50 protein-coding genes, 2 tRNA genes and 1 CRISPR repeat array (1 of these 53 running past the window's edge) are annotated in these 57,353 nt (G+C 70.4%); of the genes, 18 read left to right on the top strand and 34 right to left on the bottom strand.

Annotated elements, in window-relative coordinates:
• The 5 genes from ACWDXC_RS28180 to ACWDXC_RS28160 all read right to left on the bottom strand — a co-directional run.
• Positions 1-802, bottom strand: the 5' portion of a protein-coding gene (locus ACWDXC_RS28180) for an RNA polymerase sigma factor (protein ID WP_449986678.1). The gene continues 623 nt to the left of window position 1, outside the view; the window shows 802 of its 1,425 coding nt (coding positions 1-802); it begins with the start codon at positions 800-802; its stop codon lies off the left edge, out of view.
• A 101-nt stretch (positions 803-903) separates the two neighbouring features.
• Complete coding sequence (locus ACWDXC_RS28175; RefSeq protein ID WP_219501350.1) at positions 904-1,704, bottom strand: hypothetical protein; 801 nt, start codon at positions 1,702-1,704, stop codon at positions 904-906.
• A 64-nt stretch (positions 1,705-1,768) separates the two neighbouring features.
• A complete protein-coding gene (locus ACWDXC_RS28170) occupies positions 1,769-3,379 on the bottom strand; it encodes an ABC-F family ATP-binding cassette domain-containing protein (RefSeq protein WP_449986676.1) in 1,611 nt (536 codons plus the stop codon).
• A gap of 61 nt (positions 3,380-3,440) precedes the next feature.
• Positions 3,441-4,766: a serine hydrolase domain-containing protein gene (locus tag ACWDXC_RS28165; protein ID WP_449986674.1), complete on the bottom strand. Its 1,326-nt coding sequence runs from the start codon at positions 4,764-4,766 to the stop codon at positions 3,441-3,443.
• A gap of 112 nt (positions 4,767-4,878) precedes the next feature.
• The gene (locus tag ACWDXC_RS28160; RefSeq protein WP_449986672.1) at positions 4,879-5,442 is read right to left on the bottom strand and encodes a hypothetical protein; all 564 of its coding nucleotides are present in this window, start codon (positions 5,440-5,442) and stop codon (positions 4,879-4,881) included.
• Positions 5,443-5,552: 110 nt separating this feature from the next.
• Here ACWDXC_RS28160 and ACWDXC_RS28155 point away from each other — a divergent pair, with 110 nt between their 5' ends.
• The 5 genes from ACWDXC_RS28155 (at position 5,553) to ACWDXC_RS28135 (ending at position 9,892) form a co-directional block, all read left to right on the top strand.
• On the top strand, positions 5,553-6,728 hold the full coding sequence (locus tag ACWDXC_RS28155; RefSeq protein WP_375074450.1) for a DUF4185 domain-containing protein: 1,176 nt from the start codon (positions 5,553-5,555) through the stop codon (positions 6,726-6,728).
• Positions 6,728-7,738: a DUF4432 family protein gene (locus ACWDXC_RS28150; protein ID WP_449986671.1), complete on the top strand. Its 1,011-nt coding sequence runs from the start codon at positions 6,728-6,730 to the stop codon at positions 7,736-7,738. The genes ACWDXC_RS28155 and ACWDXC_RS28150 overlap by 1 nt, the downstream gene beginning before the upstream one ends.
• Complete coding sequence (locus tag ACWDXC_RS28145; RefSeq protein WP_449986669.1) at positions 7,735-8,505, top strand: SDR family NAD(P)-dependent oxidoreductase; 771 nt, start codon at positions 7,735-7,737, stop codon at positions 8,503-8,505. Before ACWDXC_RS28150 ends, ACWDXC_RS28145 begins: the two co-directional genes overlap by 4 nt.
• A 110-nt stretch (positions 8,506-8,615) precedes the next feature.
• Complete coding sequence (locus ACWDXC_RS28140; RefSeq protein ID WP_219501326.1) at positions 8,616-9,035, top strand: peptidase inhibitor family I36 protein; 420 nt, start codon at positions 8,616-8,618, stop codon at positions 9,033-9,035.
• Between the two features lie 65 nt (positions 9,036-9,100).
• Entirely contained in the window at positions 9,101-9,892 is a 792-nt protein-coding gene (locus tag ACWDXC_RS28135) for a hypothetical protein (protein WP_449986666.1), read from the top strand.
• Positions 9,893-9,908: 16 nt separating this feature from the next.
• Here ACWDXC_RS28135 and ACWDXC_RS28130 read toward each other — a convergent pair whose 3' ends face one another.
• The 7 genes from ACWDXC_RS28130 to ACWDXC_RS28100 form a co-directional block, all read right to left on the bottom strand.
• Entirely contained in the window at positions 9,909-11,141 is a 1,233-nt protein-coding gene (locus ACWDXC_RS28130; RefSeq protein WP_219501322.1) for an enolase C-terminal domain-like protein, read from the bottom strand.
• Positions 11,138-14,143: a glycoside hydrolase family 38 N-terminal domain-containing protein gene (locus tag ACWDXC_RS28125; RefSeq protein ID WP_449986664.1), complete on the bottom strand. Its 3,006-nt coding sequence runs from the start codon at positions 14,141-14,143 to the stop codon at positions 11,138-11,140. The genes ACWDXC_RS28130 and ACWDXC_RS28125 overlap by 4 nt, the downstream gene beginning before the upstream one ends.
• On the bottom strand, positions 14,143-14,952 hold the full coding sequence (locus ACWDXC_RS28120; RefSeq protein ID WP_364171158.1) for a carbohydrate ABC transporter permease: 810 nt from the start codon (positions 14,950-14,952) through the stop codon (positions 14,143-14,145). The genes ACWDXC_RS28125 and ACWDXC_RS28120 overlap by 1 nt, the downstream gene beginning before the upstream one ends.
• On the bottom strand, positions 14,949-15,791 hold the full coding sequence (locus ACWDXC_RS28115) for a carbohydrate ABC transporter permease (RefSeq protein WP_308125629.1): 843 nt from the start codon (positions 15,789-15,791) through the stop codon (positions 14,949-14,951). The genes ACWDXC_RS28120 and ACWDXC_RS28115 overlap by 4 nt, the downstream gene beginning before the upstream one ends.
• On the bottom strand, positions 15,788-17,038 hold the full coding sequence (locus ACWDXC_RS28110; protein WP_449986661.1) for an ABC transporter substrate-binding protein: 1,251 nt from the start codon (positions 17,036-17,038) through the stop codon (positions 15,788-15,790). The genes ACWDXC_RS28115 and ACWDXC_RS28110 overlap by 4 nt, the downstream gene beginning before the upstream one ends.
• 17 nt (positions 17,039-17,055) lie before the next feature.
• The gene (locus ACWDXC_RS28105; protein ID WP_219501308.1) at positions 17,056-17,757 is read right to left on the bottom strand and encodes a FadR/GntR family transcriptional regulator; all 702 of its coding nucleotides are present in this window, start codon (positions 17,755-17,757) and stop codon (positions 17,056-17,058) included.
• A 63-nt stretch (positions 17,758-17,820) separates the two neighbouring features.
• Positions 17,821-18,345 carry a DUF305 domain-containing protein gene (locus tag ACWDXC_RS28100; protein WP_449986659.1) on the bottom strand — a complete coding sequence of 175 codons (525 nt, stop codon included), beginning with the start codon at positions 18,343-18,345 and terminating at the stop codon, positions 17,821-17,823.
• Positions 18,346-18,462: 117 nt separating this feature from the next.
• On the opposite strand from ACWDXC_RS28100, the gene ACWDXC_RS28095 reads away from it, so the two are divergent.
• Entirely contained in the window at positions 18,463-18,855 is a 393-nt protein-coding gene (locus tag ACWDXC_RS28095; RefSeq protein WP_449986658.1) for a peptidase inhibitor family I36 protein, read from the top strand.
• A gap of 15 nt (positions 18,856-18,870) precedes the next feature.
• Here the strand turns inward: ACWDXC_RS28095 and ACWDXC_RS28090 are convergent, their stop codons facing one another.
• The 6 genes from ACWDXC_RS28090 to ACWDXC_RS28065 form a co-directional block, all read right to left on the bottom strand.
• Positions 18,871-19,485, bottom strand: a complete 615-nt coding sequence (locus tag ACWDXC_RS28090; RefSeq protein WP_449986657.1) for a class I SAM-dependent methyltransferase — start codon at positions 19,483-19,485, stop codon at positions 18,871-18,873.
• The gene (locus tag ACWDXC_RS28085; RefSeq protein ID WP_449986655.1) at positions 19,482-19,811 is read right to left on the bottom strand and encodes a hypothetical protein; all 330 of its coding nucleotides are present in this window, start codon (positions 19,809-19,811) and stop codon (positions 19,482-19,484) included. Before ACWDXC_RS28085 ends, ACWDXC_RS28090 begins: the two co-directional genes overlap by 4 nt.
• A 124-nt stretch (positions 19,812-19,935) precedes the next feature.
• Positions 19,936-20,169, bottom strand: a complete 234-nt coding sequence (locus ACWDXC_RS28080; protein WP_219501299.1) for a hypothetical protein — start codon at positions 20,167-20,169, stop codon at positions 19,936-19,938.
• A gap of 136 nt (positions 20,170-20,305) precedes the next feature.
• Positions 20,306-21,262: a hypothetical protein gene (locus tag ACWDXC_RS28075; RefSeq protein WP_449986653.1), complete on the bottom strand. Its 957-nt coding sequence runs from the start codon at positions 21,260-21,262 to the stop codon at positions 20,306-20,308.
• Positions 21,259-22,275, bottom strand: coding sequence for a hypothetical protein (locus ACWDXC_RS28070; RefSeq protein ID WP_449986651.1), 1,017 nt, complete (start codon positions 22,273-22,275; stop codon positions 21,259-21,261). Before ACWDXC_RS28070 ends, ACWDXC_RS28075 begins: the two co-directional genes overlap by 4 nt.
• A gap of 54 nt (positions 22,276-22,329) precedes the next feature.
• Positions 22,330-22,845, bottom strand: coding sequence for a hypothetical protein (locus tag ACWDXC_RS28065; protein ID WP_449986650.1), 516 nt, complete (start codon positions 22,843-22,845; stop codon positions 22,330-22,332).
• Between the two features lie 65 nt (positions 22,846-22,910).
• On the opposite strand from ACWDXC_RS28065, the gene ACWDXC_RS28060 reads away from it, so the two are divergent.
• From ACWDXC_RS28060 to ACWDXC_RS28050, 3 genes are all read left to right on the top strand, one after another.
• Complete coding sequence (locus tag ACWDXC_RS28060; protein ID WP_449986649.1) at positions 22,911-23,261, top strand: hypothetical protein; 351 nt, start codon at positions 22,911-22,913, stop codon at positions 23,259-23,261.
• Between the two features lie 234 nt (positions 23,262-23,495).
• A complete protein-coding gene (locus tag ACWDXC_RS28055) occupies positions 23,496-23,864 on the top strand; it encodes a tyrosine-type recombinase/integrase (RefSeq protein WP_449986648.1) in 369 nt (122 codons plus the stop codon).
• 36 nt (positions 23,865-23,900) lie between these two features.
• Positions 23,901-24,206, top strand: coding sequence for a DUF7677 family protein (locus ACWDXC_RS28050; protein ID WP_449986647.1), 306 nt, complete (start codon positions 23,901-23,903; stop codon positions 24,204-24,206).
• A gap of 116 nt (positions 24,207-24,322) precedes the next feature.
• On the opposite strand, the gene ACWDXC_RS28045 is transcribed toward ACWDXC_RS28050, so the two are convergent.
• Positions 24,323-24,399: transfer RNA gene (locus ACWDXC_RS28045), tRNA-Thr, on the bottom strand.
• A 70-nt stretch (positions 24,400-24,469) separates the two neighbouring features.
• Positions 24,470-25,156: a maleylpyruvate isomerase family mycothiol-dependent enzyme gene (locus ACWDXC_RS28040; protein WP_449986646.1), complete on the bottom strand. Its 687-nt coding sequence runs from the start codon at positions 25,154-25,156 to the stop codon at positions 24,470-24,472.
• 127 nt (positions 25,157-25,283) lie between these two features.
• On the opposite strand from ACWDXC_RS28040, the gene ACWDXC_RS28035 reads away from it, so the two are divergent.
• Positions 25,284-27,140 (top strand): glycoside hydrolase family 15 protein, encoded by a 1,857-nt coding sequence (locus ACWDXC_RS28035; protein WP_449986644.1) that lies wholly within the window; start codon positions 25,284-25,286, stop codon positions 27,138-27,140.
• 11 nt (positions 27,141-27,151) lie between these two features.
• Here the strand turns inward: ACWDXC_RS28035 and ACWDXC_RS28030 are convergent, their stop codons facing one another.
• Genes ACWDXC_RS28030 through ACWDXC_RS28015 form a run of 4 tightly spaced genes read right to left on the bottom strand, consistent with a single transcriptional unit; the run spans position 27,152 to position 30,371 of the window.
• The gene (locus tag ACWDXC_RS28030; protein WP_449986643.1) at positions 27,152-28,501 is read right to left on the bottom strand and encodes an MFS transporter; all 1,350 of its coding nucleotides are present in this window, start codon (positions 28,499-28,501) and stop codon (positions 27,152-27,154) included.
• Complete coding sequence (locus tag ACWDXC_RS28025; RefSeq protein WP_449986641.1) at positions 28,501-29,322, bottom strand: class II glutamine amidotransferase; 822 nt, start codon at positions 29,320-29,322, stop codon at positions 28,501-28,503. Before ACWDXC_RS28025 ends, ACWDXC_RS28030 begins: the two co-directional genes overlap by 1 nt.
• Before the next feature lie 26 nt (positions 29,323-29,348).
• A complete protein-coding gene (locus tag ACWDXC_RS28020) occupies positions 29,349-29,846 on the bottom strand; it encodes a hypothetical protein (protein WP_449986639.1) in 498 nt (165 codons plus the stop codon).
• Positions 29,847-29,876: 30 nt separating this feature from the next.
• On the bottom strand, positions 29,877-30,371 hold the full coding sequence (locus tag ACWDXC_RS28015) for a DUF1269 domain-containing protein (protein WP_219517540.1): 495 nt from the start codon (positions 30,369-30,371) through the stop codon (positions 29,877-29,879).
• A 211-nt stretch (positions 30,372-30,582) separates the two neighbouring features.
• On the opposite strand from ACWDXC_RS28015, the gene ACWDXC_RS28010 reads away from it, so the two are divergent.
• Both ACWDXC_RS28010 and ACWDXC_RS28005 read left to right on the top strand, forming a co-directional pair.
• Positions 30,583-31,104, top strand: coding sequence for a DUF7144 family membrane protein (locus ACWDXC_RS28010; protein WP_219517542.1), 522 nt, complete (start codon positions 30,583-30,585; stop codon positions 31,102-31,104).
• 81 nt (positions 31,105-31,185) lie between these two features.
• Positions 31,186-31,371 (top strand): hypothetical protein, encoded by a 186-nt coding sequence (locus ACWDXC_RS28005; RefSeq protein ID WP_449986638.1) that lies wholly within the window; start codon positions 31,186-31,188, stop codon positions 31,369-31,371.
• 4 nt (positions 31,372-31,375) lie between these two features.
• Here ACWDXC_RS28005 and ACWDXC_RS28000 read toward each other — a convergent pair whose 3' ends face one another.
• From ACWDXC_RS28000 to topA, 6 genes are all read right to left on the bottom strand, one after another.
• Positions 31,376-32,209 (bottom strand): PSP1 domain-containing protein, encoded by an 834-nt coding sequence (locus ACWDXC_RS28000; RefSeq protein ID WP_372455435.1) that lies wholly within the window; start codon positions 32,207-32,209, stop codon positions 31,376-31,378.
• An 85-nt stretch (positions 32,210-32,294) separates the two neighbouring features.
• Positions 32,295-33,467 carry a DNA polymerase III subunit delta' gene (locus tag ACWDXC_RS27995; RefSeq protein WP_449986636.1) on the bottom strand — a complete coding sequence of 391 codons (1,173 nt, stop codon included), beginning with the start codon at positions 33,465-33,467 and terminating at the stop codon, positions 32,295-32,297.
• Positions 33,468-33,476: 9 nt separating this feature from the next.
• Entirely contained in the window at positions 33,477-35,519 is a 2,043-nt protein-coding gene (gene tmk, locus ACWDXC_RS27990; protein WP_449986635.1) for a dTMP kinase, read from the bottom strand.
• A gap of 126 nt (positions 35,520-35,645) precedes the next feature.
• Entirely contained in the window at positions 35,646-36,137 is a 492-nt protein-coding gene (locus tag ACWDXC_RS27985; protein WP_375074425.1) for a helix-turn-helix domain-containing protein, read from the bottom strand.
• Between the two features lie 72 nt (positions 36,138-36,209).
• Entirely contained in the window at positions 36,210-37,421 is a 1,212-nt protein-coding gene (locus ACWDXC_RS27980) for a metallophosphoesterase (protein ID WP_449986633.1), read from the bottom strand.
• A gap of 54 nt (positions 37,422-37,475) precedes the next feature.
• Positions 37,476-40,178, bottom strand: a complete 2,703-nt coding sequence (gene topA / locus ACWDXC_RS27975; protein ID WP_364171124.1) for a type I DNA topoisomerase — start codon at positions 40,176-40,178, stop codon at positions 37,476-37,478.
• 192 nt (positions 40,179-40,370) lie between these two features.
• On the opposite strand from topA, the gene ACWDXC_RS27970 reads away from it, so the two are divergent.
• Positions 40,371-40,556 carry a DUF5703 family protein gene (locus ACWDXC_RS27970; protein WP_219517556.1) on the top strand — a complete coding sequence of 62 codons (186 nt, stop codon included), beginning with the start codon at positions 40,371-40,373 and terminating at the stop codon, positions 40,554-40,556.
• 92 nt (positions 40,557-40,648) lie between these two features.
• Here ACWDXC_RS27970 and ACWDXC_RS27965 read toward each other — a convergent pair whose 3' ends face one another.
• The gene (locus ACWDXC_RS27965) at positions 40,649-42,652 is read right to left on the bottom strand and encodes a chaplin family protein (RefSeq protein ID WP_449986630.1); all 2,004 of its coding nucleotides are present in this window, start codon (positions 42,650-42,652) and stop codon (positions 40,649-40,651) included.
• 234 nt (positions 42,653-42,886) lie between these two features.
• Complete coding sequence (locus ACWDXC_RS27960) at positions 42,887-43,480, bottom strand: hypothetical protein (protein WP_308126180.1); 594 nt, start codon at positions 43,478-43,480, stop codon at positions 42,887-42,889.
• A gap of 322 nt (positions 43,481-43,802) precedes the next feature.
• On the opposite strand from ACWDXC_RS27960, the gene ACWDXC_RS27955 reads away from it, so the two are divergent.
• The 4 genes from ACWDXC_RS27955 (at position 43,803) to ACWDXC_RS27940 (ending at position 48,909) form a co-directional block, all read left to right on the top strand.
• A tRNA-Leu gene (locus tag ACWDXC_RS27955) sits at positions 43,803-43,888 on the top strand.
• Between the two features lie 442 nt (positions 43,889-44,330).
• Entirely contained in the window at positions 44,331-45,068 is a 738-nt protein-coding gene (locus ACWDXC_RS27950) for a DUF433 domain-containing protein (RefSeq protein ID WP_449986629.1), read from the top strand.
• On the top strand, positions 45,043-45,459 hold the full coding sequence (locus ACWDXC_RS27945; RefSeq protein ID WP_449986628.1) for a PIN-like domain-containing protein: 417 nt from the start codon (positions 45,043-45,045) through the stop codon (positions 45,457-45,459). The genes ACWDXC_RS27950 and ACWDXC_RS27945 overlap by 26 nt, the downstream gene beginning before the upstream one ends.
• A 159-nt stretch (positions 45,460-45,618) precedes the next feature.
• On the top strand, positions 45,619-48,909 hold the full coding sequence (locus ACWDXC_RS27940) for an AAA domain-containing protein (RefSeq protein ID WP_449986626.1): 3,291 nt from the start codon (positions 45,619-45,621) through the stop codon (positions 48,907-48,909).
• A 138-nt stretch (positions 48,910-49,047) separates the two neighbouring features.
• Here the strand turns inward: ACWDXC_RS27940 and ACWDXC_RS27935 are convergent, their stop codons facing one another.
• Positions 49,048-49,563 (bottom strand): hypothetical protein, encoded by a 516-nt coding sequence (locus ACWDXC_RS27935; protein WP_449986624.1) that lies wholly within the window; start codon positions 49,561-49,563, stop codon positions 49,048-49,050.
• 324 nt (positions 49,564-49,887) lie between these two features.
• Here ACWDXC_RS27935 and ACWDXC_RS27930 point away from each other — a divergent pair, with 324 nt between their 5' ends.
• Positions 49,888-51,243, top strand: coding sequence for a leucine-rich repeat domain-containing protein (locus tag ACWDXC_RS27930; protein ID WP_449986622.1), 1,356 nt, complete (start codon positions 49,888-49,890; stop codon positions 51,241-51,243).
• A gap of 1,381 nt (positions 51,244-52,624) precedes the next feature.
• Positions 52,625-55,883: a CRISPR direct-repeat array (repeat unit 28 nt; unit sequence GTCGGCCCCGCGCGTGCGGGGATGGTCC).
• A 1,136-nt stretch (positions 55,884-57,019) separates the two neighbouring features.
• Here the strand turns inward: ACWDXC_RS27930 and ACWDXC_RS27925 are convergent.
• Entirely contained in the window at positions 57,020-57,229 is a 210-nt protein-coding gene (locus ACWDXC_RS27925; RefSeq protein WP_449986620.1) for a hypothetical protein, read from the bottom strand.
• Positions 57,230-57,353: the final 124 nt, after the last annotated feature.

Here is a 57,353-nt window from a genome sequence, read left to right as displayed (position 1 = left end):
CGGCGGCGTCCAGCGCCTCCGAGCGCCTGGCCACGTAGCGCCGGTAGAGGTGCAGCTCGGGGTCGACGAAGCAGCTCAGCACCCGGACCCTGAGCACGTCGGGCAGCGTGATCTGCGGCAGCAGCTCGTAGACCTTGGCGGCCGACACCTGGCGGTTGCGGTGCGGGGCGCAGGTCTCGCAGCGGGCCACGTGGGCGACGAGCTGCTCGCGCATGCCGGCGGTCAGCTCGCCGGCGAAGCCGGTGAGGATGCGGGCCCGGCGCGGGCAGTCGTAGGGGCCCTTCCTGGCCAGGAACTCCACGGTGATGGCGTCGCGCAGCCGGTCGCGGGCGGCTTCGTGGGCCGCCTCGGCCTGGCGGGCGGTGACGCCGAGGACGGCGGCGACGTGCGGCATCGGCAGCCCGTGCCGGGCGTTCAGCTCCAGCGTCTCGCGGTCGGCCGTGGGCAGGCTCTGGACGGCGTTCCAGGCCACGACCCGCAGGTCGGCGTCGTCGGGGTCGGTGATCTCGGGCGCCTCGGCCAGCGTCTCGCCGGCGTCGGGCAGGTCGGCCATGCGCCTGCGCAGGCACTCGCCCCGGGCCAGCGCGTAGAGCCAGGGCCGCAGCAGGTCGGGGTCGGACAGCGCGGCGGCGTGCGCCTCGGCGGCGATCAGGGCGTCGCGGAGCGCGACCTGGGCGCTGTCGGTATTGCGCAGAAGGGTCCAGCAGTAGCGGTAGATGCCTTCGGCGTAGGTGTCGTACAGGACGGCCACGGCGCCCGGGTCACCGGAGCGCAGGGCCTCGACCAGGTCACGGTCACTCATGTAACCGAAGGTAATGGATTGGTAACTTGTAGTTCTACCGATTCCGCGGGATAAACATAGGTTGTCGCCAGCCGCTTTTACGATTTATCGCATTAATTGGGTTATTGCACCCGGGCTTTCAACGCCTGGCTGCCCCGGTCGATCTGGAACGGCTCCGTGGTCGGCTTCACCGTGTGCATCGGCACGATCCCGCCGAGCGCCAGATCCTCGTACGGCCTGCCGGTCGAGCCCCACGTGCGGGCCGTCACCTCGGTCCGCCCCACGGCGCTGCCCTGCGGGAGCCCGGTGATCGTCAGGATGAAGCGCGGCGGGCTGCCCGCCTTCACGTCGTCCACGAACGTGCTCCCGCCGCCGAGCAGCTTGCCCGCCTTGTCCCGCAGCAGCGCGTTCACCACCAGGCTGCCCGCCGGCACCTGGTACGGGTTCGACACGTACCCGGTGATCAGGTACGAGCCGTCCTTCTGGCGCAGCGTCTGCACCCGCGACACCGGGAACGGCCGGAACGCCGAGGCGATCCTGGCCGCCATCCGCCACTGGGCCGGCCGGTAGTCGATGCTCACCTTGACCGGCTTCTCCGACGCGCCGGCCTCGCCGGTGAACACCAGCGAGCCGCCCGGCGGCACCGCGTCCAGGGGCTGGTCCATCCGCACCACCTCGCGCCCGGCGGCGTCCTTGCCGACGACCGTGGCCACCACGTGCTCGCCGAAGTGCCACGGGTTGCGGTTGGTCAGCACGCCCGCCCAGTTGACGGTGTAGCCGCCGGCGGACTTGACCACGTTCGACGCCTGCTCCTTGAGCGTGAGCGGCTTGAGCTGCTGTTGCGGACGTTCCTCCGACGAGCACCCGGTGAGGCAGATCGCCCCGAGTGCGAGGAGGCTGACGGTTCGGCTACGCGGGATCACTTTGCCGTGATAACCCGTTCATGGGTACGGCGGGTCCGGGACACGCGCCTGCCGTACCAAAGCTTTAACGCGCCCGTACGACCCGCTTTTCATCCCAGACCGGCTCCGGCGCCTCGTACACCACCCCGTCGGACCCGAACACCAGGTAACGGTCGAAATCCGCGGCGAACCAGCGGTCGTGGGTGACCGCCAGCACCGTGCCGTCGAAGGCGTTCAGGCCGTCCTGCAGCGCCTCGGCGCTGGCCAGGTCGAGGTTGTCGGTCGGCTCGTCCAGCAGCAGCAGCGTGGCGCCGGACAGCTCCAGCAGCAGGATCTGCAGCCGGGCCTGCTGGCCGCCGGACAGCGTGTCGAAGCGCTGCTCGGCGACCAGCCCGGCCAGCTCGTAGCGGGCCAGCGCCTTCATGGCCTCGTTCTTGAGCTTGGCGTGCTCGGTCATCACGATCTCGACCGGGGTGCGGCCGAGCAGGTCGGGCCTGGCGTGCGTCTGGGCGAAGTGGCCGGGCACCACGCGGGCGCCCAGCCTGGCGACGCCCGTGTGGGCGACCGGCTCGCCGGCGATCAGGCGCAGGAAGTGGGACTTGCCCGAGCCGTTGGAGCCGAGCACCGCGACCCGCTCGCCGTACCAGATCTCCAGGTCGAACGGCCGCATCAGGCCGGTCAGCTCCAGCCGCTCGCAGATGACCGCGCGCTTGCCGGTGCGGCCGCCCCGCAGGCGCATGCTGATGTTCTGGTCGCTGGGCGCCTGCTCGGGCGGCCCCGCCTCCTCGAACCTGCGCAGCCGCGTCTGGGCCGCGTGGTAGGGGGCGGCCATGCCGTCGTTGTAGCGCGCCTTGTTCTTCAGCATGTTGACCAGGGCCTTGAGCTTGGCGTGCTCCTCGTCCCAGCGGCGGCGCAGCTCGTCGAGGCGCTCGTTGCGGGCCCTGCGGGCCTCGGCGTAGGTGCCGAAGCCGCCGCCGTGGATCCAGATGTTGCCCGACTCGACGGTGACGATCCGGTCGGCCGCGTTGGCGAGCAGCTGCCGGTCGTGGCTGACCAGCAGCACGGTCTTGGGCGTCTCGCGGAGCTGGGCCTCCAGCCACTCCTTGCCCGGCACGTCGAGGTAGTTGTCGGGCTCGTCGAGCAGCAGCGTCTGGTCGGGGCCGCGCAGCAGCGCCTCCAGGACGAGCCGCTTCTGCTCGCCGCCGGACAGGGTGGACACGTCGCGATATTTCACGTTGTCGTACGGCGCGCCGAGCGCGGCCACCGTGCACGTGTCCCAGAGCACCTCGATCTCGTAACCACCGGCGTCGGTGTAGTCGCTGATCGCCTGGGCGTAACGGAGCTGCGCCTTCTCGTCGTCGCGCTCCATCATGACCAGCTCGGCCTTCTCCAGCCGCGCCGCCGCCTCCCGCACCGCCGGCGGGGCCACGCTCAGCAGCAGGTCGTGCACCGTGCTGCCGTCGCGCACGCTGCCCACGAACTGCCGCATCACCCCGAGCCCGCCGGAGCTGGCGACGCTCCCCTCGACCGGCTGCAGGTCCCCCGCGACCAGGCGCATGAGCGTGGTCTTGCCCGCCCCGTTGGGCCCGACGAGCGCGGCCTTGACCCCCTCGCCGATCCGGAAGGACACGTCGTTGAGCAGCGGCCGCCCGTCGGGCAGCACATACGTCAGGTGGCCGACCTCGACGTGTCCCATGGCATTTCCCCTCCTACGGATCCCCGCGCAGGTTACACGCCGGTTTCAGCACCGGTCATCCCTATTTCCCCGTCCCCCGGAGCCGTACCGCGCTGACCAGCCGGGCGGCCACGACCACCGCGCAGCCGATTGCGGTGATCACCAGGCAGAGCGTGAACGTCGGATAGAGGTAGGCCACCTGGATCCACATGATGTCGGCGCCCCGGGCCAGCACCCGGAAGATCGGGGCCAGCGCCGCGCACAGCGCGATCGGCGCCAGGTAGGGCAGCAGCCGCCACCGCTGCCGTCCCCTGCGCCGCGCCGCCCAGCGGCGGGAGCGCGCCACGCCCCGCGCCGTCAGGGCCACGGCCCCCACGCCGGCCAGCAGGAAGAGCGCGTCCGTGACCAGGGTCGGCGGCATCGGGGGGACCTCGGGCGTGCCTCCCTCGACGAGGGCGACGAGCCCGTCCAGGAGCGCGCGGGCGTCGCCGAAGGCCATGCCGGTGTTGGCCATGACCGCGACGCCGTAGCCGGAGCCGGGCATGAGGAGCTGGTAGGCCGTCGAGGTGAACAGGTCGCCGCCGTGCTCGATGACGGGCGTGCCGCGCCCGGTCCGGCCGAGCGTCCAGCCGAGCGCGTACGAGTCGTTCAGGCGGGAGGGGGTGCGCATCTCCTTGACGCTCCCGGGCGACAGGATGCCGCCCTGCTGCGCGATCAGCCAGCGGGCCATGTCGGCGGCGGTGCTGAGGACGCCGCCCGAGCCGTTGCCGAACCCGGCCGGCTCGGGCGCCGGGACCGCCCGGCCGAGGACCATCAGGTGGCCGCGGGCGCTGCCGGGCAGGTCGCGGTCGGTGTCGATGGTCGTGCTGTCGCGCATGCCGAGCGGCTCGAACACCCGCTCGCGCAGGTAGCCGGCGAACGGCCGCCCGCTGACCACCTCGACGAGCCGGGCGGCGACCTGGTAGTTGGTGTTGTGGTAGCTGTAGCGCGTGCCCGGCTCGGCGGCGAGGCGGGCCGTCCTGAGCCGCGCCACGGCGCCCTGCAGCGTGCCGGGTTGCGGCAGGCTCTTCTCCCGGAAGGCCGAGTCGGCCATGCCCGACGTCTGGTCGAGCAACTGCCTGACGGTGATCTGCGCCGCCCTGGGGTCCGCCATCGCGAACTCGGGCAGATAGCCGCGCACCGGCCTGTCGAGCTCGACCAGGCCCTGTTCGACGAGCTGCATCACGGCCAGCGAGGTGAACGACTTGCTGACCGACGCGACGGCCATCGGGGTGTCGGCCGTGACCGGCTCACCGGCCGCGGTCCGGCCGTACCCGGCGGCGTGCACGACCCGCTCGCCCCTGGTGACGGCGACGGCGACGCCGGGCAGCCCCGTCGCCTCCTGGTAGCGCGTCACGAACGTGTCCACGGCCGCGGGTGTGACCTGGCCGGGCGCCGACACGGGCGAAAGGGCGAGACAGAGCGCGATGACGAAATTTACTGACACGTACAGAAAGCTTGGTACGCCCCCTGCCCCGCGACTATTGCGGAACCCCGCCGTCTTCCTTACGGGGAACCGCCACCGTGGCCAGCCAGGCGACCACGACCAGCGGCGTGGCCTCGGCGGCCAGGAGCGTCTGCAGCCCCAGCGGTGTCGTCCCGGCGGCCACCGGCCGGACCAGCAGGACCAGCAGCGCGCCCGTCCACGCGAGCGCGGGCAGGACGGCCTGGCGGTCAGGCGGCGCGCCCCGGGCGGCCAGGAGCAGCAGCGCCGCGAGCGCGAGCGCACCCGCCGACGCCCAGTGGACGGCGTCGTCCTCGAAGGGCCCGCGCGGAAGGCCCACCCTGGCGGCGAGGGCCGCGACGACCAGGACGACGCCGGCGGGGCGCAGCAGCCGGGGCGCCCAGAGGGCGAGCAGCGCGAGCGCCAGCGGCAGTGCCGGAGCGAGCCAGGGGCGCACCTGCTCGCCGGTGACCGCCGGGGTGAGGGGCGCGTAGGCGAACCAGCCGAACGACTCCGGCAGCGGCTTCAGGCTGCCCAGCAGGGTAGGGACGGCGGCGGCGAGCACGGCGGCACTGCGGAGGACGGCGGTGGTGCGGGACATCGCGGCTCCGGCGCGGTCGGGGATCTGCCAGGAGCCTAGCCGGGCCTAGACAACAAGTGATCTAATCACTAGAACTGTACGGGAGCCCCCACCCCCCAAGGACGTGTGCGATGGCGCGACTGCGTTCAGCCAGATCTGCCCTCCTGTCCCTCGTCGCCGTGACGGCCCTGGCGGTCGCGCCGCAGCAGGCCGTGGCGGCGCCGCCGAAGCCGGTGCCGTCGACGGCCGCCGCCGTCCCCGAGCAGCCGGCCACGCCCTCCCCGTGCGCCCCCGCGTTCCGGGGGACGACGATCGACCAGCGGCTGACCAGCCTGTTCACCAACTACGGCAACGACAACAGCCGCCTGGACGACTGGACCGGCGCCGACGGCACCTACTCGGTGCGACTGCCGAACGGCCGGGAGGTGTGGGTGTTCTCCGACACGTTCCTGGGCCGGGTCAACCCCGACGGCAGCCGCCCGCCGGTCGTGGAGGAGGGCGGCACGACGGTCTTCCTCAACAACTCCTTCGCCGTCGAGCGCGACGGCAGGCTGCGCACCATCCACGACGGCACGGCGGCCGCGCCCACCGCCGTGATGAAGCCCCGCGACGGCGACCACTGGTTCTGGGCCGGTGACGCGACGCTCGCGGGCGGCCTGCTGGAGGTCACCTACCAGGAGTACGAGCGCTTCGGCCCCGGCGCGTGGGACTGGCGCTGGCACCGCAACGTGGTGGCGCGCTTCCCGCAGGGCCGGTTGGAGCGCCCGGTCAGCGTGCACGACCTGCCGTCCGGGCACGGCGTGGCGTGGGCCTCGGCGATCCTGAAGGACGGCGGCCACACCTACGTCTACGGCGTGGAGGACCTGGGCGGCGCCAAGTACATGCACCTGGCCAGGGTGAAGGGGCAGAGCCTGCTCGGCGAGTGGGAGTTCCGCACGGCCGGCGGCTCCTGGTCGAGGGACGAGGCGGACTCGGCCAGGCTGATGGCGGGCGTGGCGAACGAGTACAGCGTCAGCAAGGTCGGCAACGGCTATGTCCTGATAACTCATGACACGACCGAGGCGCTCAGCGCCAAGATCGTCGCGTACGCGTCCTGCTCCCCGACCGGCCCGTTCACCGGCAAGCAGGTCGTCTACACGACCCCCGAGACGAACGGCAACATCTTCACCTACAACGCCCACGCCCACCCCGCCATCGAGGGAGACGGCCTGGTGGTCTCCTACAACGTCAACAGCTTCGTCAACACCGACCACTACCGCGACGTGTCCATCTACCGGCCGCGCTTCCTCAACGTGAAGTTCGGCTGATGCGCAACTGGGCGGCGCGGCTGCGCCAGGGCACGCTCGACGGCATCGACTGCGTCACGCTGGAGAACGAGCTGCTGCGCGTGACCGTGCTGCCCGGCAAGGGCGGCGACGTGGTCGAGTTCCTGCACAAGCCGACCGACACCGACTTCGTCTGGCTGTCGCCGCAGGGCCTGCGCGACCCGCGCGGGCACCTCCAGGGCGCCGCCGACGACGTGGCCCCGTTCGCCGACCACTACGAGGGCGGCTGGCAGGAGGCGTTCCCCAACGGCGGCGCGCCCAGCACGTACCGGGGCGCCCGGCTGGCCCAGCACGGCGAGGTCTCGGGCCTGCCGTGGCGCTGCGAGGTCGTGGCCGACTCCGAGCAGGAGGTCGCGATCCGCCTGACCGTGCGCACCAGGCGGCTGCCGTACCGGATGGAGCGGACGATGCGGCTGCGGCCGGGCAGGGCCGCGCTGGAGGTCGAGGGGCGGGCGGCGAACGAGTCCGGCGTGGCGCTGCACGCGATGTGGGGACAGCACCTCGTGTACGGGGCGCCGTTCCTCAGGGCGGGCGCCCGCATCCGGCTGCCGGAGGGGGTGCGCGTGATCCCGCACGACACGCCGATCAACCCGCTCGGGCGGCGGGTGCGCGCGGGCGGGCCGTGGGAGTGGCCGGTGGTCCCCGCCGACGGCGGCGGCACCACCGACCTGAGCGTCGTGCCCGCCCGGGGCGGGCCGAGCGACATCGTCTACCTGACCGGGTTCGGCGACGACGGATGGTACGAGCTCGGGGCCGGGCCCGGCATCCGGGTCTCATGGGACGCCACGCTGCTGCCGTGTCTGTGGATGTGGCAGGAGCTCGGCGCGAGCGCGGACTACCCCTGGTGGGGCCGGGCCTGCGTGCTGGGCCTGGAGCCGTTCGCCGGCCTGCCGACCGACGGGCTGGCGGCGGCCGTGGCCAACGGCACCGCCCTCGTCCTGGAGCCGTACGAGACCAAGACGCTGAAGTGGCGCGCGGAGGTGCTTGCGTGAGGGAGTTCGACGGGAAGGTGGCGCTGGTCACCGGCGGTTCGACGGGCATCGGGCGGGCGGTCGTGGACCGGCTGGCCGACGGCGGCGCGTCGGTGGTGTTCTGCGGGGCCGACCCGGAGTCGGCGTTCGAGAGCGAGCAGGTCACGGGCGTGGTCGCCGACGTGCGGCGGGCGGGCGACATGCGCGACCTGGTGGACCTGGCCGTGGCCAGGCACGGCGGCCTGGACGTCGTGGTGACGTGCGCGGGCGTGCAGCGTTACGGCACGGTGGTCGACACGCCGGAGGACGTCTGGGACGAGGTGATGGACGTCAACCTCAAGGGCGTCTTCCTGACCTGCAAGGCGGCCGTGCCCCGGCTGAAGGCGCGCGGCGGCGGGTCGATCGTGGTGATGTCGTCGGTGCAGGCGTTCGCCTCGCAGGCGCAGGTGGCCGCCTACACCGCGAGCAAGTCGGCGCTCAACGGGCTGACCAGGGCGATGGCGCTCGACCACGCCGCCGACGGCATCCGCGTCAACGTGGTCTGCCCGGGGTCGGTCGACACGCCGATGCTGCGGTGGGCGGCCGACCTGTGGCGCGGCGGCCTGTCGCAGGAGGAGCAGGTCGCCGAGTGGGGCCGGGCGCACCCGCTCGGCCGGGTGGCCAGGGCCGAGGAGGTCGCCGAGCTGGTGGCGTTCCTGGCCGGGCCGCGTTCGTCGTTCATCACCGGCGCGGAGCACCGGGTGGACGGCGGGCTGCTGGCCAGGAACCCGGCCGCGCTGCCGGAATAGCGGCGCCGCTCACTTTTACCCTCGGACACGCGTTGATAACACAGCGCACGCGAAGCCTCACGCTAGGTTACGGGTGTTCCGAAGGACTCACCCCGATCAAGGAGACCCCTGTGAGGCTGTCCAAGCGTTTCGCCGGCGCCGTCGCCGCCGCGGCTCTGCTCACCGTCGTCGCCCCCGCGGCCACCGCCTCGGCGAGCCCCCGCTCCACCTGCTACGGCGGCAGGCTCTGCCTGTACGCGGGCTTCGACTACAACCGCGGGCAGGTCGACCACTGGCGCGACTTCGTCCACGACGACGCCAACTTCGCCGACAACAACTGGCTGACCTGGGACTACAGCAACTCCTGGCACAGCATGGACAACGAGACCAGCTCGGTCCGCAACCGCGTCGGCTGCCCGGTGACCCTGTGGCAGCACGCGTACTACACGGGTGCGCACAGCACGTTCCTGCACAACTCCAACGACGGCTTCCTGGCCAACAACGCGGTCGGCAACAACCGCGCCAGCTCGGTCGACATCTGGTGCCGCTGAGCTTTCCGGTGTCACTGAGCCGAAGCAGCGCCGGTTTCCGGATTTTTCCGGAAACCGGGCGCCGCGTGCCCCTACTCCTCGCCGCCCTCCTCCTGACCGGCTGCGCCACCCCGGAGCCGCCGCCCGGCGTCACCTCGGTGGCCGACCTGGTGCTGCCGTTCGACGCCTACAAGCCCACCCCGGGCCAGCGGGCGGTCCTGGCCAACGCGCACAACCTGCTGGTCGTCCGGTGCATGCGCCGCCACGGCGTCACCGTGAACCCGCCCGCCGAGGACGAGGAGGCCATCGCGGCGGCCGACCCCGGCAACACCCGCCGCTACGGCGTCGCCGACCCGCGCCAGGCCGCCGAGCACGGCTACCACCTGGCCGGCGGCTCGCCCGCCAAGCCGTGGACGGCCAAGCTGACCAAGGCCGCGCGCAGGCAGCTCAACGGCCGCCAGGGCTGCCTCGACCGGGCCGACGCCCAGCTCAGCCGCGGCACCCCCAAGGCCGACTGGTCATGGCTGGCCCTCCAGGACTCGCTCACGCTGGAGCAGGCCGCCAGGGAGCCCGCCGTGTCGCAGGCCGTCGACCGCTGGAAGGCGTGCATGGAACGGGCCGGCCACCCCTACCCGTCGCCGGAGGCCGCCATCGCCGACCGGCGCTGGAACCTGGAGAAACCCGAGGTCAGCGACGAGGAGAAGCAGACCGCGAGCGCGGACGTGGCCTGCAAGTGGTCCTCCGGCCTGGTCGCCGCCTGGTACGCGGCCGACGCCGACCTGCAGCGGGCCGTCGTGCGCGACAACGACCGCCGCTTCGCCGCCTTCCGCGACAACCTGGGCCGGCGGCTCGACCGGGCGACCGCCCTGCTCAAGTGACCGCCCCGCTCGACCGTCAGACGGCGACCTCGACCGACACGGAGGGGTCGGCGAAGCGCTCGTTCGGCACCCGGGCGAACCAGCCGGGCCGGCCCGGGTCGCGGTCGTACGGGTAGCCGCCGGTCTCCCGGTAGAGCTCGGCGTAGCGGGCCACCCGCTCCCGGTCCAGCCGCACGCCCAGCCCGGGGCCCTGCGGCACCGCGATGGCACCCTCCGCGTACGCCATCCGGCCGCCCTCGATCACGTCGTCCCGGAGCTGGTGGTAGTGGGCGTCGGCCGCGTACGTCAGGTTGGGCAGCACCGCGCCGAGGTGCAGCATGGTCGCGAGCTGGATGCCCAGCTCGCCGGAGGAGTGCACGGCCACGTCCACCTGGAACGTCTCGCACACCCCCGCCGCCTTGACGCACGGCCTGATGCCGCCCCAGAACGTGGTGTCCAGCAGCACCACGTCGGCGCCCCGGCGCAGCACGTTCGCGGCGAGCTGCTCGAAGTTGACCACCACGGTGTTGGTCGCGATCGGCACCCTGACCTGCTCGCGGACCAGCCGCAGCCCTTCCAGCCCGAAGACCGGGTCCTCCAGGTAGTCGTTGTCCAGGTGCTCGATGGCCCGGCCGAACCGGACGGCCTCGGCCATCGACAGCACCGCGTTCGGGTCGTAGCGGAACCGGTCGCCGGGGAACGCCTCGGCCAGCGCCCGGTAGCACTCCAGCTCGTAGTCCGGCGGGAACACGCCGCCCTTGAGCTTGTGGACGGTGAACCCGTGGGCCGCCTTGAGCGCGCGGGTCTGCTCGACAAGCTGGTCCGGCGTGCGCACCTCGGCGTAGCCGTCGGCGGCGTAGCGGTAGAACAGGTAGGAGGCGAACGGGACGGCGTCACGCACCCGGCCGCCCAGCAGGTCGCACACCGGCACGCCGAGGTGCTGCCCGATCAGGTCGAGGCAGGCGAACTCGACGGCGGCCAGGAGCTGCGTCCGGTTGTTGTAGAGCGAGGCCGTCGGGTTCGCGATCTTGAAGCGGAGCGCTTCGAGCTGGAAGGGGTCGTGGTCCTTCAGGTAGGGCACGAGCGCGCGGAACGCCGCCTCGGCGCTCTCGCCGCCGCCGCCCATCTCGCCCAGGCCGACGAGCCCGTTGTCGGCCTCGACCTCGACGATCGTGCGGACGAACCGGCCCCAGTGCGCGCCGTTGCTGTGCCGTAGCGGCGCCTCCAGGGGCACGGCGACCGTCGTGGCCCGGATGTCAACGATCTTCACAGGTCCCCCCAGACGACGGCGACCCCGCAGGCCGGGAGCCGTACCTTGACCGATTCCCCGTCCACGTCGGCAGGCCGCACGTCGTGACCCAGGCCAGCGCTCACGCTCGCGCGGCGCAGGCCCGGCAGGGTGACCGTCACCTCGACGGGCTCGGGGGCCAGCGACTGCAGCCGTACCAGCGTGGACTCCCCGTCCCTGCCCAGCGAGGTCACCAGCACGTCCGGGTGGTCGGCCGACACGTACGTCCTGGCCGCCTCGCCGGCAGGCCCGGTGAGCAGCGCGCCCACGAACGGGTCGGTCAGCCCGGCGGCGGCCAGCGCGCCGAGCCGCCTGCCCGGGGCGCCCGCCTCGGACCTGACGGCGTAGCGGAACGTGGTCTCGCCCTGCTGCTGCGCCGGGAAGTTGGTGTCCCAGATGTTGTTGAGCGCCCACGAGTAGACCGTGCCGTCCTCCTGGTCGAGCGTCGGGGGGAACGGCGCGTACGGCATGTGGATGGTGCCGAGCTGCACCAGCGGCGCTTCCAGGGTGGCCCAGGCGACGGTCAGCTCCGGGTCCTCGAAGGCGATCCAGTGCCGGATCGGCAGCATGTACTCGGCCGAGCCGGGCACGCGCGGCACGTCGGGCCCGCCGACGCCGCCGGTCAGCTCCCAGGCCGTGGGCTGCCCGGCGGCCAGCGGGAAGGCCAGGAACACCGCCTCCTTGGCCGGGGTGCCCTGCTTGGCGAGCTGGTAGGTCAGGTCGAGGCGGGCGACGCCGTGGTGCAGCTCGACGGTGGTGCGCAGCCAGTCGACGCCCTTGCCGCGCAGCTCGACGACGAGCTTCTCGCCGACGGCGGTGCGCTCTGCCTTGACGATCGTGGCGTTGCCCGCGATGGCGCGGTCGCCGAGCAGGGTTCGGTCGTGTGCGCCGACGTGCCCGGACAGGTGGTTGAAGTGCGGGGCGGTGGCGTAGCGGTCGTAGACGTACTGGCCGAATCCGGCGGCGGCGTCCTGGTTGACCAGCTCGCGGCCGGCGACCTTGTCGAACACCGAGCCGATGTAGCCTTCGCGGACGTCGTAGGCGACCCGGTAGAACTCGTTCTCGATGACGCCGCCGGGGTCGAGGGCGACGGGCTCGGGGGCCTGCCGCTCGCCGCGAACGACGTCGAGTCGCACGTACCCGAATCCCGTAATATCCGGCACGACGGCGTGGATGTGCCGCCCGATCGGCCGCGTCGGCCAGTCCGCCGGATCGACGTACTCCTCGTGGTGCGGCACCGTCTCCCCGGTGCGCGCGTCCACCAGCGCGATCGGCACGTCCACCGGCACCACGTCCCTGGGCAGGAACGTCCGCACCACGTCCGTCCGCGTCGCCGTCCCCGGGTTGAACACCGCGAACGCCGCCAGCGCCTCGCCGCCCGAGCCCTCGGCCGACAGCGCCGCCGCGAACCTGCGCACGCCCGCCTGGAGCAGGTCCGCCGCGTCGTCCTGCGCGTCGTAGGCGCCCGACGACTTGCGCGTCCACTGCAGCCCGCCCGAGTCGCCCGCCTCCTCGGCGTCCTCCCACGGGTTGGCCGCGCCCCAGGTGTGCTCGTTGAACAGCGCCACCTTGTCGTAGGCGAGCCCGATCCGCTCCCCCGCGTCGACCCCGGCCAGCGTGTGCAGCGTCTCGGCCGTCCGCAACGCCGACTGCGCCCGCCGCACGTACCCGAGCGGGCGCGCCCCCGACCCGAGCCCGTCGGCCCACCAGTCGGTCCAGTCGCCCTCGTGCACGGCCAGCCGGTCGTGGTAGCGCTCGGCCACGTGATCGAAGAAGTCGCTGTTGACCGCCGAGCGCAGCCGCGGCCAGGCCCATTGCTCGTTCCAGCGCCGCGCGATCGACGCCGGCACGATCGACGGCCCGGCGTTGTCCGCGTGCGCGCCCTGCACCCGCAGGTGCAGCACGTCCAGCTCGTACGGCTCGCGCGGCGCGTCCGGCCCCTGCCACCCGAACGTGCCCGGCCCGTACGGGTAGCCGCGCGAGGCGAGCGCGGCCAGGTAGCGCGGCAGCAGGTCGTCGGCCAGCTCGTAGGAGTCGGTCAGCCCGACCGTGTTGCCCTCCATGTACGCCATGCCGTGGGGCGTGTCGGTGAACCACACGAGCAGTTCGTTCCCGCTCGGCGCCCGCCACCGGAACGGCCTGGTCAGCTTGTCGCCGCCGTGCAGGTACGGCACCGAGCGCCCGGCCCAGTTGTGCGCGGCGGCCAGGTAGCGCACGCCGGCCGCGTTCAGCGCGTCGATCAGCCCGACGACCGCGCCCGGCACGTCGGTGTGCATGGCCGAGCGGGCCGGGATGCCGTACGCCTGCCGCAGCTCGCCGGTGAAGCGGAGCTGCCGGTAGAGCTCCTCGGTCGAGCACGCCTCGGTGTGGAGCTGGAACGGCAGCGCCGTGACCTCGATGATCCCGGCGCGGGCCAGCGCGGCGAACTTCTCGACCTGCTCGGCGGGCCGGGCCTCCAGCCACTTCAGCGCGGGCATGGACGACTCGACCGACCAGCGGAACTTCGCGTCGTCGGGCCAGGAGGCGGTCTCCTCGCCCAGCCGGACGGCCGCGTCCAGGTAGTCCAGGTGGTGGCGCAGCACCGTGCCCTGCGGGTCGGTGTAGCCGATGTCCAGGTGCGAGTGGTGCACGACGAACACGTTCCACTTGCGCTGCGGCCCGACCGTGATCTGCGCGGTGCCGACCACGCCGGCGTCGTCGCGGCACTCCAGCGTCAGCGCGCGCGGCGCGCTCACCTCCGGCACCAGCAGCGTCACGTCGGTCCCCGAGGCGCTGTCGACGCCCACCAGCACGTGCGTGAGCGCCCGCGTGCTCGACACCCGCACCGCCTGCCGGCCGTCGTGGGTGAACAGCGGCAGCACCGCCACCCGCACCTCCAGCCCGCGCACGCTGATCACCGGCGTCGAGGTGTCGTCGCGCAGCGCCTGCCTGATCCCGTCGTAGTCCGGGGATCCGAGGCTGCGCTGCAGCAACCGGCTCGTCATCAAACACTCCCTAGAGACAGGCCCCGTGCGAAGAGGCGCTGGGTGGCGAGGAACAGCACGACCGTGGGCAGCGACACGACCAGGCCCGCCGCCAGGCCGACCGGGACGGGCGTCCCGGCGTACACGTCGGTCATCAGGCCGGCGAGCGCGGTCATGACGGGCCGCACCTCGGCCGTCTGCGTCAGCGTCAGGCCGAAGATCAGGTCGTTCCAGATGAAGGTGAACTCCAGGATGAACACGGCGGCCAGCGCGCTGGTGGCCAGCGGCAGGTAGATCCGCCAGAAGACGCGCCAGGTGGAGGCCCCGTCCATGCGGGCCGCCTCGAAGATCGAGAACGCCACCCCGCTGTAGAAGTTGCGCAGCACGAACGCGGCCAGCGGCACGTTGATCGCCGTGTAGATCAGGATCATGCCGAGGCGGCTGTCGTACAGCCCGGCGTCGCTGTAGCCGACGAACAGCGGCACGAGCAGCATCTGCGACGGGAAGACGGTGCCGCCGAACAGCAGCAGGAACCACCAGAAGCCGTGCCGCAGCCGCAGCACCACGATCGTGTAGCCGGCCAGCGCGCCGATGAGCACGCCGAGCGCGGGCGACACGACGCTGTAGAGAGCGGTGCTGGCCAGGCTGGCGCCCAGGTCGGCGCCCTCCAGCGCGCGGGCGAAGTTGTCCAGCAGCGCGAAGTCGCCCGGCGGCGCCCAGGCCCGCGCCGGGTCGTACGACTCGGCCGGTCTGGAGGCGTTGACGATGAGCAGGTAGGTGGGCCCGAGCCAGATCAGCCCGAGCACGACGAGAACCGCGCGCCGGATCATCGCACCTGCCTCTTCAGGTAGAGGTAGGACGCCAGCCCCGCGACCACGGTGAGCGCCACCGCGACCGTGGAGCCGTAACCGTAGTCGCCGGCCACGAACGTCTCCTTGTACATGGTCACGGCGAGCGTCTCGGAGTTGCGCCCCGGGCCGCCCTGCGTCAGGACCCAGACGATGTCGAACGTCTTCAGGCTCGCCACCAGCGCCAGCCCCACCACGACCGCGGTGAGCGGGCGCATCAGCGGCCAGATGACGTGGCGGAACAGCCGCCAGCCGGACGCCCCGTCGAGCCGGGCCGCCTCGATCGGCCCCTTCGGGATCGACTGCAGCCCGACCACGAACAGCAGCGTGTTGACGCCGAGCTGCTGCCACGTCCACACGAGCAGCATCGCGATCGTGTTGTGCGGCGCCTTCTGCAGGAACGCGGTGTCGACGCCGAGGAGCAGATTGGCGACGCCGCCGTGCGACAGCACCGGACTCCACACCATGGCCAGCCCGGCGCCGCTGAGCGCGTACGGGAGCATGAACGGCACCCGGTACCAGGCGCCGCCCCTGATGTCGTAGGACAGCACCGCCACCAGCAGGCCGAGGCCCACGGGCAGCGCCATCGTGCCGACGACCCAGATCAGCGTGTTGCCGGCCGAGGACAGCAGCACGGGGTCGTCGAAGAGCTTGGCGAAGTTGGCCAGGCCCGCCCACTCGGGCGGCGCCAGCCCGTCGTACCGGGTCAGGCTCAGGTACGCGGTCCACACGAACGGCGCGTAGAGCAGCCCGGCGACGAGCAGCGCGGCGGGGGCGACGTACCCGTGCCTGAACCTGCCGAGGATCGGGGCGCGCGTCACTGATGCGTGCTCCAGTACTCGTCGGCCTCCTTCTGGATCGTCTCCAGCACCTCCATGTACGTCCCGGGCTCGGTGACGAACTTGCTGAAACCGTCCAGGGCGGCTGTCAGGATGGGCGGCGGGGTGGCCTCGAAGTAGCGGTTGACCAGGCGGTACTCGCCGCTGCCCGCGTCCTTGGTGACCTGGCCGAGCGCCTCGTCCTCGATGGTGACCTTGGGGTTGGCGCTCACGTCGCCGCGGATGCCGGCCCACTTCTTCTGGGCTTCGGCGGTGGTCCACCACTTGAGGTACTTCATGCTCGCGTCGGGGTCGGCGGCCTTGGCGAGGGAGCAGAGCGGGCCGCTCTCGAAGATCATCGAAGTCTTGGGCAGGCTCGGGTTCACGTTGGGGATGACGAAGAAGCCGTAGTCGGCGCCGGCTTTCATGTCACGCTGGGTCATGCTGGTGTTGAACCAGGTGCCGAACGAGACCATCGCGGCCTTGCCGGTCTTCAGCACGTCGCCGGGGTCTGTTTTATCGCCCGGATTCATGAAATATCCGGCGTCGATGAGCTCTTTCCACTTCTCCATCACCGCGACCACGCCCGGATCGGTGTACTTCGCCTGACCCGTGGACAGCCGGTCGTACAGGTCGGGGTCCATCCCGGCCATGATCTGCTCGAACCAGACGAACGAGAACAGCACGCTGGTGTGGTAGAACGCCTTCACGTCGTGCTGCTTCAGCGTCTCGGCGATCTTGACCAGGTCCTCCCAGGTGGCCGGGGGCTTCAGGTCGTGCTCGTCGAAGATCTTCTTGTTGTAGAACATGCCCCAGTACGCGACGTTCATCGGCACGCAGTACTGCTTGCCGTCGATCGTGTAATAGGGCGCCAGGTCCTGCGACAGGTCGCCGGCCTTGATGGCCTCCTGCCAGACGGCCGTGGTGTCGGCCACCTGCTTCTGCTTGACGATCTCCTGCAGCATCCCCCCGGTCTGCCAGGTGAAGAGGTCAGGCTTGACGTTCGTGCGGAACGAGGCCTTGATGAACGCCTGATACTGCGCGGAGTCGGTGTAGCCGGTGGGCTTCATGGACAGGCCGATGCTCTGCTTGGAGGCAGCGCCCATCTCCTCGAAGTACTTGCTCCACGCGCCCTTGTCGTTGTAGAGGGTGAGCTCTGTCTTCTTCTGCGCCGTCTCGGCGCCGTTCCCGCCACAGGCGGCGAGAAGGACGGCCGCCACGCCGAGCGTGGCCACTCGTGACCGGACCATGTTCCCGGCCTCCTTGATCATTTGGGGGGGTTGTGCAACCGCTGCTCGATGACCGTCTTCACGTCCACCAGATGGGCCCGCATGCGCTCCCCGGCCAGCGCGGCGTCGCCCGCCTCGATGGCCTCCAGGATCGACAGGTGCTCGTCGTAGTCGCGGCGGCGGTCGTCGAAGATCTGCAGGATCTGGCGCTGCTCCGGCCCGTGGATCGTGAGCAGCGAGTCCACGACCTCGTGCAGCACGCTGTTGCCCGCCATCCGGGCGGCGGCCCGGTGGAAGGTCATGTTGGCGTCGTGCAGCTCGGCGTCCTGGCCGCGCAGGTGGTCGCCGGCGGCGGCGAGCACCCGCTTGAGCGCGGCCAGTTCCTCGGGCGAGCCGCGTTCGGCCGCCATCGCCGCCAGCGGCGGCTCGATGACGATCCGGGCGTCCAGCAGGTCGAGGAGCTGGGCGCCGTGCATCTCGCGCATGTTGGGGTTGGGCAGCACGAGCCGCTCGATCGCCGCCCCGACGTAAATGCCGGAGCCGTGCCGCAGCTCGATGGCCCCGGTGGCCTCCAGCCTGCGCAGCGCCTCGCGCAGTGTCGGGGTGGTGACGGCGAAGCGCTGGGAGAGCTCCCTGGTGGATGGCAGCCGGTCACCCGGCCGGTGCCCGCCCGCGTGGATGAGCTCCAGCATGCGCTCGGTGAGAGCGTCGGAGAGAGTGGGCCGTGCTACCTCGGACATATCAAGTGATCTAATCACTTATCCAGGACGGCGTCTATGACGAAGCGCCGGCTTTTCCGGTTCTCAGCGTTCGAGCAGCTTGCGCAACTGCTCGATCTGCTCCCTGCGTGACGCCTGCACCTGCGCCGCCCACCGCATGACCTCGGGGTTGGCGCCGTCGAGCACCTCGGTCCCGGCCATCCGCGCCGCGTCGCCCTGATGCGCGATCAGCAGCGCCATCAGCTCCGGCTCCGGGTCCTTCGCCTTCCGGAGCGCGTCGATCTTCTTCTGCTCGGTCTCCGGCAGCCCGCCGTGATGGTCGTGCGCCCCGTCGGGCGGCGTCAGCGGCTGCCCCCAGGCGTGCAGCCAGCGCAACATCATCTCCACCTCGCTCTGCTGCGTGGCGGCGATGGCCCCGGTCAGCGTCTTCAGCTCCGGCGTGGTCGCCCTGTCGGCGCCGACCTTGGCGATCTCGATGCCCTGCCGGTGGTGCTGCACCATCATCTGCACGAACATCACGTCGTCGGCGTTGACCGGAGGCGCCGCGGCCTCACCCGGCCCGCAGGCGACCGCCAGCAGGAGTCCCAGGGCCGCTAAGACGTACCTCATGTCACGCCAGCCTTACACGCCGGCAGCCCTCCGTCCACGGGCAGGACTTGACTACGATAAGTAATCACTGCCTTACTGAGGGTGTTAGAGGTCGTCCCCGGACCGAAAGGGTCTCTGATGAAGGCATTCACCAAGCGAGCCGCCGCCGTGGCGCTCTGCGCCGCCGTCGCGCTGCCCGCCAGCGGCGTCGCCGCCCCCGCCAACGCCGCCGTCCAGCAGGGCGCGGCGCTCCAGCGCGCCGCGGCCCAGTGCGCGGCCGGCGAGATCTGCTTCTGGCACGACCGCGACTACCGGGGCACCCCCTGGCGCTGGATGCCCTCCAACGGCTACCGCGACATGCCGCCCAACCTCCACGACCACGTCTACTCCTTCTACGCCAACGTCCGGGGCTGCTTCATCGACTACGACCCCCGCGAGTTCCGCAAGGTCAACATCGGCGACTACGCGCAGGCGTACGACACCAACTTCGGCAAGCGCATCGACGCGGTGGCCCTCCACAGCGCCTGCTGACGCCGGGCCGGGTCTTCACGCACGCAAGGTCAGCGACTGGAACCGGGAGTGGTCCGCACCGACGGCATGGAAGTCCACGACCTCGAAGACCCGGCTCGCCCGCGCCACCAGCTCCTCGTCGCTCCGGAACGAGAAGAACCGGGGCGGCCACTGCTCGTCGTCCGCGAACTCCCCCTCCCCGGTCAGGCTGCCCCCGCCGTAGACGCCGAGGAAGAACAGCCCGCCCGGCCGCATCACCCGGTGGATCGCCTCCAGCACCGCGGGCAGGTCGCGGTCGGGCACGTGCAGCAGGCAGTTGAGCGCGTAGACGGCGTCGAACGAGCCGGGCGCGAAGTCCAAGCTCAGGAAGTCCATGACCCGGGCGTCGAGCCCCTTCTCCCGGCACCGCGCGACCATCTCCGGCGACAGGTCGACGGCCACCACGTCCAGGCCGTGGTCACGGAAGTAGACGCTGTCCTGGCCGGTGCCCGCGCCGATCTCCAGCAGCTTGCCGCCGTCCGGCAGCCGGCCCAGGAACGCCTCCCGCTCGGCCTGCTTCCACGCCGCCTTGCCGCTCGCGTCGCGCTGCCGCGCGCTGCGGTCGTACGCCTCACGCAGCGGCCCGATCACGTCGTCGTAACGCGCGCTCATGGCACGTCGGGACGCACCAGCGCCTGCGCGAACGGCTCCCCGGTGCGGCGCGCGTACACCATCCGCGCCTTCACCTCCCCGAACGTGCGCGGCCGGTAGCCGGGCCCGCCACAGCAGCTCCGGGGGAAGCGCACGCCCGCGTGCAGCAGCACCGACAGCACCCGCCACGCCGCGACGTCACGCCGCCTCGGCGCCGCGAACGCCGTCCCGACGTGGATCAGCACCCCCGCGCAGCGCGGGCAGCGCCGCTCGGAGCCGCCGGCATAGGGCTGCTTGTACGAGGCGCGGCACGGGAGACAGACGAAGGACGTCTTCGCATGAGACATGTGGTCGGCTCACCTCCCGGAGCAGTCGTCATCCTAGGCTCCGCCCACTCAGCGATCAACGAGATTGCCCCCGGACGCGAAGCGACCCCCCGCGGTCAACCGCGAGGGGCCCCGGTCCGGACGATCAGAGCGTCAGGCAGCCCACGAGCGGGACTTCGGGCGGAATGACCACGGCTCCGAGCGGATCGGCGGCGCCCCCGGTCGTGCAGTTGGCCATCAGCACGGGATCGATCCGCTGGACCGAATCCAGGACCGAGATCTTTTTCGGGTCGACGACCGCGTGCGCGGCCGACGCCGGCAGCACCAGCCCACCGGCGACCACGACGACTGCGGCGAGCTTGCGGGGAGATGTACGCACTGAACCTCCATGGGTGTGTACGTGAACGACCATCGTTCATCACTGATGGTAGTTTTCACGTAACACTCAGTACATGACACGGGCATTAGAAAGCTCCCATGTACGCGCCCAGGCCGGCTCGCGGTTGCCCGCGGCTTTATCGGGCGGGCAGGCGGCTCAGCACGTTGGCGACCTCGTCCCGCATCTCCGGCGTGAGCCTGCCGTCCTCCTTCGTGAACGGGACCTCCAGGACGAGGTTGCTCACCCGCACCCACACCGTCAGCCGGGCCCCGTCGCGTTCCGCGAACGCCTCGTCCCCCAGGCCCTTCACCGGCTTGGCCGGCTTCTCCGGCCACTGCGTTCTCCGGTAGTAGGCGAAGATCTCCTCGGCCACGGCGATCCCGCTCCGCCCCTGCCACGCCCGCCCGAGCCGCAGCTTGAGCCCGCCGCACTGGGTCGCCGACTCGGGAACCCCTTCCGGCAGCAGCGAGCAGGCGTACGGCGCCACCGCGAACCGCCCGTCCGCCGGGTCCGCGACGGCGGGGGCGGGCCGGTCCATCGCCTCGGCGATCCACCGCGCCGCCTTCAGCGCCCCCTCCTGATGCCGCGGAGCTGGCTTCGCCCGCCAGCCGTAGTTGATGTTGACCACCGCGTTGCCGAGCCGGAAGGCCAGGACCGTGGCGTGCCTCCCCAGGGCCGGGGCCTGGACGAACGACTCGTCCCCCACCTGCGCGTCGACGTGGGGTTCGGGCAAATCCCTGACCGCCATCGCGGGGAAGGCGGAGTCCGGGGGCCTGACGAAGAAGGCGTGTGCCGCCGCGACGTCCGCGGCCAGGTGGACGCCGACGCTGAGCTCGTGGACCGCCTGCCCTTTCAGCGACAGGCCGGAGGTGGTCCAGGTGCACCCGCCCTCGTCGTACTTCTGCTCGGCGAGCGTGACGAGCTGCTCCACCTGCTCGGCGGTGAGCAGCGAGCAGGGGTCGACGACCCCGGTGAACCTGCCGGGCCCCGACGGCGGCGGGCTCGCCGCCCGGGTCGGGCGCGGCGGCGCCGGCTCGGCAGAGCAGGCGGCGGCGGTGAGCAGCACGAGTACGGCCAGCACGACCCTGATCACGACAGCGCCTCCACGATCCACCGGGCGGCTCTCTCGGCCTTGGCCTCGTCGCCCGCCCGCACGTACCCGAGCAGGTTCGCCTTCCTGAAGACCACCACCGGCGGGCCGGGAGCCTGGGGCGTCCCTTCGCGGAACGCCAGCGCCTCGTCCGCGAGGTCCAGAGCCCTCGTGTCGTCGTCCCGCCATCCGGCGAACATCTCCTTCGCCTGGGCGACGCCGTCACCCGCCGGGCCGCGCCGCGGCGCCCAGAACTCCAGCCTCAGCTGCCGCCGGTCCGAGGACTCGTTCGGCTCCTCCCACGAACAGGTCGCCGAGTTCCCGGCCCGCGCGTACGCCGACGGCTCGACGAGCTTCCGCACCTGCGCGGGGCTGAGCACGGCACACGCGATCGGCGGCTCCGCGTACGTGCCGGGCGCGACCGGAGCCGCAGCCGCATCGGCAGCCGGATCGGCCGGGCTCGCCCGGACCAGCGCGTCCGCCATCCGGCGGGCCACCGCCACCGCCCCCTGACGCAGCCGCTGGGCGCCCGGCGCCGGCCCGAAGTGCTCGACCTCCACCAGCAGGTTGCCGACCCGGAAGACCACCTTGACGAGCTCCACCCGTTCCGTGCCCGCCGCGACGTGGTCGAGCAGATAGCCCTCGTCCCCCACGCCCCGCACCACCCGCGCCCGCCCGCCGAGCAGGTCACGGGAATCGCCGTTGACCCACAGGGAACGGGGTGACGTGTCCGGGCGGAGGTCGCGGGCCAGGTTCCTGCGATACTCCTCATGAGCCTGCGCGGAGGTGTAGTCCCAAGGCTCCCCGTCGTCGTTGGTCCACCTGACCCCCAGCTCGCTGCCCGGCTTCGTCCAGACGCAGTGCCGTCCCTCCAGCCTGCTCCCGCCGCCGGGCACGAGCCGCTTGACCAGGTCCGCGTCGACCATCGCGCACAGGTCGAGCGGCGCGGGGAACCTCGGCTGCGTCCCCGGCGGCAGCGGGCTGAGCCACAGCATCAGGGCGATCATCAGGCGCACCGGAGGACCCTATGAGAGCCCGGTATGTTCCCGGTATGCCGGCCACCGCAAGGCTTATTTCTTCGGGCCTTCGATCTTCTTCGAGCCTTCGATCTTCTTCGGGCCCTCGATCCGGAGGGCGACGAACGGCTTCGAAGCACGGATGAAGGCAGCGATGAGCGTCCGGGAAACGGCCCGCTGCTGATCCAGCTCCTCACCGGTTTTCAGCTCGTTCATGCGGTCGACGGCCTGCAGCGCCTCCCAGCCCTTGGCGATGAGCGACTCGTCGTCCGTCAGGAGCTCCATCCGGTACAGCGCCTCCAGAGCCGCGGACCGCAGCCGCTGCTCCTCCCGGCGCAACTCGATCCAGCTCGACTGCTCCGGGCTCTCCTGCCTCGCGTACCAAAGATCAAGCTGCCCGCGCCGATAGTTGGTGAGTGCGCCCCCGAGAGTGCAGTACGCGTCCATGCGTTCCGCCCTGAGCCTGTCGGCCCTCGCCAGGTGTTCCGCCCGGTTCGCCGTTCGCGCGGCTAACAGGTGGTTCAGCGTGGCTCCGAGAAGAGTGCCCAGTACCGCGACGATGCTTGTCACAACCGCTCCCATAGCGTCATGGAAGCACACGACCCGCGACGCCCGCGGGCAGGGACAATCAGGGCGTGAGATTACTGATCGCCATCGTCGTCCTGGCATCGCTGACGTCCTGCGGGTGGGGCGGGGAGCAGCGCGTCACCCGTTCGTTCCCCGAGATGGAGCAGGCCGCCCAGGCGCTCGGGCAAGGAGGCAGCCTGACCGACCAGGCACTGAAGATCGGGGAGGCCGAGTTCCAGGCCGTCTACCGAGAAGGCGACCGCGTCTACTTCAAGGTGGGCGAGAACGGGCCCAGCGTGGACCCCTACGGCTACGTATGGAGCCCCGAGCACGTTCCGGTCGATGACTCCAACCCGGCGGTCGCTTCGTCCTTCGAACACATCCAGGGCCCTTGGTACCACTGGAGCGACAGCTACTAGCGCGCACCCGCTTCAAGCTGGAGCCGCCTCGAGGATTCGAACCCCCTCATTACGAACAAGGCCCCTAATCTGCCTCGGGCTGACCTGCTTCCGCGCGCTGGCCTGGGACCACATGGACGAAGGCGCTCCTGACGCTGATCCGGCCATACCACCGTACGTGGCCGTGTGGCGCTCCGTCCGTAGCGGCGGGGACACCAAGACCCGGAAGTCCCGGCGCACTCTGGCGCTCCCGCAGTGCTGCATGGAAGCGCTCAAGGTTCAAAGGGCACACCAGGAAGCGGACAAGAGGCCGGCAGGCGATCGGTGGACGGAACAGGGCTCGTGTTCGCTTCGACCGTGAGCACGCCGCTCGACTCCCACAACGTGTGGCGCACCTTCCGCGCGGTCATCGCCAAGACCGATCTCGACCCCGACAAGTGGACGCCCCGAGAGCTACGGCACAGTTTCGTGTCCCTGCTCTCGGATCAGGGCATCCCGCTGGAGGAGATCTCCCGATTGGTCGGCCAGAGCAGCACAGCGGTAGCCGAACTGGTCTACCGCAAGCAGATCCGGCCCGTCATCCAACAGGGCGCGACGGCGATGGATCAGATCTTCAAGACATGAGTGTTGAGTAGGGGACTTCGCCCGACAATAGGCTCTGTGGCCAAGCTCCCTGAAGACCTCCGCGCCAGCCTTCGGTTCTTCGCCTTCTACCTCGCCAATGGCACTCTAGATATGGAGTTGCTTGACGGAATCGACTATCGCCCAGCCTTGATGGGCTTTGGTTCCACTCTGGAGATGGTCTTCACGATCTATGCCAATGTTCTGGAGATCGACGAAAGCGGGCTGGTGGACGACGGATACGCCCAGTACCGAGTAGCTCAATGGATCCGCCACTACTGCGATCCCACCTACGTGGTCGATCCCCCGTTCGAAGAATGGGAGACACGTCTAGCTGGTCCTTGAAGCAGACGCGCACCGGCCACGTGCCGCGTATCTGCTGAGCGCGAGTAGCGCACGACCCGTTAGACACCCAGTTCGACACCCAGAAGCCCCCTGAGTGATCTCAGGGGGCTTCTGACTGGAGCCGCCTTGGGGATTCGAACCCCAGACCCCTTCATTACGAGTGAAGTGCTCTGGCCGACTGAGCTAAGGCGGCGTGCCGTACAGCTTGAAAGAGTCTACAGGAGCCCAAGGGGTCCTCGCTCCCCGGAAACCCCCGAATCGGCTCAGGGGGTCAGCGGTCCGTCGAGCACGGCCTGGGCGGCGGGGGTGTCGCCATCCCAGGACAGTGCGGGGTGGGTGCGGGGCAGCCGGCCCCACAGCATCAGCAGCAGGTCGGCGGCCGGGCCGGCGATCTCGGCGACCGGTTCGCCGGGGCCGTAGACGCAGGTCAGCCCGGTGTCCGTGGCGCGGACGCGGATGGCGTGCACGGGCGGCTTCGCCATACCGCGGTTGATCATGCGGTAGGCCATCGTGTCGAACACCTCCGCCACTCCCTCGCCAGCCAGCGCCGGGTCGAGGGTCGGGGTCAGGCCGAGGGCGTGTTCGGCGTCCCAGCGGTGGATGAGCGTCTCCAGCGGGCGGCGGCGCTGCCAGAAGCCGACCGTGTGGGGCGGGTAGAAGGTCCACGCCTCGGCCGACGGGTCGCGGTCCAGAGCGTCGAGCAGCGTCGCGGTGGTCTGGTCGAACCAGGCGCCGAGGTCGTCGCGCGGGGCGGGCGGGGCCTGGTGGTCGCCGTGGCGTTCGGTCACGGCCGTGGCCGCCCACAGGTTGCCGCCGCCGAGGTGGTCGGCCAGGTCGTACAGCGTCCAGTCCCCGCAGTGCTCGACCGCGGCGGACAGGTCGCCGTCGAGGCAGGCGCGGAAGGCGGCTGCCTCGCGGCGCAGGTGGTGGAGGAGTTCGGCGGGGCGCATGCGAGCACTCTAGTGGCCGGGTCACCCCTGATGACATGGGGGGATATGTCGGGAGCTAGCCTGAAATTGCTGCTCCGGCCCCTCGGGGAGCAGTCGCTCGGTATGTCCGGCGCACAACGGAGGGATCATGAACGGCTACCCGCAGATCGCGGACCACGGCATGATCGGTGACCTGCAGACCGCCGCGCTCGTGTCCGGGGCGGGCACCGTCGACTGGTGGTGCACGCCCAGGTTCGACTCCCCGAGCCTCTTCGCGTCCGTTCTCGACAGCGAACGCGGCGGGCACTGCCGGCTGGCGGCCGACGTGGACCGGATCGAGGGGGCGACCGTCCGGCAGCTCTACCTGCCCGACACCGCCATCCTGGTCACCCGCTACATGGCTCCCGGAGGCGTCGGCGAGGTCGCCGACTTCATGGTGCCGGACACCTCCGCCACCCCGTCGGCCCGGCATCGCCTCGTCCGGGTCGCCCGGGTGGTCCGCGGCAGCCTGCCGTTCACGCTGGTCTGCCGTCCGCGCTTCGACTACGGCCGGGCGCCGCACTCTCTCAGCATCCTGGACGACAGCTCAGCCGTCTTCGAAGGCCCCGGCACGAGCCTCCACCTCCAGGCCGCCGGGCCGCTCGTCCTGCGCCAGGACGGCCAGGACGGCCAAGACCGCCAGGACGTGGTCGCCGATTTCACCCTCCAGGCCGACGAGATCGCCGCGATCGTCCTGACCAGCGACAGCCACGGCGAGACCGGTCCGCCGATGCCGCCGCTGACCCTCGACGGGGTGCGCGACAGCTTCGACGCCTGCCGCGCCTTCTGGCACGGCTGGCTGCGCTCGTCCCGGTATCGCGGCCGCTGGCGTGACATGGTCACCCGATCGGCGATCACCCTCAAGCTCCTCACGTACGCGCCCACGGGCGCGCCGATCGCCGCCGCCACGATGGGCCTGCCGGAGCAGGTCGGCGGCGAGCGCAACTGGGACTACCGCTACACCTGGATCCGTGACGCCTCCCTGTCCGTCCGGGCCCTGATCGACCTCGGCTTCGTCGAGGAGGCCCAGGCGTTCCGTACGTGGCTGCGCGAACGCCTGGACGCCGGCGGCGACGCGGAGGAGCCGTTGCAGATCATGTACCGGGTCGACGGGGACCCGCACCTGACCGAGGAGGTCCTCGACCACCTGGAGGGCTACCAGGGCTCGAAGCCGGTACGGGCCGGGAACGCCGCCGCCGGGCAGCTCCAGCTCGACATCTACGGCGAGGCCGCCGACGCCCTGGCCCAGGCGCAGGAGATCGGCGGCATCCGCGGCTGGCGGTCGTTCGCCGGGCTGCTGGACTGGCTGGCCGACACCTGGGACCGCCCCGACGAGGGGATCTGGGAGACCCGTGGCGGGCGCCAGGACTTCACCTACAGCCGCCTGATGACCTGGGTCGCCTTCGACCGGGGCATCCGGATGGCGACCGCCTACTCGCGTCCCGGCGACGTCGCCCGCTGGACGAGCGTTCGCGACACCGTCTTCGACCAGATCGTCGACCGCGGCTGGAGCCCGCGGCGGCAGGCCTTCGTCCAGCACTACGGCACCGACGTGCTGGACGCGTCGCTGCTGCTCATGCCGCGCGTCGGGTTCATCTCGCCCCGCGACCCGGCCTGGCTGAGCACGCTCGACGCTATGGAGAAGGAGCTGGTCAGCGACAGCCTCGTCTACCGTTACGACCCGGCCGCCTCCCCCGACGGGCTGCTCGGCTCGGAGGGCACGTTCAACCTGTGCAGCTTCCTGTACGTCGAGGCCCTGGCCCGCGCCGGGCGGCTGCAGCAGGCGCGTTACGCCTTCGACAAGATGCTCACGTACGCGAACCATGTCGGCCTGTTCGCCGAGGAGATCGGCCCGTCGGGCGAGCAGCTCGGCAACTTCCCGCAGGCGTTCACCCACCTCGCGCTCATCGCCGCCGCCATGGCCCTGGACGAGCAGCTCGAACGCGCCGAATCGTCCCCGGGCTAGACCGTACGCGCCTACCGCGCGCCGGCGGGGAGCCGGATGGCGGCGGCGAGGCCGACCAGGGCGAACACGCCGAGCGCGATCATGGCGAGCGCGTAGGACCGGTTGCCCTGGGCCGGCCCGGCGATGAGGATCGTGCCCGCGATCGCCGTGCCGAACGACGAGCCGAGGTTGGAGACGCTGCGTGACAGCCCGGAGATCTCGCCCTGCCGTTCCTCGGGGAAGCTGGACTGCACCAGGTTGACCGACGGGGTCAGCATCACGCCCACGCCCAGCCCGATCAGCAGCAGCCCCGGCGCGAACGCGACCACCCTGGACGAGGCCCCGACCAGGAGGAGCAGGACGCCGATCCCGGCCACGGTCATGACGAAGCCCGCCGAGACCAGGGCCTTCTGCGAGTGCTTGCGGGAGAGGCGCTCCGCGGCCAGCGACGTGATCAGCACGCCCACGGTCGCCGAGGTGAAGATCACCCCGGTCTGGATCGCGCTGTAGCCGCGGACCGTCTGCAGGAAGACCGCGACGACGAAGGACGTGCCCATGAGAACCAGCCACTGCATGTTCTGGGTGATCAGTCCAAGATTGGAGGTACGGTTCCGGAACAGGCCGGTGCTGAGCAGCGGCTCCTTCCCGGCCCGTTGCCGCGCGTGGATGTGGAGGAAGAACCAGACCAGGAAGGCCGCTCCGGCGACGAGGAGCACCGCCATCAGGACGGCGTCGCTGCCGGCCTGGAGGATCCCGAACACGACGAAGAACATGCCCACCGCCGACAGCACCGCCCCGGCGGCGTCGAAGGGGCGGTCCGGGTCCGGCGCCACCGGGTCGGCGATCCCGCGGCTGAAGACGATGATCACGGCGACGACCAGCGCCTGGAAGAGGAACGCGGCCCGCCAGTCGATCGCCGTCGCGATGAATCCGCCGATCAGCGGGCCCGCCGCCGCGCCGACGCCACCCAGCCCGCTGATCACGCCGAACGCCCGGGCCCGCGACTGGAGATCGGCATAGGCCATCGTGGCGAGGATGTAGACCGGTGGGATCAGCAGCGCGGTGCCCACCCCTTCCAGCACCGAGTTGCCGAGCATCAGCACGGCCAGGCTCGGCGACAGCGCACTGATCAGCGCGCCGATCCCGTACAGGGTGAGTCCGAGGAGGAAGCAGCGCTTGCGGCCCCAGCGGTCGGTCAGCTTGCTGCACGGGATCATGAGCACCGCCATGATCAGCAGGAACAGCGTGATCGTGCTCTGCACGCCCTGAACCGTCGTGTCCAGGTCCTCGCCGATGTCGTTGATCATCACGTTCATGTTGGAGCCGGCGAAGCTGCAGATGAACTGGGCGAGGGCCAGCGGCGCCAGGACGCGCCCGCTCATCACCCCTCCCAGAAGGGAGAAAATGGCTGGATCACCACTTCTCCCTCGCGGATCACCCCGTGAGAGCCCTCGGGAATCTCGTTCCAGGTGCCCGCGAGATCACGCAGCGGCTCCGAGACCACGAAACGCGTCCCCGCGCCGAGCCGCCGCAGGGCCTCCAGCTCCGGATGCAGCTCCCGCACCTGCGCGATGTCGGTGGAGTAGAACAGCGACCCGGGGCGGCCCGCGCTGGCGTGGCGGAACATCCACACGGACTCGCCGTCCGTCGTGGCCACCGTCATGTCGACCGGAGGCGGGGTTCCGCGGCGCCGGGCGAGCTCCTCCACCAGCCCGACGGCACGGGCCACGGCACTCGGCGGGTCGTCGGCCAGCCCGAACGTGAGCGCCAGGAAGAACAGCAGCTCCGAATCGGTGGACCCCTCGATGACGGGGTAGAGCGACGGCTCCACCGCCATCGCCATGTCACGCCGCAGCTCGCGGAATCCCTCCACGGCTCCGTTGTGCATCCACAGCCAGCGCCCGTGGCGGAACGGATGGCAGTTGCTGCGCTGCACCGGGGTTCCGGTCGACGAACGGACGTGCGCGAACAGGAGGGGAGTGCGGATCTGCCGGGCGATCTCCCGCAGGTTCCGGTCGTTCCACGCGGGCTCGACGCTCTTGAAGACGGCGGGCTCCGCGCCCTCGCCGTACCATCCGATGCCGAAACCGTCCCCGTTCGTGGTGGTCACCCCGAGCCTCGCGTGCAGACTCTGGTCGATGAGCGAGTGCACCGGCCTGAACAGCAGGTCCTCGGCCAGAATGGGTTCTCCGCAGTACGTCATCCATCGACACATGGTCACCTCGGTCGTCAGTGGTGGAACGCGGCCTTCAGCGCCACGATGATCAGCCCGAGCACCAGGTTGACGGCGCTCGTGCCGAGGACCGCGCGCGGGGAGGCGCCGACTCCCACGGCCGCGGCGGCCGCCCAGCCGACCTGACCGGCGATCGCGACCACGAGGGCCAGCCACACGGTGGCCTGCGGTTCGAGGCCCAGCAGCGGGCCGACGGCCACCACCGCGGCCGGCGGGATCGCCGCCGTGACGATCGGCCACTCCTCGACGCCGGCCCGGCGGATGTCGGCCAGGCTCGCGGAACGGAAGACCGTACGGGCGCCGAACAGGCGGGCGTGCACGTGGGCGGCCCAGAACACCACGCTGGTGCCCAGCAGCAGCAGGACCAGCTCCAGGCGCGGGAACTTGCCGAGCGTCCCCGCACCGGCCACCACGGAGGCGGCCAGCAGCGATCCGTAGACCGCACCGGTGTAGTCTCTCGGCCGCCGGGCGCCGTTCCCGTGATGGTTGTCCATGGGGTGACCCGAGCGGGGCGTGCCGCGCGGTCAGCGCGCGCCGGTGCTCTCCATCATCTCGCGCAGTTGCGCCTCCTCCTCGCGGCTGAGAGAGGTCTGGATGACGTGTCCGCCGTACGGCTGGACCTCCGGGATGACCTTGTCCGGGGTGCTCCGCACGACCAGGACGAACAGCGCGGCGGTGCCGGGCTCCAGCTTGTCGCCGAGCTCCCGCATGAACGCGTCGTTGACGCCGAGGTCCGTCATCGCGCCGCCGGCCGCTCCGGTGGCCGCGCCCAGCGCCATGCCGAACAGCGGCATGAAGAACAGCATCCCGATCAGGCCGCCCCACAGCGCGCCGCTCGCCGCGCCCATGCCGGTCGTGCCGACGCCCTGGTGCAGCTTGATGGTGCCGTTGTCCCGGCGTTCGACGATGGCCATGTCCTCCAGCGTGATCAGGTTCTGCCGCTGGAGCTCCGTCAGGCGGTCGCGGACGGCGACGGCGGTGGCGACGTCCGGGTAGGAGATGGCGATGAGGTTGCTCATGAGGTCTTCTTCCTCGACGTGGCGATGTGCTCAAGGTGATCCCCCTTTCGCGATCGGGCGGCCACCACGACCAGGCAAAAACATCCCCTCCGTATTTGGCGATATCCACGCAGAACATGAGGGGCGCCGGGGGCACACTGGTAAGTGGCGGAGATGCTGACGGCAGCGCGATCCGCTCCCGGAAGCCCCGCCTCGCGGAGGGGAGTCGAACATGGAAAACCCGCGATACGGACGAACGCAGGAGACATCCCGCGACCAGACCGCGGCGGTGCCCCAGCAGCGTCAGGATCAGCAACCGGCGCAGGTCCGCCCGGTGGAGACGCAGCCGCAGCCCACCGGCTGGGTCGGATGGGTGATCTTCGCCGGGATCACGATGATCATCCTGGGCTGCTTCCAGGCCCTGATGGGGCTGGTGGGCATCTTCAACACCGATTTCTACCTCGTCACCGCCAATGACCTGGCCATCCCGGTCAACTACACGGCCTGGGGCTGGATGCACCTGATCATGGGTGTGGTCGTCGCCCTCGCTGGTGCCGCGGTCATGATGGGCAAGGCATGGGGCCGCGTGGTCGGCATCCTCCTCGCCGGTGTCCAGGCGCTGGTCAACTTCGCCTGGCTGCCCGCGTACCCGCTCTGGTCGATGATCGTCATCGCCGTGGACGTGCTGGTGATCTACGCCCTGGCGGTGCACGGCGGGGAGATGAAGGCGTTCGACAGGGGCGACCGCCTGTAGCCGCATCCGGAAATAGCACCACAAAGTGGACAAATAGCCTTAAACTGCACGTAACTCCCGGTCGAGGTCAAGGGGTATGCCGTGCACAAGGTCGTCCACATCCGGCCGCTCGACGACGTCGTCGGACACGAGCGGTCGCCCGACTGCCTGTGCGGCCCCGCCGGAGAGGGCATGTACGCCCAGGCCACCGCGCAGGCGCTCGGCATGATCTACCGGCACCACGCGCTGCGGCCCTGCCACGACTGGGAGGCCGCGGCCGAGGCGTGACGGGCTAGCTCTCCTCCTCGCCTGACGGCTTGCCGTACATCGTGTCGTGCTGGATGCGCGGCGAGCACACCGACGCCGACGGGCACGCGCAGCGCCTGCCGCCGTCGTCCAGCCGCACGGTCACCGTGTCGGCGGGCACGTTGTGGCCCACCACCGTGCCGTCGCCCTGCGGGGTGCTCACACGGCTGCCGTTCTTCGGCATCCGGTAGCGGGTCTCGACGTACAGCGGGTGCTCGTACTTGAGGCAGCACATCAGCCGACCGCACGCGCCGGCGATGCGCAGCGGGTTGACCGGCAGGTCCTGGTCCTTGGCCATGCGGACGGAGACCGGCTCGAAGTCCTTGAGGAACGTCGCGCAGCACAGGTCGCGCCCGCAGGGGCCGATGCCGCCCTGGAGACGGGCTTCGTCGCGCGGGCCGATCTGCCGCAGCTCGACGCGGGCGCGCAGGTTGCGGGCGAGGTCACGGACCAGGGCGCGGAAGTCGACGCGGTGGGGGGCCGAGAAGTAGACGGTGTAGACGTTGTCCTGGTCGAGGTAGTCGACGCCGACCACCTTCATGGGCAGCGTGTGCCGCTTGATCAGGCGTTTGGAGACGCTGCGCGCCTCGGCCCTGCGGCGTTTGTTGGTCTCGTCGCGGGTCAGGTGCTCCTCGCCCGCGAGACCGGCGCAGACGGGCAGGCCGTCGATGTCCTCGCTGGTGTACTGCGGCGCCCACACGCACTCCGCCACCTCGGGCCCGGCGTCGGTCGGGACCAGCACCTTGTCGCCCACCGCGGGGCTGTGAGGGCCGGGGTCGAGGTAGTAGAGCCGTCCGTAGCGGGTGAAGCTCACGGCCATGATCATTCCCATGGGCTCGTGCTCGCCTCCTACCGGCGTCGGGGACACGTACCTGCCACAGTACGCGCCGCGCCGGGACGGAGCTTCACGCCCTGAGCGACAGCATCATGGACTCGACCGCGATCTGCGGGTTGACGTTGAGGTCGAGGCGCTCGCGGCAGCGCATGATCGCGTCGATGCGCCCCAGCGTCTCCTCCGGGGTGGTCGCCTTGGCCACCTGGTCGAGGTCGAAGCGGAGGTCGTCGTTGGCCAGCTCGACCCCGGCGCCGAACTGCATGGCCAGCACGTCGCGGTAGAACGACACCAGCTCCAGCAGCGCCGCGTCGAGCGAGTCGCGCTTGATGCGGGTGGCGCGGGACTTCTGCCGGTCTTCCAGGTCCTTCAGCGCCCCCGCGCCACCCCGGACCAGGCCCCGGTTGAGCCCCTTGCCCGTGGAGCCCTCGCCGTAGATCTTGCGCAGCTCGGTGGTCTCGTTCTCGTTGAGCGCGGCGGTGGCGGCGGCGGCCTCCTCCTCGGCGGTCTTGACCAGCCGCTCGGCGGCGCTGACGCATTCGCCGACACCCGACAGCGACCGGGGGATGGACAGCACGGCCTCACGGCGCCGGCGGGCCCCCTCGTCCAGGGCCAGCGCGCGGGCGCGGCTGATGTGGCCCTGGGCGGCGCGGGCGGCGAACTGGGCGGTCTCCCAGGGGACGCTGTCGCGGGTGGCCAGCAGGTGCGCGACGGCCTCGGTGCCGGGCGTGGTGAGCGTGACGAGCCGGCACCGGGACCGGATGGTGATCATCAGGTCGTCGGGGGCGGGCGCGCAGAGCAGCCACACGGTGCGCGGCGGCGGCTCCTCGATGGCCTTGAGCAGGGCGTTGGCGGCGGCCTCCGTGGCCCGGTCGGCGTCCTCGAACAGGATGACCCGCCACCGGCCCTGGGTCGGCGCGCCCGCCGCGCGCAGGATGAGCTCGCGCGTCTGCTTGACGCTGTAGGACAGCCCGGCGGGGCGTACGCACTCCAGGTCGGGGTGGGAGCCGATGAGCACCTGGTGGCACTGGTCGCAGTGGCCGCAGCCGCCGTCGGGGCAGAGCAGCGCGGCGGCGAAGGCGCGGGCGGCGTCCTCACGGCCCGCGCCGGGCGGGCCGGTGAACAGCCAGGCGTGCGTCATGCCGGCGCCGCGCCCGCCGCTCACCGCCTCGGCGGCGGCCGCGGCGGCCCGCGACAGCACGGCCGTCGCCTGGGTCTGGCCTACCAGGTCATCGAAGACACCCACGGGTCAAGGCTAGTCGCGGATGGCGGGCATCGTGCCCGTGATGTCCTCGGACGTGCGCGGCACCGGGTCGGGCAGGATCTCGCGGACCCGGTCCTGGATGGCGCGGGTGATCACGTCGGGCTCCAGGGTGCCGTCGACGACCAGGTAGCGCTCGGGCGCGGCGGCGGCCAGCGCGCGGAACTCCTTGCGCACCCGCTCGTGGAACTCCAGCGGCTCCGACTCGATCCGGTCGGCGGCCCCGCCGAGCCGGGTCAGCCCCACCTCGGGCGGCGTGTCGATGAGCACGGTCAGGTGCGGCACCAGCCCGCCCGTCGCCCAGGCGTTGACCTTGGACACGTCACCGGGGTCGAGCGCGCGCCCGGCCCCCTGGTAGGCGAGCGAGGAGTCGACGTAGCGGTCGCACACCACCAGCGCCCCCCGGTAGAGGGCGGGCCGGATGACCTTCTCGACGTGCTCGGCGCGGTCGGCGGCGTAGAGCAGCGCCTCGGCCCGCGCCGACAGGCCGCGCTCGGCGGCGTCGAGCAGGATGGCGCGCAGCCGCATGCCGACCTTGGTGGCGCCGGGCTCGCGGGTCTGCACCACGTCGTAGCCCTGGTCGCGCAGCCAGATGGCGAGCATCCTGGACTGGGTGGTCTTGCCGGACCCCTCGCCGCCCTCGAAGGCCACGAACAGCCCCGGCACGTGCTCGGCGGGCCCGGCCTTGAACCGCTCGCCGCGCAGCGCCGCGATCAGGTCCTCGGTGATGGGGACGCCCTTGCGGTCGTCCATGTGGCGCAGCCCGAGCACGCCGACGAGCGCGGCCACCACGCCGCCGACGAGCAGCACCAGGTTGGTGCCGCTGAACTCGTAGGTCAGGTCGCCGAAGGTCAGCAGGTGCTCGCCGAACAGCGCGGCCAGCGGCGCGGCCACGGCGACGACCAGCAGCAGCGTCACCCGGGCCGTCGACTGCAGGAACGAGAACGTGCGCCCGCGCAGCCCGTCTTCGACCTCCAGGCCGATGAGCGTGTAGCCGATGATCCAGGCGATGCCCGCGCACGCCCCCAGCGCCACGGTCAGCATGACCACGATCACCAGGTTGTGGATGAGCGCGATGGCCATGAGGACGAGCCCGGCCACGATGAGCGACAGCCCGAACAGCCGCCGCCGCGACAGCTCGCGCAGCAGCCGCAGCCCGAAGAACATGCCCAGCGCCATGCCGACGAAGACGGCGCCGAACACCACGCCGTAGGCGGCGTCGCCGCCGCCCAGCGCCACCACGTAGATCTTGGCGACGCCCACCACCGCGCCCCCGGCCGCGAACGCGCCCAGCATGCCGATGATCAGGCCGCGCACCAGCCGGTTGCCGCCGACGAACCGCCAGCCCTCGACGATCTGCTTGAGCACCGAGGGCGTGGAGATCGCGCCGTCGCGCTTGGGGATGTCGCGCAGCGTGAAGATGAGGAACGCCGACACCAGGTAGGCGCAGGCGTTGACGACGAGCGCCAGCGCGGTGGCGTCGACCCCGGCCAGCGCCGGCACGAGGTTGCGCCCCACGTCGCCGGCCACCGACAGGGCGGCGAACAGCGCGGCGGCGACCGGCGCGCTGCCGTAGGTCACCATCAGGTTGAGCTGGTTGGCCGACTCCAGCTGCTCCTTGGGCACCAGGTTGGGGACGGTGGCGTCCTTGGCCGGGACCCAGAACAGGTTGACGCACTCGACGAGGACCGTGGCGACGATGACCCACTGGTAGCTGCCGACGATCGGGATCGACAGCACGACGGCGAAGCGGGCCAGGTCGGCGGCGAACATCGTCAGCCGCCGGTCGAACCGGTCGGCGAACGCTCCGGCGAGCGGCCCGAGCAGGACGGCGGGCAGCATCTTGGCGACGAACACGCCGCCGATGGCCAAAGACTGGGTGCGGTAGTCGCCCTGGGTGAGGTTTCCGGCCATCGCGGTCAGCGCGAGGATGTTGAGCCAGTCACCCAGGCTGCACACCGACATGGCAGTCCACAGCCGGCGGAACGGCGCGTTTGCCAGCACGTGTGCCTGTCGGCGGCGGCCAAGGACGGTCATGATGTCAGCGTATCCAGGTCAGGGGGAGCGGCGAGTCGGATATGACCGGCTGTGCGCTGGTAAGCGCACCGGTCAGTGTGTCGGGAAGTGCACCGCTCATGGACACCGTCTCCGCTCCCAGCTCCGTCAGTCACCGCGCTTGGCCCGCTCGATCAGCGGCGCCCAGGCCGTGCGGACGGGCGCGGGCAGATCGAGATCTTCCCAGAGCTCGACGAGCAACACCCCATCCACGTGATCGAGCACGTCCTGCGGCCGGCCTTCGCTCAGCAGCGCCGCATAGGCCTCGCGGCGTTGCTCGCGGTCGGCCAGATCGTAGACCCGGTCGCCGTGGGCCACAATGCCCAGGGCCGCGGACACCGGCAGCCGTGGCAGACAACTCGGCACAGAACCGGCGAACTCCACCTTCGGCTCCAGCGCCAGCCGGAACCCGGCGGCGTCGAGGATGCGCCCGGCCGTCTCCAGGGTGGGTGACTTGCGCCCGTGCTCATAGGCCGAGAGCGTCGTGCGCGAGGTGCCGCTGCCCTCGGCGAGCTGCTGCTGGTGCAGCCGCGCCGTGTGGCGGGCGTGCTTGAGCAGCATCGCGCCGTGCTCCGCCCAGAACTTGACGTCGGGCTTCATCCGTCACCTCCAGTAGTATCCGTTCGGATACTACTCTAGATTAGCCCAGAGTGACCACTGGTTTGCGTAAAGTCAGCGCAGCTCCAGCATAGTGATCTCAGGCGGCGCTCCGACACGCACCGGAGGGCCCCAATATCCGGCCCCGCGCGTCACGTACACCGGCATGCCCTTGACCGTGCCCAGCCCCGACACCACGGGCTGCTGGAGCGGGACGATCAGGTTGAACGGCACCATCTGCCCGCCGTGCGTGTGGCCGGAGAGCTGCAGGTCGACGCCGTGTTCGGCGGCCTTCTCCGCCTGCACCGGCTGGTGGGCGAGCAGGACGGCGGCGCGGTTCGGGTCGCGTCCGCCGAGCGCCCTGGCGAAGTCGGGCCCGTCGTTCATGGTGACGCCGTTGACGTCGTTCACCCCGGCCAGGTCCAGCACCGCGCCCTGGTGGCGGATCTCCACCCGTTCGTTGCGCAGCGACCGCACGCCGAGGTCGGCCAGCTCCTCGATCCACTCGCCCGGCCCCTGCTCGGTGAAGTATTCGTGGTTGCCGGTCACGAAATAGGCCCCGTAGCGGGACTCCAGGTTCTTGAACGGCTTCGCCAGCCGCCCGAGCGCCGACACCGAGCCGTCGACCAGGTCGCCGACGATCGCCACCACGTCGGGCTCCAGGCCGTTGATCATGCGCACGATCCGCTCGGTGTGCCCGATCCCGGTCAGCGGCCCCAGGTGGATGTCGCTCACCACGGCGAACCGCAGCCCGCGCAGCCGCTGGTCGAGCCCCGGCAGCGTCACCCTGACCGGCTCGATCACCGGGTCGCCCAGCGCCACCGACGCGCCGTAGCCGACCGTGCCCAGCGCGCCGACGCCCGCGACCGCGGCGGTGGCCCGTCCCAGGAAGAGCCGCCTGCTCATGCCGTCGGCGGCCGGCCCGGGCTCCTCGGACGGCCCCGACGGCCCCGCCCCGGCGGGCACCAGCTCCACCACCGGCGTCGGACGCCTCCCGCGACGGCGCATCACCAGCGCCGCCACCGCCCGCGGCACCTCCAGCACCACGAGGAACACGACCAGGTAGAACATCACCGCGATCCACAGATAGCCCGGCCACGCCAGCCAGTGGAACGCCTCCATACGCGAGGCCACGAAGGTCGCCACCACGAGCACGAACAGCCCCGCCACCACGAAGCTCAGGCCCCTGCGCAGCCTCCCCGGCCCGGTGGTGGAGCGGACGAGCCGGTGCCACAGGTAATAGTGGACGGCCGCGACCAGAGCCACCATGAAGAAGACGAAGAGCACGCCGTCATGCTACGAGCGCGCGATCAAGCCCGCGTACGGCCGCTGAGAGGGCTCTCAGGACTTGGCGGCGGGCTTCTTCGCGGCCGTCTTGGCGGGAGCCTTCTTGGCCGGCGCCTTCTTCGTCGTCTTCTTCGGCGCGGGCGCCCGCTCACGCCGCTCGGCCAGCAGCTCCGCCGCCCGCTCGATCGTGATCTCCTCGACCGTGTCGCCCTTGCGCAGCGAGGCGTTGGTCTCGCCGTCGGTCACGTACGGCCCGAAACGCCCCTCCTTGACCACGACCGGCTTCTTGGAGTTGGGGTCCTCGCCCAGCTCGCGCAGCGGCGCTGCGGCCGCGGCCCGGCCCCTGCCCCGCTGCTTCGGCTGTGCGAACAGCTCCTTGGCCTGCTCGATCGTGACCGTCAGCAGGTCCTCCTCCGACCCGAGCGAGCGCGAATCGGTGCCCTTCTTCAGGTACGGGCCGAACTTCCCGTTGTGCGCCACCACCGGCTCGCCGTCGAGCTCGCCCACCTCGCGCGGGATCGTCAGCAGCCGCAGCGCGTCGTCCAGCGTGATCGTGTCGAGCGACATCGTCTTGAACAGCGAGCTGGTGCGCGGCTTGGGGGCGTCCGCCTTCTTCGTCCGCTTCTTCGGGGCGCCCTCGGCAGGCGGCGCCTCCTCCGGCAGGATCTCGGTCACGTACGGGCCGAACCGCCCGTCCTTGGCGACGATCATGTGCCCGCTCACCGGGTCGCGGCCCAGCTCACGGTCGCCGGTCGGGCGCGAGAACAGCTCCTCGGCCTTCTCGGCTGTCAGCTCGTCGGGCGTCATGTCCTCGGGCACGTTGACCCGGGCACCGTCGCGGTCCAGGTACGGGCCGTAACGGCCGACGCGGATGACGATGTCGGTGCCCCTGATCGGGAACGAGCTGATCTCCTTGGCGTCGATGTCGCCCAGGTCGGTGACCATCTCCTTCAGGCCCTCGTCACCGTCGCCGCCGAAGTAGAAGCGCTGCAGCTCCGGCACCCGCTCCGCCCGGTCGTTGGCGATGTCGTCGAGCACCTTCTCCATGTCGGCCGTGAAGTCGTAGTCGACCAGGTTGCCGAAATGCTGCTCCAGCAGGTTGACCACGGCGAACGCCAGGAAGGAGGGCACCAGCGCGGTGCCCTTCTTGAACACGTAGCCGCGGTCGAGGATCGTGCCGATGATCGACGCGTAGGTCGACGGGCGGCCGATCTCGCGATCCTCCAGCTCCTTGACCAGCGACGCCTCGGTGTAGCGGGCAGGCGGCTTGGTCGAGTGACCCGCCACGTCCAGCCGGGTCGCGCTCAGCGCGTCGCCCTCGGCCAGGTTGGGCAGCCGCTTCTCGGAGTCGTCACGGTCGGTCGACGGGTCGTCGTGACCCTCCACGTACGCCTTGAGGAAGCCGTAGAACGTGATCGTCCGGCCGGAGGCGGTGAACTCGACGTCCTCGCCCGCCGACGACCTGCCGCCCACCTTGACCGTGACCGACTCACCGACGGCGTCCTTCATCTGCGACGACACCGTGCGCTGCCAGATCAGCTCGTACAGCCGGAACTTGTCGCCCGTCAGCCCCGTCTCGCCGGGCGTGCGGAACTGCTCGCCCGACGGCCTGATCGCCTCGTGCGCCTCCTGCGCGTTCTTCACCTTGCCGCTGTAAACGCGCGGCTTGTCCGGCACGTACGCCTCGCCGTACAGCTTGATGGCCTGCGAGCGCGCGGCGGCGACGGCCGTCTCCGACAGCGTGATGCTGTCGGTACGCATGTACGTGATGTAGCCCTCTTCGTAGAGGCGCTGCGCCACCTGCATCGTGTACTTGGCGGAGAAGCCCAGCTTGCGGCTGGCCTCCTGCTGCAACGTGGTCGTCCGGAACGGCGCGTACGGCTTGCGGGTGTACGGCTTGCGCTCGACGGACTTGACCGCGTAGGACGAGCCCTGGAGCCGGCCGGCCAGCTCGCCCGCGGCGGCCTCGGTCAGGTGGAGCACGTCGTTGTTCTTGAGCAGGCCGGTGCTGGCGAAGTCGCGGCCCTGGGCGACCCGCTTGCCGTCGACGCCGGTCAGCGTGGCGGTGAAGTCGCGCGGCCGCTCCTCGGCCTTGCCGGTGTCGAACAGCGCCTGGAGGTCCCAGTAGTGGGCGGCCGTGAACGCCATGCGCTCGCGCTCGCGCTCGACCACCAGCCGCGTCGCCACCGACTGGACGCGGCCCGCCGACAGCCTCGGCTTGACCTTCTTCCACAGGACCGGGCTGACCTCGTAGCCGTAGAGGCGGTCGAGGATGCGGCGGGTCTCCTGGGCGTCGACCAGGCGCAGGTTGAGGTCGCGCGGGTTGGCCACGGCGTTGCGGATCGCCTGCGGGGTGATCTCGTGGAACACCATGCGGTGCACCGGCACCCGCGGCTTGAGCACCTCGCGCAGGTGCCAGGCGATCGCCTCGCCCTCGCGGTCCTCGTCAGTGGCCAGGTAGAGCTCGTCGGCGTCCTTGAGCAGCTGCTTGAGCTTGCTCACCTGCGAGCGCTTGTCGGGGTTGACGACGTACAGCGGCTCGAAGTCGTGCTCCACGTTGACGCCAAGGCGTGCCCACGTCTCCCCCTTGAACTTCTCGGGGATGTCGTCGGCCCGCTCAGGCAGGTCGCGGATATGGCCGATGCTGGACTCGACGACGTAGCCGGCGCCGAGGTACCGCTCGATCGTCTTGGCCTTGGCGGGCGACTCCACGATCACCAGGCGTGTTCCGCCGGCGCTGCCGTTGTTGGCTGGCACGCTGCTTCCTACCTCGCTGTTCGCTTGCAATTCCCCCTGCCGGGAGCCGGCACAGATCTGAAAGGTAACCCGACTCGCGGATTTTTCCTTCCCCCGGGGCTACCCACTAGCTTCCGGGTCCACCCACAAGCACGCAGAATAAGGGCCCATCGAGACGCATGGCGCCCTGACTCACCCTGGAGACTAATCGTTGTGCTCGACTACTCCTACATGGATATCTTCATTCCGCGCGATCTGTCCCGCGAAGCCGCACGTCAGCTGCTGACCGAGCACGCTGAGTACGGCCAGTGGGAGCTCGCCCGGGTGCGGCTCCATCCCGACGGGAGCCGCCGTGTACGGCTGCGCCGAAAGATCGTGCGCGTGCGCAGCACTCTATGACAAAGGCTTTGCCCGCCCCGGGCCGCGCCCCCGGAACGGGCAAAGCGTCTATGGGCCACTGCCCGCCGGCTGCGGGCAGTGGACAGGTGTTGCTACTTCCGGCCGAGGCGGAAGCGGCGGGTGGTGGCGAACAGGGTGGCCGAGGCGGCGCACATGGCGCCCAGCACCAGCGCGAACAGCGAGCCGGTGGACATCCCGGTGACGCCGGTCGGCTGGGCGGCGCTCATCAGGCCCAGGTCACCCGTGGGCAGGCTGCCGGTCGCGGAGCTCACGGCGCCGCCGACCGGGGTCGAGGAGACGAGGGCGGTGGCCGGCTCCAGCGCCGACACGGGGCCGGTCGCGGCGGAGGTCCGCTGCTTGCCCTGGACGCCCGGCCGCTTGCCCTGGACGGACGGCTTCTTGCCCTGGACGCCGGGCTTCTTGCCCTGGACCGCCGGGGTGGCGGGCTGGGCGGGCACGCCGGGCAGGCCCGGGACCGCGGGCAGGCCGAGCGTGCCGGCGACGTCGCCGACGACCGGCAGCGGCGGCAGGCCGGAGCCGCCGCTCATCCGCTGGGCGACACCGCTGGCGTCCTGGAGGCCGCTCAGCGCGGGCACCGCCGGGAGCGCGGGCAGCACGCCGCCGCCCTTGGCAGCCTGGGCCTTGCTGCTGTGGTTCTTGTAGTGGCCGTGGTGCGGCGGGGTGCCGACGTGCGCCCCGCCCAGGCACCCGGCGGCCGCGTCACCCAGGACGGCCACGGCGTTGCCGCAGACGTTGACCGGGGCGGTGATCGGCGCGATCACCTGGTTGCCGGCCAGCACGCCGGACCGGCCGGACGTGGTGTTGCCACCGGCGCCCACGCCGTTGTGGGGCGAGACGAACGCGCCGCCCTTGCAGTGGGCCTCCGACAGGCCGAGCGCCGCGACCGCGTTGCCGCACGCGTTGACCGGGGCGGTGATGGGAGCCACGACCTGGTTGCCCGAGCCGACCCCGGAACGCCCGGACGTGACGTTGCCGCCGGCGCCCTTGCCGCCGTTCTTCACCGAGACGCCGCCCTTGCACCCGGCGAACGCCTCACCGAACAGCGCCACCGCGTTGCCGCAGACGTTGACCGGAGCCGTGATGGGAGCGACCACCTGGTTGCCGCTGAGCACGCCCGACCGGCCCGACGTGTGGTTGCCACCGGCCCCGGAGCCGGCCGCCGAGTTGTGCACCGACGAGCCGCCCTCGCACCCGGCGGGCGCGTTGCCGACCGCGTTGCCGCAGGCGGTGATGGGCAGGCTGACCGGGGCGATGACCTGGTTGCCGCTGCCGGCGCCGTAGCGCCCGTCGGTGTCGTTGCCGGTCGAGCCCACGTGGCGGGAGCTGTGGTAGTGGCGCCCGTGGCCGCCGCCGTTGGTGACGGACGAGCCGCCCTTGCAGCCCGCGAACGCCTCGCCGAACACGGCCACCGAGTTGCCGCAGATGTTGATCGGGCCGCTGATCGGCGCGATCACCTGGTTGCCGCCGAGCGCCGACGAACGGCCCGACGTGGTGTTGCCCCCGGCGCCGGTGCCGGTGTTGTGCACCGAGGCGCCGCCCTTGCAGCCCGCCGTGGCGTCACCGAAGATCGCCAGCGCGTTGCCGCAGGCGTTGATCGGGGCCGTGATCGGCGCGGTGATCTGGTTGCCGCCGATCAGGCTGTGGTCGCCCGAGGTGCGGTTGCCGCCCGCGCCGCCCTTGCCGGAGGTCTTGACCGTCGAGCCGCCGGTGCACCCGGCGTCGGAGTTGCCGAACAGCGAGACCGCGTTGCCGCAGGCGTTGACCGGGGCGCTGATCGGCGCGTTGACCTGGTTGCCGCCCAGGACGCTGGACCTGCCGGACGTCTCGTTGGGGATGCCGCCCCGGCCGGTGTCGACCACCGACGCGCCCCCCTTGGAGCTGGCGCTGGACTCGCCGGCCACCCCGACCGCGTTGCCGCTGATGTCGATGGGCAGCGAGATGGGCAGGTTGACCTGGTTGCCGCCGCCGACGGAGGAGTCACCGTCGGTGTCGGCGAGCGCGGTGCCGCCGCCGAACGACATGACCGCCACCGCGAGCAGAGCCGCTGGGGCCGAAGCCTTCGCCCACGTACGCATAATGGATACTCCTACTGATTTCTTGGGGGATTACCTGACAGTTCGCACCCAGCCGTGGCCCGTGCGGGGCCTGCGGAATCGCAGGGCGCCGCGCACAGCGGAGACCTCGGGGAATTCGCGAACCAGGGACTGACGTGTCACCCGTTGGCGGAAAGTCGTGAACCGCCATGAGCGGAGGGATCGAAGCCGCGCTCCGCCACCGGCATCGGAAAGCCGGAACTCTGTCGCGGGGACTCAGTCAGGAGAGAAAGAAGGGTCGTCCGCCGCTGTGCGGACGACAGGGGGCAGCACGTACGGAAGAGCGACGTGCATGACCTCGAGCCGCGGGTCGAAGACAGACCGCGCGACGTCCCCCATGTTGGACCCGAACGGGCCGTTGCCACTGCCGTTGGGCACCAAGCCATCGGTGTCCAGGATGTTGTCGGCGGTGGAGGATGGCGGGAGGCCGGGATCCGACTGGCTGGTGAGCCCGTCGACCTTCAGCCCGGCCATCGCCCCGGCGTTGTCGAACACCGGAGCCGTGCCTACCGGGGGGAAACCGTCCGTGATGGACCCGGTGGCGTGCGGGGGTGTGCCGGCTCCTGTCGCCGCGGTGGAATCCGCGGCAGCCGGAGCGGAGAAGAGCATCCCGAACAGAAGCGCGAGCAGCCAACCAGCGGCCAGCACACTGCCGACCGCGACCGCTCGCACGACGACCCGACGGGCGCCGGCCGCGAACCGCGCCATCCGGTCAGCCCTGCGGGTGATCGGATCCTCTGCTGAGACAGTCACGGGCACGCGCCACGCATCGAGGGACATCGCCCTCGTCTGCCGCGCCGTGCGTGCCACGTGTCCTCCTCGGTTTCCAGGACCGGCTCCACCATCAGGCGGAGCCGGTCCACGGACTCACCCCTCAACGGTCCGTAACCGTAGCAGCACCCAACGTTGCCGCAAGCGCTTTTCACAAGAGACCCAGTAAGTGGTCAAGCTCGCTGCTCCCGTATCGGGGCAAAGCGGGCCGGAGCTGCCGCGCCGCCCCACGACACGCGCTTGCGGAGGGCAAGAAACGGGGGCCGCCACGCCTGGGTGGTTAACCGGTATGACGCACCCCTCAGAGTTTGCTAACCTTACGGAGCCGACGCGAGATGACGGTCCCGCGTGCAGGCACCAAGTCCGGGTGGCGGAATAGGCAGACGCGCTAGCTTGAGGTGCTAGTGCCCTTTGCGGGGCATGGGGGTTCAAGTCCCCCCTCGGACACAGGATTACCCCAAGAAGAGCTCGTCCCGAGGGGCGGGCTCTTCTGCGTTGAGCTCAGTCACGACACGGGTCGCCGCGTGGCAGACGATCACCAGGCCTTTGGCTCGTAATGCAGAGACGATTTCCGTCGGCCCTTCCCGCCCTCTGCCGCCGACATGTGTCAACAGCTCTGCCAGCAGCCGGTCCTCACGTACATACAGGAACTTCGGGCCGGACGCCCCGCGAGGTCTGGCGCTGGTGTAGCCGTGGCGGCACCTATGTCCGGGACGCCCGTTCACCCAATGCGAATCCAGGCGACGCCCGCAGAACCCACGCTTCAGTAGACCCGCGAGCAGATAGACGCGCCGACTGCCGTCCTGGGTGGGTCGAGCAGCCCGGATCGCCTGACATACCAAGTCGACGCAGGAATGCGCCCCCCTATGACGCCACACGATGAGGCATCATGGAGAGGCTCAACGACGTGATCCAGGAGGTGAGCATGGCCATCGATCGGTTCACCACGCCGTTGTACGGCATCGCCGAAGCTGCCGGCTACCTCGCGATCCCCGCCTCCACCTTCACCAGTTGGGCCTTCGGCTATCAACGCCGTCAGCGCGACGGCCGTGCGATCCGCGCCAACCCCGTCATCACCGCCACCCGGGCAGAGCGGCCGAACGAGGCATCCGTGCCGTTCATCGGCTTGGCCGAGGGCTATGCCCTGGCCGCCTTCCGGCAGGCCGGCGTACCCCTACAGCGCATTCGGCCGGCAATCGACGCCTTGCAGCGCGAACTCGGGCTGGAACACGCCCTGGCCAGCCGCCGGCTCTTCACCGACGGCGCCGAAGTCCTCTACGACTACGCCGAGCACGTCGGCGACGACTCGGCCCGTGAACTGGTCGTCGTCCGCAACAACCAACGAGTCTTCACCGAGATCGTGCAGAACTACCTGCGCCGCGTGCACTTCGCACACGACGGATACGCCGAAGTGATCACGCTTCCGCAATATCGCGTCGCCGAGGTCACGATAGATGCCCGCCACGCCTTCGGCCGGCCCCGATTCGCCCGCGGGGGCGCCACGATCGAGGACGCGATCGACCTGTTCCGGGCCGGAGAGCCCGTCGATGTCGTAGCTGAGGAGTACGGGCTCACCCGCGACGAGATCGAGGATGTCCTGCGTGTCGCCACCCGAACAGCCGCGTAAGTTCTTCGTCGATCGCAGTCTCGGCCGGGTCGCCGTCCCCAAACTGTTGCGCGAAGCCGGGTGGAACCTGATCACCCTGGCCGAACACTACGGCGTCCCCCAAGACGAGACCGTCGAAGACACCCGCTGGATCGAAGACAGCGCCAAGTTCGGCTGGGCCGTCCTCATGAAGGACAAACGCATCCGCTACCGGCAAGCCGAGATCGCTGCCGTCATCGAGCATCAGGCCCGCTGTTTTGTCATCACCCGCGGCGATCTCACCTCCGCCGCCTACGCCGAACGCTTCATCACCAACCAGCAGGCCGTGTTCGCCGCCTCCAACAGTCCTGGCCCCTTCATCTACGCCGTCCACACCGACCGGCTGGAGCGTCTGTATCCCCCACATCACTGATACCCGCACTCGCTTCCGGGCCCTGTGGTTCATCGCAACCAGGATGGCAGGGCGTCCATGGCTTCGCCGGATCTGACCGTAGCGGCGAACCTCCGGAACCGATACGAGAAGTTGTTTATCGTGGGGACGTCACGGGGTCAGCGGCGGGCGGAGTGGGGCGTGGGCTGGCGCGAGGAGATCATCACCGCACTGGGCGAGTGGATCGCGGTAGAGGGTGGTGCAGGCGGCAAAGCGCGCTGGCGGCGGCTCGGCCGCGCGATTCGTACCGGTGAGGGATCGTACGTCGTGGACGTCCGGGGCGCCGAGCTGAGCCCTGATCGGCTTGAGGGTCTGAGGTTGGCGGGTGCGGAGCAGGGCAGCATCGACGAGGGCTTCGCAGTGATGGACGTCTCACAGAGCGAAGCCACACTCACCGTACGAGTGGCCGAGTTCGCCGACCCTGCCGACCCCCATCTGTGGTCACTGCAACAACCTCCCACCTTCCTGGTAGAAGCGCTCAAGGACGGCATTGCCTCGCTCGGCAGCGCGCCGCTCGGCGACCTTCTGGCCCTCAAGAAGCCTGGGGGACAGTGGTCGCGAGTCCGACCGCCGGCAGGACTGTTCCCGCAGCAGGAGGAGGCCTACCAAGCGTGCCTCGGCACCGGAGTTTGGCTGGTCTGGGGCCCACCGGGCACAGGTAAGACCCTGGTACTGACAAAGGCGATCGGCGACCTGATCACCGCAGGCAAGCGCGTCTTGCTCGTCTCGGCCACCAACATCGCCGTGGACAACGCACTGTTAAGTGTCCTCAAGGAGCATCGCCATCCGACAGGAGCCATCGTTCGGGTCGGTCCGCCGCAGCTGCGCGAGATCACCGAGAACGCCGACGTCTCTCTGCCCTTGCTGGTACGCGCACGACTCAAAGTCACCGATGCCAAGCGGCGCGACCTGTCGGAGCGGTTAGTGGCCGTGAAGGCGCGGCTGCGGCGGCTCGGCGAGTTGGACGCTGCACTGGCGGGGTTCAACGCCGCCGATTACCGCCGAGACGAGATCTTCCTGCGAGCGCCCCAGCACCAACCGCAGAGGTCCGAGGCGGCCGTGGCCCGCCATCAGACAAGGATCGACTCACTCGCCACCGCCATCGCCGCGGCCGAGCGAGAGCTGATCGAGGCACGCACAGCGCACGCCGCCATAGAGCACGACCGCCATCTGTGGGCCCGAGTGGACGAGTTGGGTGCAGAGGCCACCCGCGTCGATCAGGCTGCGACCGAGGCCGAGGCGGCGGCCTTGAAGGCGGAGCAGCAGACTGCCCAGGCGCAACGTCAGGTGAACGAACTGGAGGGGCGCAGCAAGTTCGCCAGGTTGCGCGCCAAGCGCTCCCTGGAAGCCGCGCGACAGGCCCGTGACACCGCCGTGGAACGGGAACTCGACCTGGCCGCGCGCGCGGCGTCCGGAAGGAAGGTGGCCGACCGGCGCCGCGCCGACCTGGCCCGGCAGGCCAGAGATCTAGTGAACGGCGTCTCGCACAGCCGTGACGACATCCGGGCGATGGCGAGCCGCTTGGCCACGGCGTCCCAGAACCTGCGCCACCTGACAGATGAGCATCGAGCGGAGGCCGAAGCCCTGCGTCGTGCCATAGACCTCGCAGAACGGGTGCGGCAGGCGGAGGATCGGGTCGCTGAGGCCGAGCGCCACAAGTATCCCCAGTTGCAGGCCGAGGCCGACCGGGTGCGCCCGCACGCCAGCAGGGACACCGCCGACGCCAAGACGCTGGAGAAGCACTACCGGGAGGTTGAGGAGGAGTACGAGCGACTCGAACGGGATGCTCAGGGTGAGATCATCGACGGAGCTCGGCTGGTCGCGACGACGCTCGCTCGCTTCCGTACCAACAAACGGATTTTCGCGGGCTCCTACGACGTAGTTCTAATCGACGAGGTCGGTGCCGCCACTCTGCCCGAGGTGCTGCTGGCTGTCGCCCGCGCGCAGACGGCTGCCGTGCTGTTCGGCGACTTCATGCAGCTGGGGGCGGTCATTCCGGCGCAGCTGCGTGAGAGCGAGCGCGCCGACGTCCAGCGATGGCTGCTCCCGGACGTCTTCGAGCACTGCGGAATCGACGACCCGGCCGCCGCGCATCGCCACCCGAGCTGCATCAGCCTGGTGCATCAGAACCGCTTCGGCCCCGTCGTGATGGAACTGGCGAACGCTCTTGCCTACGACGGCACCCTGCTCGCCGGCCCTCTGGTTCGGCCGCACGACCCCGAAGACCCGGAGATCGTGCTCATCGACACTGATGGGCTGCACGAACTCGCCCAACCGCATCTCACCGGCTCGTCCAAGGGCTGGTGGCCTGCTGGCGTCCTGTTGTCACGCGCGCTGGCCGAGCTGCACGCCGCAGGCGGCGAGGACACCGGGATCGTCACTCCGTACCGGGATCAGGCGGAGGCCACGCTGGAGGCGCTGCGCGACATCGAGGGCGAGGGATCACCGCTGGCGGATGTGGGTACCGCACACCGATTCCAGGGGCGGGAGTTTCCAGTCGTGGTCTTCGACACGGTAGAAGGGCAGTACGGCAGGCCGCTTTGGATGGGTCATGCCACCCGGGCTCCGAACGCCACGCACTGGCAACGCACGGGGCTGCGGTTGTGCAACGTCGCGGTCACCCGCGTACGCAGTCGCCTCTACGTCATCGCCAGCGGCGAACGAGTCTCCGCGGTGCGTCCCGGTACCGCGCTCTCGCATATCCACGCCCTCCTCCAAAACCGGCAGGTACGCCGGGTCCGGGCCACCGCGCTGATCACGCCGCCCAACACCGCAGCGGCCGAGCCTTACCTTGGTGTCTTCGGCCACCAGCTCAAAGAGGTGCTCGCCCGCCACGTTGCCGTCAGCGACGTCCATGACGAGCGGGACTTCTACGCCGCATTCGACGCCGCCGTCCGCAGCGCCAAGCACTCTCTGTGGCTCTGGACGCCCTGGGTCGCCCCGCGTGTGCTGGAGCTGCTGCCCAACCTCGCGAAGGCGGCCGCACGCGGCATTCAGATCACCGTCTTCCTCCGCGACCCCTCCGACAAGACACAGCACAAGTATCAAGACCTTATCGACCAGGTACGAGCTGTGGTGCACACCGTCGTGGCCGTGAACCACATGCACCAGAAGATCGCGGTCATCGACGAGCGCACCGTCATGCTCGGCAGCCAGAACATCCTGTCGCAAAGCAGAACCCGTGAGATCATGCTGACCGTACACGGGGCCCACTTCGCCAGGAAGCTGCTCGAGCATGAGCACGCCACCGACTTCGCCTCCCCACCACCGTGCGGCAGGTGCGGCGGCAGTGAGATTGACCTCCGACGAGGAAAGAACGGCGACTGGTACTGGCGCTGCTACAACGAGACCTGTAAGGGAAACTCCGGCCGGAATGCCTGGCGCGAACCCGTCGCCTTCGGCACTCGCAGGCGGCCGTCCCGCAGACCCTGACCGTGACCTTGACTGATCACGGTATGTGATTCGACATCGCAGGCGTGTCACGGCGAACTGCTGGCAGCAGCCCCACTACAGCCCGTAGGCTTCGTGGTGACCGATCTGAGCCTTTCTTTGTCAGAGAGTTCGAGTTGGTCAGAGGGTCGGTTCCTCGTGGACCGGCCCCTCACTCGTGTTCCAGGCAGCGCTGGAGCATGACGTAGCCGGGCATCGTCTCTCTCGGACGGATCCCGACATCGAAGATCTCCGGCTCCTCGAAGACCGGCTCCCCGCTGGGGCGGCGCGCGTAGGCGACCCGGCCGTAGTCGACCCCTGCTCACGGTCGAAGCTCATCCAGGTGATCGCTTCCTGCTCTCCCTCCCTGAGCGGGTGGTTGGAGACGGCCCGCAGCGCGATCGTGCTCGGCGGCTTGAAAATCCACACCTGTGGAACGGCGAGCACCCAGCGGCCGGCCCCGACCTCCTGTGCCTTCTCTGCGGCCCTGGTCTCGAACGCTGCCGCTGCCGCCGTGTCGCGCAGGTAGTCGTAATCGCTCAGAAGCAGTTGCCGTTCGCCCTGGAGCGCGATGATGGCGGGGCATTCCCGGGCCACGATGCTCTTCTCCAGACGCGCCACCACGTCGAAGAGCAGATCCGCCGTCTCAGCGTTCATGTGGCCTTCCCTCTGCCGCCCCGCCCTTGGGACCTCGGGCAAGCTGTGCCCAGGCAGTGAACGCTATAGATCTCTCAGGTGATGCGCGCGCGGATTCCTAACCAGGGAAGATCGCCCGGCTGCCACGCGAACTCCAGCTTGGCCCTACAGGAGACCAGAGTTTGCTCCCGGCACCGGCTCTCCCGGTAGGCAATCGTGTCGTGCAGCGGTGCCTCGCAGACCGCTCCAGCCGTCGGTCCCACCGCAGAGAACTTTCTGATAAGTCGATTCATCCGGCCGGAGCATGATCGCTTCTGTCGGTACGCCACCCTACGCTGCCAAGGCATGACCTTCTCCCCAGCACGACCGGACTTGCCGGGCTACCGGGCCAAGCTGGACTCGGTTTCTCCCGCGGACGCCTGGAAAACGGTCCGCGAGCTCGTCCTCGACGGCCGCGAAGACGCCCTCACGCTGGCCGCTGAGTTCGCGGAGATCGCTGAGCCGTCCACCGACAGGCTGCTCAAGCTCTGGCCAGAGGCGCCCGACCCGGACCGTTTCGCCGAACTGCTGCTGCGGCCCGCGTTCACCCGCGAGGGCCGCACCACGCTGGAGCTGCGCCGCCGCGAGACGATCACCGGAGTGCGGCACCTGACCATGCTGCGAACACTGCGCCTGGACCACTGCAAGCACCTGACGGACCTGTCCGACCTCGCCGCGCTGACCGGGCTGTTCCGACTGGAGCTGGACGGCTGCGCGGCCGTCGCCGACCTCACCCCGCTGTCGGGTCTCCCCGTACTGAAAACACTCATCCTCCGCAGCAGCCGGGCGCTCACCGACATCACCCCGCTGCTCGCCCTGCGGACCCTGCGCCATCTCGACCTGCGCAGCAGCGGCGTGACCAGCGTCGAAGGGATCGGCGACGCCTTCCCCCACCTGGAACACCTCGACCTCGACCACTGCCGGGCGATCGAGGACGTCCTACCCTTGTCGGGACTGCGTCGCCTGACCACTCTAGACCTCTCCGGCACCAAGATCCGATCCATCGCCGGGCTGCGCGACTTGAGCTCCGTCACCGAACTCACCATGCACTGCGCCCGCCTGACCAGCCTCGACGGCATCGACGCCATGCCCCAGCTGCGCCGGCTGTGGCTCAGCGGCTGCACGAACCTCACCAGCCTCGACGGCCTCGGCCATCACCCCCACCTGACCAAACTCGGCCTGCCGAACGCCCGCATCCCGGACCTGCGCCCTCTGTCCCGCCTGCCCGCCCTCACCGAGCTCAACATCGACAAGTGGCAGAAACTGACCTCGCTGGACGGGCTGGAAGACCATCCCTCGCTCGCCGAGATCAGCCTGACCTACGCCCATGACCTGCGCGACTTCTCCGCCCTGACCCGCATGCCCGCCCTGCGCAGGCTCACCCTGCAGGGTCTCGACCAGCTCACCGATCTGACCCCGTTCGCAGGGCTGTGGCAACTCGAGGAACTCCACGTAGCCTTCGACGATCATCTGCGGACCCTCGGCGACCCCGGAAACCTGCCCGGCCTGCGCGTCCTGGACCTCTACCGCTGTGACGCCCTGGCAGATTTGGGGACGATCATCGACCTGCCGTCGCTCAAGGAGGTCAGGGTGGATCAATGCCCCGCGCTGACGTCCACCGTCATCGCCGCCCTGGAGGCCCGGGGCCTGCTCGTCGGCTGAGGAAGCCCAATCGGCGATGTCGTGGTTGGTATCCGTCCCTCGGATCCCCTGCGCACGCTGTCCGACGTGCTGGGCCGCCCGCTCATGCCACCAGAGCCTGAAGCCCTCGGCGACGCCCACTTGGCCTCAGTAAGAAGAGGAGGACGGCGTCCTGCGTGACGTCGTCCGACACGTCATCCGTGCCGTAGGGGGGTGGCCTTGCTTGACGATGGTCGCGCTGCCGTCCATGCGCTTCCGTAACCGCGTGGCGTCGACCGTGCGGCAGTAGCCCGCGCGCCAGCTTCCGGATCTCTGTCCAGTCGTCGGGCGTCACGTGCGCCATGTCCTCTCGCGTGAGCTTCTCCCCCGGGACGCTGGCTGGCACGCACTTGCCTGGAATTCCGTTCGACACGCTCTTTCTCCGATCCGATCTCACGCGACACACCTTCTGTATCGCGCCTTTCTTTTGTCACCTCGATTGAACATCGGATCGGGCGTGACGTGCAATTATATCCAGCATGTCTTTACAAGAAATCCCACGCACTGATCGTAAAATTAGGCACTCCAGAAAATCAAAAGCGAGCAGCAGCAAGCAAGTTTAATATCAGAACAGAATTAGAACGGGAGTGCATTTATTGCTAACAGCGTTCTCGCAGGAAGAGGCACCCCCCCTCTATGATCAGGCGGCGTCACGCACACCAGTCGTGCCGCCGACCGGCTAGGGCAACCATGTATGGACCTGGGCCGGAAAGCCTTGCCCCCTTAGCCACTCTTACCCGACTATTCATCGGCCTACGATCGGTCACCCGAACGGCGGGAGATCTCGACACAGCACAAGCTCTGATAGCACAGAGAAGAGGTGAGCATCTTCCCTGGATCGTGCAGGCGACCTGCACAAATAGATCAAGCCAATGGGAGAACGCAGCTGGCGTCATTCCAGCCGCAAGCGCATGGATAGCAGAAATCTCCCTGCAAGGCAGCTTGGCTGCGCACTACACCGCGATTCGATGGGGCTCGTGCCCCCGAAGCGCGCGCTTCGGCTCCGGAGTGGCCTACTTTGCGATGGCTGCGCTACCAGCGCGCGACCGGCGCCTGCGAGCCGTCCGCAGCAGACGGCTTGCAGGACTACAGCCGCCAGCCAGCTTGCCTGTGGGAGATGGGGCAGTTCCTCGGTTCGGGGCACCCCAAGCGGCCTGCATCGCACCCCTCCACGGGGACGTGGCCCTCCAGCTCCCGTCGCCGGCAAATCACGCGGCCAGGTAACTGCGGTATCGTCCGTCTGCTACAGGCGTCAACAGAGATACCTCTTCTCCGGAGATCGAGGAACGCAGCAATGCGACATGCAGCTCAGCTACCGAAGGAAAACCACCGCCTGAGCTCCTAAAGCCCCAGGTGAACAAGTGTCGGCCCCGCGCGTGCGGGGATGGTCCGATCCTCGCCGCCGAGCGTGCTGGCGCCCTCGCGTCGGCCCCGCGCGTGCGGGGATGGTCCCCAGCTCGCCCAGGTGGTGACCACGCTCGCGGGGTCGGCCCCGCGCGTGCGGGGATGGTCCCGCCACGATCGCCAACTGCGCGGGGTGCGGCGTGTCGGCCCCGCGCGTGCGGGGATGGTCCCCTGACCCGGCCGGAGCGGGCCCGGATCCGGGGGTCGGCCCCGCGCGTGCGGGGATGGTCCGTTCCCCCGATGCTCGAGGAAGGAGACCCCAGAGTCGGCCCCGCGCGTGCGGGGATGGTCCGCCGGGTGTGTGTTTCTGGCCCACGGTGGAGACGTCGGCCCCGCGCGTGCGGGGATGGTCCCCAGCGTGCCTGCCACTTGCAGTCGCACTTGCCGTCGGCCCCGCGCGTGCGGGGATGGTCCGCAGCCCTCCGCGCCCACCTCGCCGCACACCCCGTCGGCCCCGCGCGTGCGGGGATGGTCCTCAGCCGGACGACGGCGACAAGATCGCGGGGCCGTCGGCCCCGCGCGTGCGGGGATGGTCCGATCCCGGCGCCGTTGACGCTGTAGAGGGTGTTGTCGGCCCCGCGCGTGCGGGGATGGTCCCTTCGATCTCAACCTGCCGGGCATCTCTGACCCGTCGGCCCCGCGCGTGCGGGGATGGTCCCATCACGTTCACGTTCGGTCCCGCCTCGATCCAGTCGGCCCCGCGCGTGCGGGGATGGTCCGCAGGTGGCATGGTGGCGGCTCTCGCTCGTCGCGTCGGCCCCGCGCGTGCGGGGATGGTCCTACTGGTCGTCGACGTAGAAGCGGACGAGCTCGGTCGGCCCCGCGCGTGCAGGGATGGTCCGCCGCCGCCGATCTGAAATCGGCGGCAATGGAAGTCGGCCCCGCGCGTGCGGGGATGGTCCGAGGGGGTGACTTCCTTGCACGTCCACGTAGGGGTCGGCCCCGCGCGTGCGGGGATGGTCCCGTCAGCGACGCACCGGCGCCGGTGATGGCGCCGTCGGCCCCGCGCGTGCGGGGATGGTCCCCGGACGCCGGACTACGGCACGGTCACGGACCGGTCGGCCCCGCGCGTGCGGGGATGGTCCGAGGGGGTGACTTCCTTGCACGTCCACGTAGGGGTCGGCCCCGCGCGTGCGGGGATGGTCCCGTCAGCGACGCACCGGCGCCGGTGATGGCGCCGTCGGCCCCGCGCGTGCGGGGATGGTCCCCGGACGCCGGACTACGGCACGGTCACGGACCGGTCGGCCCCGCGCGTGCGGGGATGGTCCCTCGACTGCGACCTTGCCCACCTCGCGCGCACCGTCGGCCCCGCGCGTGCGGGGATGGTCCGAGGCTAGGCATCGATCTGCCCTCTTCCGATCGGTCGGCCCCGCGCGTGCGGGGATGGTCCCGCCGCTGGTTATGGGCCGGGCTCCACGTGCGCGTCGGCCCCGCGCGTGCGGGGATGGTCCGAGGCTAGGCATCGATCTGCCCTCTTCCGATCGGTCGGCCCCGCGCGTGCGGGGATGGTCCCACCGTCGCGGTCACCAACCGGGGCGGCCTGCTGTCGGCCCCGCGCGTGCGGGGATGGTCCGCCCGTAGCGAGTCATGCGAGGCCCCGAGGTGAGTCGGCCCCGCGCGTGCGGGGGTGGTCCAGGAGGACACCGGACCCGGCGGGATCATCTCGCGTCGGCCCCGCGCCTGCTGGGGTGGTCCCAGCCAGACCAGGATGCGGCCGAAGATGGAGAAGTCGGCCCCGCGCCTGCGGGGGTGGTCCGCCGGTAGGGACCCTCCGGCCGCACGCTGGGCGGTCGGCCCCGCGCCTGCGGGGGTGGTCCGTCTCCGTCGACGGTGATGGCCGAGGTCGGCAAGTCGGCCCCGCGCCTGCGGGGGTGGTCCGCAGCTCGGCAAGTCGGGGGCGGACGCCTTGTAGTCGGCCCCGCGCCTGCGGGGGTGGTCCGATTTCGGACGCGATCGACGCCTGCATCCCGCGGTCGGCCCCGCGCCTGCGGGGGTGGTCCGGCGAGTCGGTGCCTGACGCGGTGATGGAGGGTGTCGGCCCCGCGCCTGCGGGGGTGGTCCTGCGGCCCGGTCCTGGCTTCTGGCGGCGTAGGCGTCGGCCCCGCGCCTGCGGGGATGGCCCCTCGATCACGGTCGCGACCTTGGGGGTCACGTTGTCGGCCCCGCGCCTGCGGGGATGGCCCCTCCTGGGCGTGCTGGACGGCGTTGTATGCCTCGTCGGCCCCGCGCCTGCGGGGATGGCCCCTCCTGGGCGTGCTGGACGGCGTTGTATGCCTCGTCGGCCCCGCGCCTGCGGGGATGGCCCGTCGGTATCCCGCTCGGGATCGAACGGATACCAGTCGGCCCCGCGCCTGCGGGGATGGTCCCTGCCCGAGCAGGATGTTCACGCCGTTCGTGGAGTCGGCCCCGCGCCTGCGGGGATGGTCCGCGCCTGCCGTACCGGGAGCAGATCGGGGCAGGGTCGGCCCCGCGCCTGCGGGGATGGTCCGCCGATGGTGCAGACGGCGGCGTCGCGGATGGCGTCGGCCCCGCGCCTGCGGGGATGGTCCGGTCAGGACGCCGGTCTGCATCCATGACCCGTCGTCGGCCCCGCGCCTCCGGGGATGGTCCGACGCTGGCGGGGCACCTGGTGCTCAATGACCGGTCGGCCCCGCGCCTGCGGGGATGGTCCCGAGGGCCGCCCGGTTCGTATCCAGGCGGCGCAGTCGGCCCCGCGCCTGCGGGAATGGTCCGGCCCGTTTCCTCCTTGACCTCCCGGACGGCCGGTCGGCCCCGCGCCTGCGGGAATGGTCCGAGTGGCAGTATCCCGCCAAATGGGGATGCTCAGTCGGCCCCGCGCCTGCGGGGATGGTCCGGCCGCGTACGTGGACTTCAGCGCCACCAGGGCGTCGGCCCTGCGCCTGCGGGGATGGTCCGTCGTCCGGCGGGCGCTGGGCCTGGTTGTAGCGGTCGGCCCCGCGCCTGCGGGGATGGTCCGCCCCAGAACCGGCCCGGCCCCTGACCGGCTCGTCGGCCCCGCGCCTGCGGGGATGGTCCCCGGCCCGCGCTGGTCTTCGCTCTGTCGAAGCCGTCGGCCCCGCGCTTGCGGGGATGGTCCGGCCACCGAGTACGGCGCGCTGGCGCACGAGATGGCGGCCCCGCGCGTGCGGGGATGGTCCCTGATGCCGCCGGTGGGTGAAGCACCGGGTCGGTCGGCCCCGTGCCTGCGGGAGTGGTCCCCCACTCCGGCGGCAGTGTGTGCCCGGCTTCACCTCGTTGGCCCGCCCCTGCATAAGGATGGTCCCGCTGCGTATTTCCTCGGCTCGTAGATTTGAAGTCCGCCCCGCACCCTGCAGGGGCTCGGCATCCGCGCCGTCTGGAGCGCTGTGGCGGAGTCGGCCTCGTGCCTGCGGATACGAATCTTTGTGGCTGAATCAGTTTCGGGCGCAGTCTGGATACTGGTCGTTCACCTGACAGCGCCGGTACTGCCGGTGTCTGACCTCCGCCTCGTGGATCTTGTTGACTGTCAGCCAACACCGTCGGGGCACATAGTGCGTTTTCCACACGCATTCGTCCGGACGCTGGCCGGCGATTGGTTCGCGGTCACAGTCCCACCCTTTGGTGAAGATCTTGGGCTGCATCCGCTTGGCGGTGACTGGTCCCTGCGGTGTGGACATGCACGCGGCTGTGCAGGCGAGTGCGCCGATCAGGCACAAAGCCCTGAAAAGCACGCGTGCCGGTGTCTTCGTCATCATTCAGGTTCTCCATGAACGAACAGGGCCACCCCGGCGTTGCTGGGGTGGCCCTGTTGCGGTCGGATCAATTTGCGGTTCAGTTGTCGTCGATGGCTGCGGCCGACTGGCTGCGGGTATGGATCCCTGCGGCACATCCGAGCCGGGTGCCGTAGGGCGTTGGCGTCTGTGCCTGGCGGAGGTGATCGCTGTACGAGGACGCGGGTCGCTGACGTTGAGAGGCCGGTCCTGCGGCTGTCACCTCTCGGCGTCAACCAACTCCCCGGTGAGCCCGGCGTTCTTGACCAGCCGTCCCCAACGCGGGCTTCGAGCGAAGGCGCGAGCAATGGCCACACCGCTGGGCAGATTCCCATCCGCCCGACGGTTCTGCAGTGCCCACCGCCAAGCCATCCGCTGGAGAGCCCGGCCGGTTCCGGGGCACTCAACCGGGACCCTGGCGCCTTCTCCATGGTCTTCCTGCTGCTCTACGGGATCAGCATCTGCACCAGTGGCAGGGGCAGCACCGCGAGCAAGTGCCTCTTGGGCGTGCGCCAGCTCGCCAGCTGCCCAGCGGATCTGGGACATCAGCAACTCGTAGCTACCGATGAGGGCGGCGCTCGGCCAGGCTGCGATGACTCTGCCGATCACACTCGGCTCCGCGACGGCGACGTTGGCGCCGAAGCTGGCCACGCTGCCGACCACGAGCAGGGTCCAGGCCAGGGCACCACCGCGGGAACCACATCGGTTGGCCAGCAGTATGGACATCGAGGCGACGACGACAGCCCGTCGACCGCTAGCGGAATGAGTACCGCCGCGAAACGGTCCTCACCGTGGCGCAGGCAGAGCTCATGCATATGCCTGAAGGAGACAACCGCCGCGACCAGCGCTAGTGCTGTGACCGGAAACGATCACCGGGTTGGGCGCGGGGTTCAGGCTGCCGGTGTGAGTGGTCGGCCGCCCCAGCGGATGCCTTTCTCG

It is taken from the genome of Nonomuraea sp. NPDC003214 (assembly GCF_053590035.1).
Note: the sequence above shows the minus strand (reverse complement) of the source record. Positions and strands in the feature narration are given on the sequence as shown.

What these genes read in the sequence shown, in the direction of transcription:
- ACWDXC_RS28170 (WP_449986676.1), bottom strand. Translation starts at nt 3,379, where the DNA reads ATGGGACACGTCGAGGTCGGCCACCTGACGTATGTGCTGCCCGACGGG.
- ACWDXC_RS28160 (WP_449986672.1), bottom strand. Translation starts at nt 5,442, where the DNA reads ATGTCCCGCACCACCGCCGTCCTCCGCAGTGCCGCCGTGCTCGCCGCC.
- ACWDXC_RS28155 (WP_375074450.1), top strand. Translation starts at nt 5,553, where the DNA reads ATGGCGCGACTGCGTTCAGCCAGATCTGCCCTCCTGTCCCTCGTCGCC.
- ACWDXC_RS28150 (WP_449986671.1), top strand. Translation starts at nt 6,728, where the DNA reads ATGCGCAACTGGGCGGCGCGGCTGCGCCAGGGCACGCTCGACGGCATC.
- ACWDXC_RS28125 (WP_449986664.1), bottom strand. Translation starts at nt 14,143, where the DNA reads ATGACGAGCCGGTTGCTGCAGCGCAGCCTCGGATCCCCGGACTACGAC.
- ACWDXC_RS28120 (WP_364171158.1), bottom strand. Translation starts at nt 14,952, where the DNA reads ATGATCCGGCGCGCGGTTCTCGTCGTGCTCGGGCTGATCTGGCTCGGG.
- ACWDXC_RS28110 (WP_449986661.1), bottom strand. Translation starts at nt 17,038, where the DNA reads ATGGTCCGGTCACGAGTGGCCACGCTCGGCGTGGCGGCCGTCCTTCTC.
- ACWDXC_RS28105 (WP_219501308.1), bottom strand. Translation starts at nt 17,757, where the DNA reads ATGTCCGAGGTAGCACGGCCCACTCTCTCCGACGCTCTCACCGAGCGC.
- ACWDXC_RS28100 (WP_449986659.1), bottom strand. Translation starts at nt 18,345, where the DNA reads ATGAGGTACGTCTTAGCGGCCCTGGGACTCCTGCTGGCGGTCGCCTGC.
- ACWDXC_RS28095 (WP_449986658.1), top strand. Translation starts at nt 18,463, where the DNA reads ATGAAGGCATTCACCAAGCGAGCCGCCGCCGTGGCGCTCTGCGCCGCC.
- ACWDXC_RS28090 (WP_449986657.1), bottom strand. Translation starts at nt 19,485, where the DNA reads ATGAGCGCGCGTTACGACGACGTGATCGGGCCGCTGCGTGAGGCGTAC.
- ACWDXC_RS28085 (WP_449986655.1), bottom strand. Translation starts at nt 19,811, where the DNA reads ATGTCTCATGCGAAGACGTCCTTCGTCTGTCTCCCGTGCCGCGCCTCG.
- ACWDXC_RS28040 (WP_449986646.1), bottom strand. Translation starts at nt 25,156, where the DNA reads ATGCGCCCCGCCGAACTCCTCCACCACCTGCGCCGCGAGGCAGCCGCC.
- ACWDXC_RS28035 (WP_449986644.1), top strand. Translation starts at nt 25,284, where the DNA reads ATGAACGGCTACCCGCAGATCGCGGACCACGGCATGATCGGTGACCTG.
- ACWDXC_RS28030 (WP_449986643.1), bottom strand. Translation starts at nt 28,501, where the DNA reads ATGAGCGGGCGCGTCCTGGCGCCGCTGGCCCTCGCCCAGTTCATCTGC.
- ACWDXC_RS28025 (WP_449986641.1), bottom strand. Translation starts at nt 29,322, where the DNA reads ATGACGTACTGCGGAGAACCCATTCTGGCCGAGGACCTGCTGTTCAGG.
- ACWDXC_RS28020 (WP_449986639.1), bottom strand. Translation starts at nt 29,846, where the DNA reads ATGGACAACCATCACGGGAACGGCGCCCGGCGGCCGAGAGACTACACC.
- ACWDXC_RS28015 (WP_219517540.1), bottom strand. Translation starts at nt 30,371, where the DNA reads ATGAGCAACCTCATCGCCATCTCCTACCCGGACGTCGCCACCGCCGTC.
- ACWDXC_RS28010 (WP_219517542.1), top strand. Translation starts at nt 30,583, where the DNA reads ATGGAAAACCCGCGATACGGACGAACGCAGGAGACATCCCGCGACCAG.
- ACWDXC_RS28000 (WP_372455435.1), bottom strand. Translation starts at nt 32,209, where the DNA reads ATGGCCGTGAGCTTCACCCGCTACGGACGGCTCTACTACCTCGACCCC.
- tmk (WP_449986635.1), bottom strand. Translation starts at nt 35,519, where the DNA reads ATGACCGTCCTTGGCCGCCGCCGACAGGCACACGTGCTGGCAAACGCG.
- ACWDXC_RS27985 (WP_375074425.1), bottom strand. Translation starts at nt 36,137, where the DNA reads ATGAAGCCCGACGTCAAGTTCTGGGCGGAGCACGGCGCGATGCTGCTC.
- ACWDXC_RS27965 (WP_449986630.1), bottom strand. Translation starts at nt 42,652, where the DNA reads ATGCGTACGTGGGCGAAGGCTTCGGCCCCAGCGGCTCTGCTCGCGGTG.
- ACWDXC_RS27950 (WP_449986629.1), top strand. Translation starts at nt 44,331, where the DNA reads ATGGAGAGGCTCAACGACGTGATCCAGGAGGTGAGCATGGCCATCGAT.
- ACWDXC_RS27935 (WP_449986624.1), bottom strand. Translation starts at nt 49,563, where the DNA reads ATGAACGCTGAGACGGCGGATCTGCTCTTCGACGTGGTGGCGCGTCTG.
- ACWDXC_RS27930 (WP_449986622.1), top strand. Translation starts at nt 49,888, where the DNA reads ATGACCTTCTCCCCAGCACGACCGGACTTGCCGGGCTACCGGGCCAAG.
- ACWDXC_RS27925 (WP_449986620.1), bottom strand. Translation starts at nt 57,229, where the DNA reads ATGCATGAGCTCTGCCTGCGCCACGGTGAGGACCGTTTCGCGGCGGTA.